This window comes from Amycolatopsis tucumanensis (assembly GCF_021654135.1).
GTDB lineage: Bacteria > Actinomycetota > Actinomycetes > Mycobacteriales > Pseudonocardiaceae > Amycolatopsis_E > Amycolatopsis_E tucumanensis.
Genome location: NZ_JAKGSD010000027.1, coordinates 1 through 54,414 on the forward strand (window position 1 = coordinate 1; position 54,414 = coordinate 54,414).

Sequence of the window (54,414 nt, forward strand, 5' to 3'; positions counted from 1 at the left end):
CGCTGGCGTTCATCCCGTCGCTGGGCATGGCGATCTCCAGCGCGAAACCGGAGGAGGGCGGGCTCGCGTCCGGGATCGTCAACACCGCCTATCAGATCGGCTCGGCGCTCGGCCTGGCCGCGATGACCGCGGTCGGTCTCTCGTTCGGGGCCGGTGAGCTCGGCGACGCGGCCGCCCTCACCGACGGCTTCTCCGCCGCCTTCCTGGGCGCGGCCGCGGTCGCCGTGGCCGGCGGGTTCCTCGGGCTGGCCACGATCCGCACCGCCCGGGCCGAGTCCGCGCCGAAGCAGGAGGTGACGAGCCTCTGAACCCCGGCGACTGTTCCTCGGGAAGCGGCCGGCGAGCGGCGAAAACGCTCGTCGGCCGTTCTCGTGTCGTGGGCTACCGGGCTTGTTCCAGGGGGTTCCGGGCGATGCGGGTGGCGAGGTCGTTGCCGATCGCGGCGGCCGCGGAGCTGTCCGGCTTGCGCTTGGCCTGGTCCTGGAAGCACCGCACGAACTCCTCGGCCAGGGTCAGCCGGGGATAGCGGTCCATCACCTCGGCCTGGAACCCGGCGGGGAAATCGTCGAGGTGCCGACCGGTGATGTCGACCCCGGTGGAGCGGGCCAGGAGGAAGCCCTCCGGGTCCTCGTCCTGGTCCACCTCGCGCCACATGTGCCGGACGATCACCTCCGACAGGCGCTCCCGCCGCTGCCGCGGCCACCCGGCCCCCGCGGCGAACACCCACGCGACGTGACCGCCGGCGACCTCGAAGGGCACCGTGTGGCTGTCGAACTCCGCGACCAGCCCGACGTCGTGCAGCAACGCCGCGACGAACAGCAACTCGGCGTCGAAGGCCACGTCGTGCGCGTCCCCGTAGGCCGCGGCCCACACGTAGGCGCGGAACGAATGGTTCAGCAGAGCGGGCGAGGTGTAGGTCTTCGCCACGTCGATCGCATTGAGACAGACGGGACTGTCCGGAAGGGAGACGTCGGTGAGCCGCATGGCGCTCATTGTCGCGGGAAAACGGGTACCCATGACAGGGACAGGCACGCGGACGCCGGGGCGACGGACACTGCGGCCATGAGTTCATCGGGATCAGCCACCACCCAGGCGCCGGGTTTCGCGCGCACCCGCGTCGGAGCTCTCACCGTGACCACCGTGTACGACGGGGCGCTGCCGATCCACGCGGCCGACATGCACGGCGAGTCTCCGCAGCGGATCACCGAGCTGCTGGCCGACGGTTTCCTCCCACCGGAGGGCGACCCGCTGACGGCCGTGAACACCTTCCTGTTCACGGCCGCCGGGCGCACGGTGCTGGTCGACGCGGGGGCCGGCACGTCCCTCGGCCCGGGCACCGGTCATCTGACGGCGAACCTGCGCGCCGCGGGAACCCTGCCCGAGCAGGTCGACGACATCCTCATCACGCACCTGCACCCCGATCACGTATTCGGCCTGCTCACGCCGGACGGGGACGCCGCGTTCCCCGGCGCGACCGTGCACGTGGCGGCCGCGGACGCCGAGCACTGGCTGGACGAGGAGGCCGCCGCGCGGGCCGAGGGCGTGCAGGCGCAGATCCACCAGTGGGCCGGGCAGGCGCTGGCGCCCTACCGCGCGCGAGGCCGGTTGTCCACTTTCGACTACGGCGACTCCCCCGTGCCCGGCGTGACGGCCGTCGACCTGCACGGCCACACCCCTGGCCACAGCGGCTACCTCGTCGGCGACGCGGAGCTGCTGTTGTGGGGCGACACGATGCACTGCCACACGGTGCAGCTGCCCGCCCCGCACGTGGTGATGGCGATCGACAGCGATCAGGAGGCCGCCCGCGCCGCGCGCCTGCGGTTGCTGGACGAGATCCGCACGCACGGCTGGACAATCGGCGGCGCACACCTGCCCTTCCCCGGCATCGGACACATCCACTTCCGCGACGGCGACGCCCGGTGGGTGCCTGTGCCGTTCCGCCCGCTGGCCTGAACACGCCCGCCGCCCGCCTGCCGGTGCTGGACCAGATCCGCACCCGCGGGCGGGCGGTCGCGGCCCCTCCCCAAGCAACGAGCAAACCCGCTTCCGCCACGGCCAAACCCACTGGACGCCGGTGCCGTTCCGCCCGCTGGCCCGAACACCCCCGCCGTCCGCCTGCGGGTGCTGGACCAAATCCGCACCCGCAACCCGGCGATCGCAGCCCTTCCCACGCAACGGACCAAACCCGCTGCCGCGACAGCCAACCCCACTGGACGCCTGTGCCCTGCCGCCCCGCTGGCCCGAACACCCCCGCCGCCTGCGGGTGCTGGACCAATTCCGCACCGCAGCCGGGCGATCGCGGCCCGCGCCCGGCGTTGGACGCGCCCCGGTTCCGTGACGGCGAGCCCCACTGGCTCCCCACGCCGTTCGACCTCTCGCCCTCGACCGGAAACACGCCGGTGGCCGCCCCGTCATGAGGCGGCCACCGGCTCGGTTTCTCAGCCCAGTACGCGGGCGAGGAACTCCTCGAAGGTCGTGGGCGTGGCGGTTTCGGCGGTCCGCGGCTGGGTCATCGCGATGCGGCGTTCGGCGACGTCACTGGTCATGGCCGTGGTGCCGTCGGCCATGTGGGCGGAGAAACCACCGGCGAGGAGGGAATCGCGCAGGGTGGCGGCGTCGATCTGTTCGTAGCGGGCGCCGGGGCGTCCGAGTGCCTCGCCGATGGCCGCGGTGATCTCGGCGAGGGTGATGTCGCGCGGCCCCTGCAGCTCGACGGTTCGGGTGCCCGCGGCGCGCCGTCCGGTGAGGAGGTCGGCGGCGACCTGCCCGATGTCGGCCGTGTCGATGGCCGGGAGGGGAAGATCGGCGGGGATGAGCCCGCGGGCGACGCCGGTGGCGCGGATCTCCTCGATCATCGGCAGGGTGTTCTCCATGAACCACCCCGGCCGCAGGTGGGTCGGTTCCACGCCGGGCAGGGTGTCGAGCGCCTCCTCCAGCGGGCGCAGACCCCACACCGGGCCGCGGGCGCCGTCGTAGTTGGCGGCCCAGCCGCTGAGGCTCACGATCCGGGTGAGACCGGGCACGGCGGCGAGCGCCTCGCGGTGGGCGCTGATCACGCGTCGCTGGTAGGCGGGGTAGTCGGTGCTGCCGGGGATGAGGCCGGGCGCGATCATGACGAACGCCGCCTCGGCGCCGTCGAACGCGTCGCGGAGGCTGCCGGGGTCGTCGTTGCGGGCTTCGACGGCTTCGGCTCCGCGGTCGGCGAACCGCTGGAGGCGGGCCCGGTCGCGGCCGAGCACGCGGACCTTCTCGCCGGCGGCCAGGAGCGCCTCGGCGACGGCGGAACCGGTGTTGCTGGTGGCGGACGAGACGACGATCATCTGTGTTCCTCTGGTTCGGACGGTGATCAACTGGCGGTGAGTGAGCCGAGCAGGGCGAGTCGCTCCGCCGACGGGGTGCCGGCCTCGGCCGCGCTGATGATCAGCCGCTGCCCCGGGTCGTCGGGCAGGCGGAGGATCTCCTCGTTCAGCTCGAGCTCGCCGACCACGGGGTGCCGGTAGCGGCGGACGGTGTGCAGGCAATCCCGCACCGGGTGGTCCCGCCACAGGCGGGCGAAGTCGTCGCTGCCGGTGGCGAGATCGGACACGAGCTGGTGGAGCGCGAGGTCGTCGGGCCGTTCGGCCGTGGCCATCCTCAGGTAGGCGACGAGGTCTTCGGCCTGGCGTTCCCAGTCGGCGAACAACGCGCGGGCCGCCGGGTCGAGGAAGACCCGGCGGGCCTGGTTGGGCGCCTGGGGCGTGCCGATGGTGGCGATCTCCTCGGGGGTGAGCCCCCACAGCGCGTATCCGAGCGGGTTGCCGGCGAGGATGTCGGTGCGCCGGCCGACGAGCACGGCGGCACCGCGGCTGCCCACGACGAGGTCGCGCACAGGGGCGCGGACCTGATCCTCGTGGCCGGCGCCGCGCACCGGCGGGAGGGCGCGCACCAGCCGGTGCAGGTGGGCACGCTCGTCGGGCGACAGCTTCAGCACCCGGGCGATGGCGTCGAGGACGGCATCGGAAACCTGGTGGTTCTCGCCCTGTTCGAGGCGGGTGTAGTAGGTCGTGCTGACCCCCGCCAGCTCGGCGAGTTCCTCGCGCCGCAGCCCCGGCACGCGCCGCCGGTCGCCGTAGGAGGGGACGATCCCGAGCTGCTCGGGGGTGACCGCCGCGCGGCGGGACCGCAGGAACTCGCCCAGCTCACCGGCGGAGGACTTGCCGGCCCTCGACTGACTCATGAAGCCAGTTTCCCTCGCGATCGCCTCCGGTTGCCTGTCCACACGGTGGGTAGGAACGCATCGGTAACATCGGGCTCGCGACCAGGTTTCGCAGTGCCGGCAGGGGGAGCACCGGAGATGTACACCGTCACCGACGCCTTTTACGGTGACCTGAAAGCCGACGTCGACCAGGACGCGGGCGTTGTCGAACTGTCCGGGCCCGACGTGCCCGCGGTCGAGATCCGCCGTCTCGTGCCCGCGCGGGCCCACGCGCACGTACCCATCGGAACCCGGCAGGCTCAGCAGCTCGGCGTCCGCATCGATGGCCGTCGCGCCGTCATCACGCCGGGGCCCGGCGAACTGCGCCGCCGCACCTACCGGGTCGATCTCACCTGGGATCAGCACCACTACCAGTTGAAGCCCAACAGCAGCGCGACGAGCCGGCTCGTCCGGGACGGTCGTCAGCTCGCCGACTTCTCCGTGGACGGCGATGGCGATTTCATCGTGTACTGGCTGGCCACCCGCGACGAGACGATCGCCGCGGACGCCGCCGTCGGATACGCCCTGTCACTGGCGTTCGGCACTGGCGCCCACACCATGATCGGGATGATCCTCAGCGGGATCGGGGCTCTGTTGCCGGGCTGAGGGCTGTGCCCGAAGGCTAGGCGGGGAGCAGCGCGTAGTAGCCGTCGGGTGGCGCGCCGGGTCCGTGCCATGGCGACGTGGCGGGCCACGCCGGCGCACCGGAGGGTGGGGTCGCGACGTCCCGCAGGACGTAGCGCGGCGTGAGCGGCGCGGGGGTCCGGTCGAGGAAGTGGTAGTTCAGGCGGAGCAGCCACCGCTTGACCGGCCCCGCCTGCGCGGTCACGGTGTCGATCGCGGAGATCAGCTGAGTGCGGTCGGAGAACTGGTCGAGCACCGTGCACTCGCAGAAGTAGGCGATGGCCCCGATCTCGCCTTCGAGGCGGACGGGCTGGTCGCCGACGAGGGCCTTCAGCTCCCGGCCTGCGGTCGCGTACTGCGCGGGGCTGGCCCAGTTCGTGGTCACCGCCGCCCGCCGCCAGGGCACACCGTGCTGCAGGACGAACCCCAGCTGGCACACGACGAGGAGACCCACGGGGAGAGCGAGCCCGCGGGCGACCGCGCTGACGGCGAGGGCGGCGAACAGGGAGAGGCAGATCAGCGACGGCGCGTAGTACCAGTGGTAGGGCGGCACGCCGAGGACGGTGTAGGCGAGGTAGTGCAGGATTCCCGCGAGCCCCAGCGCGGCCGGGAGGGTCAGCTGTGCCCGGCGCCGCGCCCAGACGGCGAGGGCGAGCACGCCGAGCACCGCCGGGAGGAAGGCCAGCACGATCGCCGCCGGGTAGAAGCGCAGCAGGAGGAGCGGTCCTTCGCCGAACTGGTAGCCGCCCCAGGATCGCTGCTGGGTCTTGATGAGCAACGTGTCCGGCACGAAGGACCCCAGGGCGAGCCAGCTGAACAGGAACCAGGGCCCGGCGACCACTCCCGCCGCCGCGACCGCCTTCCACCAGGATCGCCACAACGCCCGGCAGGCGACGAACAGGACGACGACGATGATCGCCAGATCGAGCCGGGTCAGCACCGCCAGCCCCGCGCACACGCCGAAGGCCGAGGCCCGAACCTCCACGGCGGCCATCAGCATGAGCGCCAGCACCGCGGCGGTGAGGGTGACCTCCAGCCCCACCGCGGACAGCAGCAGCGGGTTGAGCAGAACGACCAGCCAGGCGGCGACTGCACCCCAGGCGGGCAGGGACAGCGCCCGCGTGACGCGCCGGAGGGCGGTCCCGAGCACGACGTTGGCGAGGACGAACAGGACCCCGAGGGCCCACACCGGGTGCCTGAGCACCGCGGTGAGCGCGCCCAGGATGAGCACGTTCAGCGGGGAGGTCGCGGTGTTCGAGGTCTGCTCGGCGATCAGCCCCCAGTGCCCGTGCAGGCCGAGGTTCCGCGCGTAGCTGAGCGTGATGTAGGAGTCGTCGATGATGCTCGAGTGGACGAGCCAGAAGACGGCGCCCCCCGCGACCGCGAACAGCGCCACATAGCGCGAGGCACCACGCCGCGACAGCGAAGGACGCGGTGGCGCCGCTTGTGCGGTGAGCATGCAGTTGACCCCCGGAGAAGACCGAACCGGCAGAGTCTAGGCGACTACCGCCAACCAGCTCGGCGGGGATCGCCGATGAGCTCGGTGGAGCAGAATTCCCGGGGATCATTCGTCCGACAATCGCGTTCAAATGTGCATTTGCCTGAGCTCGGCATGCGCCCCGTAGAGGAGTTCCAAGGCGCGGTCGAGAAAACCTTCGACAAGTCGCTCGCACCGAAGTCAATGGCAGGAATCCCCTTCTTCGCGAGGCCGAAGTCGACCTGTCCGATCTCGAGCGCGATGTCCACCTGAAAGCACTCGAACGTGAAGGCCGATTCCGGCAATTCCGGAAAATCGACAGGCTGCCTCGTCACCGGATCGAGCGGCTGCCGCCCCGGATCCCACGCGGGGTCAGCGGTCCACCGCGAGCCGTACGCCGAGGCCGATGAAGAGGCCTCCGGTGGCCACGTCGATGCGGCGGCGGGCGGCCCGGCGGTGTCGCAGCCACTCGCCGATGCGGCCGGCCAGCACGCCGACCGTCCCGTCGACCAGGAACTCCATCGCGATGAGGATCGCGCCCAGGATGGCGAACTGCAGCCACACCCGGCCGAGCGACGGGTCCACGAACTGCGGCAGCAGCGCGATCGTGTAGGTGACCATCTTCGGGTTGAGCAGGTTGGTCAGCAGGCCCGTCGCGAAGGCTCGGCGGCCCGTCACGCCGCCCGCGGGCACCTCGCCGGGCACGCCCTTTCGGTGCCGGATCATCTGGACGCCCAGGTACACCAGGTAGATCGCCCCGGCGATGCGCACCACCGTGAACGCCACCGGCACCGCGAGGAACAGCGCCGCCAGCCCGGCCGCCGCGACCGCCACGTGCACCGCCTCGCTGACGGCCACCCCGGCGGTCGCCAGGAGGCCGGCCCGCGGGCCGCCGCGCATGCCGCAGCCGAGGACGAACAGCATGTCCGGTCCGGGGGTGATCATCGCGACGGCTGTGGTCAGCACGAACAGCGCCAGCAGGTTCGGGTCGATCGGCATGGCGGAATCTTCACACGACCCGCCAGGAAGATCACAGCGAGTTTCCGGCTACTCCGGACGGGTGAGCCAGGTGACGCCATTGGAAGGACCGCACCGTTACCGTTCCGTGATACTTTCTCCGCTCGTGTCCCCCCGAATCCCCCGGCGCCGGAACGTGCTCGTGGCCGTCGCGGTGCTGCTCGGCGTCGCGATCGCGGCGGGCGGGCTGCTGACCGTCCGCGGCCTGCGGGACGAGCCGGTGCGCGTCGCAGCCGTGCAGTCCGTCCCGACCACGCCGCCGGTCACGACCCCGTCCACCCCGGCGACCACCCCGCCGGCCACGACGACCACCACTCCTCCCCCACCACCCCCGAGCAGCACCACGACCACCCCGTCCCCGCCGCCGAAGCCGACCACCACGACGACCAAACGCACCACGACCACCGCGAAGAGCACCCCGCGCGCCGACACGTCCCTCACCGGCCAGGTCCTGGCGCTGGTCAACGCCGAACGCGCCACCGCCGGGTGCGGCCCCCTCGGCGCCGACTCCCGCCTCGCCACCGCCGCCCAGAAGCACAGCGACGACATGTCCGCGCGCGGCTACTTCTCCCACACCACGCCGGAAGGCCTCACCTTCGCCGACCGCATCAAGGCCGCCGGCTACCCCAGCCCCGGCGCGGAGAACATCGCGAAGGGCTCGACGACCGCCGAGCAGACCATGAAGATGTGGATGAACTCCGACGGCCACCGCCGCAACATCCTCAACTGCTCCTACACCAAACTCGGCGTGGGCGTGGCGAAGTCCGGCTGGTACTGGACCCAGAACTTCGGCTTCTGAGCGTCCCGGCGCCGCGACGGCAAGCCTCCGCGCACATGGAGGGTGCGTCACCCCCACCCGCCGCTCCCCCGGCGGGGCTTACGGTGAGTGTCGTGCAACGCGACAACGAGCTGGGTGACTACCTGCGGGCCCGCCGTCACTTGACGACACCGCGCCAGGCCGGTGTTCCCGACGACCGGGATCGGCGGGTGCCGGGCCTGCGCCGGGAAGAGGTCGCCCTGCTGGCCGGCGTCAGCACCGACTACTACACCCGGCTCGAGCAGGGCCGGGAACGGCACCCGTCCGGCCAGGTCCTGCAGGCCATCGCCCGGGCGCTCCGGCTGGACGACACTGCTTCCGGGCACCTGTTCCGCCTCGGCCTGCCCGCGCCCGCGTCGCGAGCAGCCACCACCAGGGTCAGCGACGACCTCCTGCACCTGCTCGGAGGCCTGCACGAATCCCCGGCGTTCATCGTCGGCGCCGCCCAGGACATCCTCGCCGCCAACGCGCTGGCAGACGCCCTCTACGCCGGGTTCACGCGCTTCGACAACCTGTTGCGGATGATCTTCCTCGACCCGTTCGCCCGCGAGTTCTACCTCGACTGGGACACTGCCGCGGAGACCGCGGCGGCCAATCTGCGCGCGGCATCGGCCGAGTTCCCCGACGACGAGCGCATCGAACGCGTCGTGGGTGAACTGTCCGGGCACAGCCCCGCGTTCACCGCGTTGTGGGAACGCTACGAGATCCGCCCGCGCACGCGCGAGCACAAACACTTCCGCCACCCGCGGGTGGGAGAACTGCACCTGCACTTCGAATCGCTGGCCGTCACCAGCGCACCCGGCCAGCACCTGTCGGTCTACAGCGCGAAACCCGGCAGCGCCACCGCGGACGCGCTCGTCCTGCTGCGCGGGCTGGCCGCGCGGCAGGACGAGCAGCGCACACCGACGAGCTCTCGGTGAGCCTGACGGGCAGTGTGGTGCATCCGGCCAGGAGGCGACGATCCGCAATCGGTTGGCATCGAACGCCGGATGCTGCTCAGGCGTCGCCGAACGCGGTCTTCAGCGCGAGGGGCTCCCACTCGTCCATCGACTCGAGGAACGCCGCGAACTTCGTCCGCGCCAGCGCATAGGCCCTCTCGCCGAGAGGGAGGTGCAGCGGGGGACGTTCGGCGTCGACCGCGCGGAGGATGACGTCGACCGCTTTGCGCGGGTCCCCGGCTTGCAGTCCGTCGTTGTCGGCGCGGTACCTGCGGCGGGCCCCGGCGGTCTCGGCGTACTCCGGCATCTCCGCGGCGGCCACCCGCATCGAGCGGCCGAGGAACTCGGTGCGGAACGGGCCGGGCTCCACGATGATCGTGGCGATCCCGAACGGCGCGACCTCCTGGGCAAGCGCCTCGGACAGGCCCTCCAGGGCGAACTTCGTGGCGTTGTAGTAGCCATCGCCCGCGATGCCCGCGATCCCCGCTCCGGAGGACATCATCACGATCCGCCCGCCACCGGCCTTCCGCAGGAGCGGCAGGACGGCCCGGGTCGTCTCGATCACGCCAAAGACGTTCGTCTCGAACAGTGGCCGGTACTCGTCCGGGGTCCCCTCCTCGATCGCGCCGAGCATGCCGTACCCGGCGTTGTTCACCAGGACGTCGACACCACCGAACTCCCGCTCGGCCAGGGCGGCCGCCGCGGCGGCGTCCCCCGCCTTGGTGACGTCGAGCGCCGTGGCCCGGCAGGTCTCCGGGTGGCGCGCGAGGAGATCCTCCAGCGACCGTGGATCGCGAGCCGTGGCGACAACCTGGTCACCGCGGTTCAGGGCCGCCTCGGCGAGGACCCGCCCGAGCCCGCCCGAACATCCGGTGACGAGCCACCTGTACGACATGACGCTTCCAATCCCTCGACCGTCTCCGTCGGGCGGAGGAGCCCGCACGTCCTGACCGGATCGACGCTAATGACGTCCCCCGTCCCGCCCCAGGGTGTGTCACACCCACCCGCGCCGGACGCGGCGGATCGGTCAGGGTTCGATCCCCGCGGCCCGCAGCCACACGACCTGACAGGTCTCGGCTGCCTGGTCGAGCGCCTCGCGGGACACCGCTGACGCGTGGTAGAAACTCCGCTCGATCATCCAGCACAACGCGCGCGCGACGGCCCGTGCGCCGTCCGGCCCGTCGTGGTCCGCGGCACCGGCGCGGATCAGGATCGCGGTGATGGCGTCGATGAAGATCTCCGCGGTCTCCGTCCACAATGCCCCGATCTCGGGGATGGTCGAGGCCTGGTCGATCGCGACGCGCATGATCAGGCCGTGCTCACGCCAGCGGTCGCGGGTGCGCCTCATGGCCGTCTCGATCGCCTCCCGCGGAGGTGCGGGATCGTCGGCCGCGGCGCGGGACTTCTCCCGGAGCGCCTCGACGTTCCTGGCGAAGAGGGCGACCAGCGCCTCCTGCTTGGAGCTGAAGTAGAAGTACATCGACGCACGGGAAAGCCCCGCGCGTTCGGCGATGTCGTTGATCGTCAGCGCATCGAAGCTCTTCACCGCCAGCAGGTCCTCGAGGACTTCGAGGATCTTCAGCTCACGCAGGTCTCCTTTGGACGGCGCGCCGGCCCGCCGCCGCCCCGCTTTGACCGGATCAGGCATCGCCCGCCCCTCCTCTTTCCGTCGGCACCGCTTACGGTGGCACAGCCCGGCCGTCGCGTCTCCGGCGGCCGGGCCGTCACGATCAGTTCGCCGCGATCTGGTGTCCGTCGGGGAAGTCCGTGGACCGCGACAGCTCTTCCCACGCTTCGATGTCCGCGGCCACCGCGGCCCGACCGCTCGCCACCAGACGCAACGCGTCCGAACCGAGCAGGAGGTGCACCGGCGGCTTCTCCGCCTCGATCACCTTGAGCACGGCCTCGGCGGCCTTGGCGGGGTCGCCGAGCTGGTTGCCGCTGGCCGCCTGCCGGGCCGCGCGGATCGGATCGAACAGCTCGTCGTAGTCCGCGATCGACCGCTCGCTCCGCACCATCGAGCGGCCCGCCCAGTCGGTGCGGAACGAACCGGGCTCGAGGATGGTCACCCGCACCCCGAGTCCCGCGACCTCCTTGGCCAGGGTCTCCAGCATGCCCACCACCGCGTATTTGCTGCTGCAGTAGTACGCCAGCCCGGGGACGGTCATCAGCCCGCCCATCGAGCTGACGGCGAAGATGTGCCCGGAGCGCCGCTTCCGCATGCCCGGCAGGACCGCGTGGACAGTGGCCGCCAGACCGAAGACGTTGGTGTCGAACTGCGCGCGCAGTTCGGCCATCGAGGACTCCTCGAACACGCCCTCGTGGCCGTAGCCGGCGTTCGCGATCAGCACGTCGATCGGTCCGACGGTGCGCTCGACCTCGCCGACCACGTCGAACACCGCTTGGTCGTCGGTCACGTCGAGCTGGCGCGCGTGGGCGAGTCCGGGCGCGAGGGCCTCGAACTTCTCCAGGTCTTCGGCTTTGCGCACGGTGCCGACCACGGTGTGACCGGCCGCGAGCGCGCCCTGCGCGAAGGCGCGGCCCAGGCCACTGCTCGCGCCGGTGATCAGGAAGGTTCGCTTCGTCATACGCGAAACTCTACACGACGTTGAAAGAAACCGACACTGTGTTGACGAACCGCGCGTTGAACCGCCCGGACGCGCCGGACGTATCCCCCGTCACCGGACGAACCCGACGACGGAAGACAGATGCGTCTACTGATCGTGCTGCTCGGACTCGTGCTGGCCGCGTGCGGGACCGCTCCCGCGAGCCCCGGCGGCAACGACGCGGACATCCGGTTCGCGCAGGAGATGGTGCCCCACCACGAGCAGTCGGTGCGGCTGGCGGGGCTCGCCGAGCAGCGGGCGGAGTCGGAGTTCGTGCGCGCCACCGCGCACGAGATCGCCGAGGAGGAGACCGCGGAGATCGCGCGCATGAACGGCTGGCTGCGCGACTGGAACGCAGGCCACGGCGGCGGCCACTCCGGGCACACGATGCCGGGCATGCTGCCGGAAACCACGTTCACCGCGCTGGAGGACAGCTACGGCGCCGAGTTCGACCGCGCCTGGCTCACCACGATGGCGCAGCACCTCGGCGCCGGCGTGGCGATGGCGCAGGCCGTGCTCTCCACCGGCCAGCACGCGGAAACCCACGCGCTGGCCGAGGAAATCGTGCGTGAACAGCAGGCCCTGATCGGCGAGATCAACGCGCGGCTGGCCCGCTGAAAGTCTCCACCAGCAACTCGGTCAGCACCTCCGCCCGTGCCCCGAACGCCACCCGCGCGTTCGGCTCGCCGGTCGCGTTAGGACGGACGTCCATCACGGTGCGGCCCACGGTCAGGGCGCCGGACGTCTCGACCTCCACGCGCACCGGGCGGGTCGTGATGACCTCGGGCCGCACCAGGTAGGCCACGCACACCGCGTCGTGCACGGGCGCGGAATCGCGGGCGTTGACGCCGTGGCCCGCGGAGTAGGCGTCGATGCGGCGGGTGATCAGGTCGGCGGCCGCGCGGCCGGCGGCGGTGCCCAGCCCGGCGAGCTTCGCGCAGTCGGCGCGGGTGACGAGCGCCTGGTGCGTGGCGTCCAGCGGGACGAGCGTCAGGCGCGGGAACCCGGCCGAGAGGACCATCGCGGCGGCCTCCGGGTCGGCCCAGATGTTGAACTCGGCCGACGGGGTCACGTTGCCGTAGGCGTGCGCGCCACCCATGATCACGATCTCGTCGACGGCGTCCCGCACGCCCGGGTCGGCGGCGAGCACCGTGGCGATGTTGCTCAGCGGCCCGACCGGCACCAGCGTGACCGGCTCGGTCGCGTCGCGCAGGGTGTGCAGCAGGAACTCCACAGCGGACTCGTCCCGCGCGGCGGTCACCGGCGCGGACAACGGGAGCGCGGAGCCGTGCATGTCCCGGTCCGAGTCGCGTTCGAAGTGCGTCTGCCCCGGGAAGCCGCGCCGCGCGATCGGGTGCGCGAGGCCCGGGTGCACGGGGATGTCCGGCCGCCCGATGGCGTCCAGCACGCGCAGCGTGTTGCCGGTGGTGGCGGACAGCGGCACGTTGCCGTTGACCGTGGTCACCGCGGCCAGGTCGAGTTCGGGGTGCAGGGCGGCCAGCATGATCGCGACCGCGTCGTCGGTGCCGGTGTCGACGTCGAGGATCACCTTGCGTGTCACACGGGCAGCGTCCCACAACGGGAGGCCGTGATCATCCCGATTCCGCGGCGCGCCGGAGCCCGTCGGCCTCCATGGTCACGAACCGGCGGATCCGCGCGCCGAACAGGAGCCCGGCGAGCGGGGCGAGCGGACCGCGCTGCTCGACGCCGAGGACCGCCGTCACCGCGCCGTCCCCGCCGGCGGTCAGCCGGTGCCAGCCGACCGACGTGACGCCGCGGGCCTGGGCCTGCCAGGTGAAGCTCCGCCGGTCGGTCAGCTCGGTGACCCGCCACACGAGCGGCGCCAGCCCCGGCTGCTTCACCACCGCTTCGCTGCCCACTCGCAGCGGGCCTGTGGTCCGCAGCCGGACCGAGGACATCGACGCCGTCCAGGTCGGCCACTTCGCCACGTCGGTCAACACGGCCCAGACGGTGTCCAGCCCGGCGTCGATCCGCCTGGTGACCTCGAACTGCATGGCCGGACCGTAGCGGACGCGGCGACGACCGGGTACCGCCGGACGCGGTTTTCCCGCAGTGGCAGGAAACCCCGCGTCCGGCGGCCGGTGATCAGGTGTCGATCTTCCCGAGTTGCGTCAGCAGTTCCAGCTGGTCGAAGTAGAGGTGGCTGTCGGTCATCTTGCCCGCCCCCACCCGGTGCACCTCGCAGAACGGGATGTCCACCGTCCGCTCGGTCGGGGCGATCTCGCCGGCCGGGGTGACCAGCGGGCCGGTGTGGGTGCCCTGGAAGCGGCCTTCGAGCACGCCTCCGTTGTCGTCGCCGTAGATGGCCACCACGGTGACCCGGTTGTCCGGGAACGCGTCGTGCCACGTCGACCACTCCGCGTCCAGCGCCTCCCGGCCGGCGAGCCGGAAGCCGCCGGGGGCGCGCATTTCGAAGGCGGACTGGTCGGTCATCGCCTGCCAGCCCTCGCGGTCGCCGGCGTTCCACAGGTCGGTCCAGCGCTGGGTGAGGCTGTTGGTGCCGCCCTCGCGGACGGTGGTGAACAGCAGCCGGTACTCGCCGACCGACCGCACCTGGGCGTGGATCCGCGCGAGCGTGTCGGCACGCAGCCGGGCCACGCCGGCGCGGCTGGCGGCCAGGTGCTCGGCCGTCTCGTAGGCCGCGATCACCTGGCAGCGGCCCTGTTCGCGGTCGACCAGCATCTGCGCGCTGCACAGCCCGTCCATCTTCATCAGGCCGGGAAGCGCGGTCTCGCGGAACGCCTGTACCGCCGCGCCGATCTCGCCGGGCGGGCAGTCGATGGTGGTCATCCGGATCCCCGCGCCGGGACCCGGCCTGCTGCGGCGCGCGAACACCGCGACCTCGAAGTGGTCCACGGTGATCATGCCGTCGGCCAGTTCGGCGGCCTCCTTGCGGGAAGCCTCCACGGCGTGCTCGGACAGCGTCATCGATTCCGCGGAGTCCCAGTAGGACCCGACGACGGTGATGCCGAGCGTGCTGTCGGTCAGGACGGCCAGCCCGCGGTTGCCGGCCTGCGCCTCCACGAAGGGGCGCACGGTGGTTTCCAGGTAGTGCGTGACCTCGTCGATCCGGGCGGGGTCGCCGATGAGCGTGTTCATTCGTGCGTACACGGAACCCTCCCTGGGAGTGCTGGTGGTGCCCGGAACCCTCCAGCGTCGTCCCCGGCGGTGGCGGTGGCTAGGGCCGAAAGACCGGGGCTCAGATCCCCCGCCCGCTCGACTTGAGCTTGTCGACGGCGGTGGAGTCGCCCTCGAACTCGACGCGCACGGCGTCCCGGCCGAAGACGAACAACAGGAGTTCCACCGGGTCGCCGGTGACGGTGACCTGCTCGGCGCCGCCGCGGACGGTGGCTTCGCGGCCGTCCGTGGTGCGCAGGGTGACGCCGACGGGCACGCGTCGCAGGTTGAGCTTCGCCGCGCCGCGGGCGGACCGCCAGGCAGCGGCGTCACGGGCGGGGTCGGCGGGGCGCGGTTCCCAGCCCGGCCGTCCGCGGCGCACGTCCTCGTGGTGGACGAGGAACTCGGCGGTGTTGGTGAGCTCGTCGAGCTTGCCGATCGAGGTGGGCCAGTACCAGGCGGGGCCGCGCCGCACCCGTTCGACCAGGCGGGACCACGGCTGCGCGGCGATGCCGTCCTGCACGCGCCGGGTGTGCCCGGCCAGCGGCGGCAGGAGGATGCCCAGCGCGGCATCGGGACGGCTCTCCCGCACGACGAGGTGCGCGGCGAGGTCGCGGGTCAGCCACCCGTCGCACAGGGTGGGCGCGTCCGGCCCGGTCTCGTCCAGCAGGCGGCTCAACTGACGACGTTCCTCGGCGGCGACACCCATGACGCCACCCTACCGGGCGGTAGGGCTCAGGACGGGGCCTCCGCGAGGTGGTGCGTCACCTGGTCCACCGAGCGGCGGCGGGTGGCCGGCGCGCTGAAGCCGTAGCCGAAGCGCAGCACCGCCTGCGGGTGGGTGGGCCGTCCGAGCAGGCGGCGCAGGCTGGACCGCATCGCCGGGACCTCGACCGCCTGCGACAGGAACGACACGCTCACCCCGGCGGTGGTAGCGGTGAGCAGGACGCGTTGCAGGGCCTGGCCGGTGCGGACCTGCGCCAGCGGCACGTCGGTGTAGGAGGACAGCACGGCGAGCAGCGGGGTGCGCTCGTAGGGCCGTTCGCCGCCGCCTCCGCCGAAGCGGCGCAGCGCGAGCTGGGTGCCGGGTTCGGCGCGTGGACCGCCGGCCACCAGCGGCACGCCGTCGTCGCGGGCGCCCTCGGTGACGGTCCAGCGGGCCAGTTCGTCCTGGAACCGCGGGTCGGCGCGCTGGGTCCGCTCCGCGCGGCGCAACAGCATGGCAAGCTCACCGGTAAGGCCCGGCTCCCGCACCAGGGTGAGCTCGGCGCCCTCGGCGACCGCGGCCCGCACCAGCGCCTCCCGCACGTGCGGGGGCACGGTGCGTTCGGTGAAGGGGCGGCGGTTGCTGCGGCGGTAGGCGATCGCCCTGGCGAGCGCGTGGTCTTCGGGACTCGCGGCTCGCGGGCCGCCGGCGCGGACCGTGGCCAGCCGCGCCGGATCGGTGTGGAGTTCCACGACGGGCGTGCGCCCCGCGGCCCGGATCGCGACGCGCAGGTTGAGGATCGCGGCGCCACAGGACAACCGTGCCTCGCGCCCGTCTGGGTCGGCTGCCTGCAGGACGCGGTCGCCGTCGAGGAGGACGTCGATCCGGTCGCCGGCGACCTCGAACCGCCAGGGCTGGGAGTTGTGCGGCGACGGCGCGCGCACCGCCGCTTCGAGGGCGGAGCGGATCACGGACATGTGGTTCTCCCGGGGCGGACTGGAGTGCTGGCCCGGTCCACTGTTCCCGCGCGCGGCCGCGCCGCGGCAGAGCACAAGGTGCCCGACAGCGGGGACTTCGGTCCCTTCGGTGTGTCCGAACGACAGGTCCGAATCCCGCCGGATCAGCCGCCGGAAGGCGGACATCGTGGAGGACATGAACGTTTTCGACGACAAGGTCGCCCTGGTGACCGGCGGTAGCCGTGGCATCGGCGCGGCTGTCGCGCTGCGGCTGGCCGAGGACGGCGCCGATGTGGCGCTGACCTACCAGCGCGGGGCGGAAGCCGCCGCGACGGTGGTCGCGAAGATCGAGGCCACGGGACGGCGCGCGCTGGCCATCCAAGCCGACAGCGCGGACACGGACGCGGTCACCGCCGCCGTGGACCGGGTGGCCGCCCGGCTCGGGCGGCTCGACATCCTGGTCAACAACGCGGGCGTCTACCACACCGGGCCGGTCGCGGAACTCGAGCCGGCGGCGTTCGAGGAGACGGTCGCGGTCAACGTGCGGGCGCCGTTCGTCGCGGCGAAGACGGCCGCCGGGCACATGACCGGGGGCGGCCGCATCATCAACATCGGCAGCAACGTGGCCGAGCGGGTGGTCTTCCCCGGGTTCTCGCTGTACGCCATGAGCAAGTCCGCACTGGCCGGCCTGACCAGGGGGCTCGCCAGGGAACTCGGGCCCCGCGGCATCACCGTCAACCAGATCAACCCGGGGCCGATCGGAACCGACATGAACCCGGCGGACAGCCCATTCGCGGCGACGGCCGCCGGCTTCACCGCCCTCGGACGTTACGGAACCCCGGCCGAGGTCGCGGCGACCGTGGCGCACCTCGCCGGGGACGGTGGCGCGTACCTGACCGGCGCGATGATCGCGGTGGACGGCGGGTTCAACATCTGAGCCGCACCGCGGGCACCGGCCGGCGGCCGCCGCGGGTTCCCGGCCAGTTCCGGCGGGTTCGGGCGGGTTCCCGCGCGGGCCCGACCGGGACCGTCCGCGCCTTCCGGCTCAGGCCGCGCATTCCCGGCCGGTCCCGGTGCGTTCCCGGCCAGATCCGCGCTGTCCTGGCCGGGGCCGGTCCGTTCCCGATCAGGCTCGCGCATTCCCGGGCCGCCCTGGTGCGTTCCCCATCAGGTCCGCGCGTACGCGGTCAGGCTCGCGCGGTCCCGGCCACCGCCCGCCCGCGCATCCCGCGCCGTCGTCCGCGCGGTCCCGGTCGAGCACACATGTTCCCGGCCACGCCCGGGCGCCACCCGCGCGGCGCCGGGCGCTGCCGCAGCGGCTCGCGATCCCTACGCGCTGACCGCCTCCTCGTCGGCGCCCACGATGTGGTCCACGAAGCCGTAGGCGAGCGCCTCTTCGGCGTCGAACCAGCGGTCGCGGTCGGCGTCGGCCACGATGCGGTCCAGCGGCTGGCCCGTTTGGCGCGCCGTGATCTCCGCGAGGCGGCGCTTCATGCGGCCGAACACCTCCGCCTGGATGGCGATGTCGGTGGCCTCCCCGCCGATGCCCGCCGACGGCTGGTGCATCACCACCCGCGTGTTCGGCAGCAGATAGCGCTTTCCAGGCGTGCCGGAGGACAGCAGGAACTGGCCCATCGACGCCACGAAACCCAGGCCCCACGTGGAGACGTCGGGCTGGATCAAGCGCATCGTGTCGTAGATCGCCATGCCAGCGGTCACCGAACCGCCCGGCGAGTTGATGTAGAAGGTGATGTCCTTGCGCGGATCCTCGGCCGCCAGCAGCAACAGCTGCGCGGTGATGCGGTTGGCGACCGCGTCGGTCACCTCCGAGCCGAGGAACACGATGCGGTCGCGCAACAACTGCTCGAACACCGAATCGTCCAAAGAGGCCGACGCGCTCGCCGACGGAAGAATTCGCAGAGTCATGCCCCGAACCTAGGCGGCACAACCACTTCCGGACAGGCGTGTTCGCCCTGAGCGTGTTCGCCACAAGCGATCAACCCGCGTCGATCAGCCCCTCGCGAATCGCGAACAACGCCGCCTGCGTCCGCGACGGCAGCTGCAGCTTCGTCAGCACGTGGCTGACATGAGTGCGCGCCGTCCGCTCACTGATCGACAGCTTCGTCGCGATCTGCCGGTTGGACAGCCCCTTCGCGACCAGCGCCAGGATCGTCCGCTCGCGCGCGGTGAGCGCCGCGAGCCCCATCGGCGGCGACACCAGCTGCCGCGTCAGCCGGGCCGCCACCGCCGGGTCCAGGTGCACCTCGCCACGCGCGGCGGACCGGATCGCGGCCGCGACCTCGTCCGGGTCGGCATCCTTGAGCAGGTACCCGGCCGCCCCGGCCTGCAGCGCCACGTGCACGCGCTCGGTCTCGCCGAAGCTGGTCAGCACCACCACCCGCACGCCCGGGTACTTCGCGGTGATCGCCTTGAGCGCGGTGATGCCGTCCACCTTGGGCATCAGCACGTCCATCAGCACGACCTGCGGCAGCTCGCCCTGCGCGGCCAGCCGAGCCAGCTCCGCCAGTGCCCGTTCGCCGTCGGCGGCCTCGGCGACCACCTCGATGCCCTCGGCGCTTTCCAGGTAGGCCGCGATGCCGCGCCGCACCACGGCGTGGTCGTCGACCACCAGCACCCCGATCACGCCGGTCACCGCGGGCACGGCATCCGCACCCTGACCCGGCACCCGGCGGCGGTGTTGCCGATCTCCATCGTTCCCCTCCAGCGCTGGGCTCGTTCCCGCATCGACACCACGCCGAGCCCGCCCGCGGGCGGCCCAGTCAGCCCGACCCCGTCGTCGCAGATCTCGACCACCAGTTCCCCGCCCGCCCTGGACACGCTGACCACCGCGGTGGTCGCCTGGGCGTGCTTGACGACGTTGTGCAGGCCCTCCTGCACGATCCGGAACACGTCCTCGGCCTGCTCGGCCGGCAGTTCCGGCTGCTCGCCCGACCAGAACCGGATCTTCACCCCGGAGGACGCCTGCACCGACTCGGCCAGCGTCCGCACCGCCTCGCCGAGCCCGCGCCCCGCCAGCTCCAGCGGGTGCAGCTGCAGCACCAGGCCGCGCAGGTCGGCCAGCGCCTGCTGGGCCAGGCCGAGCAGTTCGTCGGCGATGTCGCGCACCTTGCCGTCGCCCGCGTGCGCGCGCAGCGCCTTGGCCTGCATCCGCATCGAGAACACCTGCTGCACCACCGAGTCGTGCAGCTCGCGCGCCAGCCGGGCCCGCTCCTCCAGCCGCGCCTCCTGCCGGGAGCGGGCCAGCAGGTCGGCCGAGTCGACGGCCATCGCGGCCTGGTCGGCCATCGCCTCCAGGAACTCCAGCATCTCCCCCGCCGGGTCCTCGCCCGGCGAGTAGAACGCGTTGAGCACACCGACCGCGCGGCCTCGCACCACGAGCGGGACCGCGGCGAAGGTGTCCCAGTCGGGGGCGCTCATGATCGCGTGCAGCGGGCCCCACGCGGGATCGGCCAGCACCGCGGCCTTGCGGTGCGGCACGACGATCCGCTTCTGGGCCTGGAACGCCTCGACGAACATCAGCCTGGCGCCCAGCCTGCGGCACTCCTCCAGGCGTTCGGTGAAGTCGTCCGCGTCGGTGAACCCGGCCTTGCCGACGACCCGCATGGTGCCGCCCTCGACACGCAGGATCTGCACGGCCGCGATGTGCGTGGCCTGCACGACCTCCCGCGCCACGACGTCGAGCGTCACGCTCAGCGAGGCCGCGTCGGCGACGCTGGACGCGGCGCGCGCGATCGCGGCGAGCCGGCGTTGCCCGTCACCGGCCGTCCGCGCACCACGGTGGCAGGCGCTCGTCAGTTCGGTCAAGCTGGACCCCTTCGTTCAGCGGCCCCCAGTCTCACCAGCGCGAGCGCCCGCACGCAAGGGATCCGCGACAGATGTCCTACTCCGGACGGGCGGGTCGATGCCGAGCCAGCGGAACGCGTTGTGCCACAACAGGTCCGCCTCCTGCTCCGGCGGCAGCCCCAGCAGGCGGGCGGTGCGGCCGGCGGGTTCCTCGCGCGGCATGGCCGGGAAGTCCGAGCCGATCAGCAGCCGGTCGGCGCCGAGCAGGTCCACCAGGTACCGCAGGGCGCGGGCGTCGAACACCATCGAGTCGTAGAAGAACCGGCGGGCGTACTCCAGCGGCGACGGGCCGTCGTCGGGCATGATCGCCCGCTCCCGCACCGGGGGCTCCTCGTTCCAGGTGCCGCTCCAGAAGTACTGGGCACGGGTCACCATCAGCGGGAAGCCGCCCGCGGCGTGGCTGAAGGAGATCCGCAGGCCGGGGCACTTGGCCGCGGTCCCGCCGCTGATCAGCGAGGCCGCCGCGAGCGCGCCCTCGATGCCGACCACGTAGGTGCCCATGGCCGACGCCGGCAGGCGGTCCATCGGGGCGGGCATGGCGTGCACGAACACCGGCAGGTCCAGCCGCTCGGCCTCGGCGAAGAACGGCAGGAAGCGTTCGTCGCCGATCGAGGCGCCGAGCACGTTGGACGCGATCTCCGCGCCCCGCAGCCCGGCCTCGGCGATGGCGGTCAGCTCGGCGGCCGCGGTGTCCGGGTCCTGCATCGGCACCATCCCGAACCCGGCGAACCGCGCGGGGTCGGTGGCGCACAGCTCGGCCGTGAACTCGTTGACGTGCCGGGCGAGCGCCAGCCCGTCCGCGAGGGGCAGGTCGTAGCGCAGCAGCGGCGGCATCGGGCTGAGGACCTCGAAGTCCACCCCGGACGCGGCCATCTCCTCGATCCGCCGCTCGGCGTCGAAGAAGGCGTCCCGGGCGCGGAACCGCAGCGACCCGAACAGCAGCTCGCGGGCGGTGTCGCCGTCGACCGGCGTCATGCGCGGGAAGCACTCGGGGGCGTCGGCCGGGTAGTCGCGGGGCAGCAGGTGGGCGTGGGCGTCGGCGAGCATCGGGCTCCTCACGGGTGGACGGAGACGTGGACGGCGGACTCGCCGGGCACCTCGCCGGCGAGGGTCTCCATGGCCAGTGCCGCCTGTTCGAGGCCGAAGGTGTGGGTGTGCAGCTTCGCCAGCGGGTAGCGGCCGGATTCGATGATCGCGATGGCCTGCTTGTTGGCGGTCGCGTCCACCCCGAACGCGCCGACGACGGTGAGCGCGCGGTTGATGATCAGGTCGGTGGGCACCGGGATCTCGCGGCCGCCCTTGAGCCCGGCCAGCACGACCCGCCCGCCCTGCCGCGCGGCCTTGAACGCGTCGGTCACGGGCGCCGCGGCCATCGGGGTCAGTTCCAGGACGACGTCGGCCATCGCGCCGCCGGTGACGTCGCCGACGAACTCGACGGTGTCCACGGCGTCGTCGCCGTCCACCACGATGGCGTGGTCGGCGCCCAGGTCGAGGGCCAGGTCGAGCTTGTGCCGGTCGGACTCCAGCCCGGTGACGATGATCGTGCCGGCCCCGGCGTGCCGCGCGGCGATCACGCAGGACAGGCCGCGCTGCCCGGCGCCGAGCACCAGCACGGTGTCGCCGAGACCGACCTGGCCGAGCCCGCACGCCCACCGCACCCCGGCGCCCAGCGGGTTGAACATGGCTGCGACCTCGGCCGGCACCGACTTGTCGATTTTGTGCAGCACCGCGCCGGGCGAGAGGTAGAGGTGCTCGGCGAGCCCGCCCCACAGCGACGGCGCGACGTCGATGCCGGTGACGCCGTGGCCGCGGGTGCGGTTGGGGCAGAACTGGTAGCGGCCGGTCAGGCAGTGGTGGCAGGACCGGCACGGGATGATGACCTCCAGCGCGACCCGGTCCCCCGGCTGCACGCCCCACCGCTTCGCGGCTTCGTCGCCGATCTCTTCGACGATGCCGAGCGGTTCGTGGCCGGGGATCACCGGGCCGCCGGAGCCCATGCGCAGGTGTCCCTTGTAGGCCTCGACGTCGCTGCCGCAGATGCCGTTGGCCTCCACGCGCAGCAGTCCGGTGTCCGGTCCGATCTGCGGGCGCGGGAACTCCCGCATCTCGATGGCGCGCGGGCCGGTCTGCACGGCGGCGCGGACGGTTTCTCCCATGGCGAGGCGCCTTTCTGGTCAGCCGGCGAGCCGGGTCAGGCGGGACTTCATCTCGGAGCGCTCCAGCGATCCGGGCGGGACGAGGGTGACCGCGGCCCGCACCGACAGCCGGGAGCGGATCAGGTGCTCCAGTTCGCCGCGCAGCTGGTCGCGGTCGCCGGGGTGCTCGCCCCATTCGGCCTCGACGCACAGCGGCGGTTCGACGCGCGGGCCCGGTCCGGGCAGCACGATCTGCACCGCGCCGGTGGTGCGCGGGTGCAGGGTCTGCACGAGGTCGCGCACTGCGGAGGGGAACACGTTGACGCCGAGCACGATCAGCATGTCGTCGGTGCGCCCGACGCAGCGGATCAGCGGGGCGTCGTCGGGGGCGAGGCCGGTGACGACGACCCGGTCGCGGGTGCGGAACCGGACCAGTGGGCAGCATTCGCGGTCGACGGAGGTGTAGACCAGCTCGCCGGTCGCGCCGGGCTCGGGGACGACGGGCCGGCCGGTGTCCGGTTCGATCAGCTCGACGACGACGTGCCGCCCGCCGGTGAACCGCATTCCGCCGGTGCCCGGTTCTTCGCCGAATAGGACCGGCGCCATGTCGGCGTTGCCCAGCCCTTCGGTGACGGTCGCGCCCCATTCGGCTTCCACGTGCGCGCGGAACGCGGGCTCTCCCCCGCCGGGCTCGCCGCCGACGAACACCTTCCGCACGCCGAACTCGCGGGGGTCGCGGCCGTGCGAGCGCAGGTACTCGGCGAGGTAGCGGGCGTAGGACGGGGTCGAGTGCAGCGCGGTGACGCCGAGGGTTTCCAGTGCCAGCAACGCTTTCTCCGACGCGCCGGTGCCGATGGGGACGACGGTGGAGCCGATGGATTCGAGCGCGTCGCGGATGGGCAGGCCGCCGACGAACAGGGTGAGCCCGGCGCCGTGCAGGACGACGTCGTCGGGGCGGGCGCCCATGGTGCGGAAGGCGCGGGCGACCATTTCGGTCCAGGACTGGGCGTCGCGGCGGGTGACGCCGACCCAGCTGGGTTTGCCGGTGGTGCCGGTGGAGGCGTGCACGCGGATCACGTCGGCCAAGCCGGTGCCGGCGTGGCGGCCCAGCGGCGGCGCGGCGGCCTGCGACTCGCGCAGCATGGCCTTGGTGGTGAAGGGCAGTTTCGGCAGGTCGGCGAGCGTGTCGACGGCGGCGGGCTCGACGCCGTGCCCGGTCCAGAGGTCCGCGTAGAACGGTGACCGCGCGGGCAGCTCCCGTAGCTGTTCGCGCAGCGCTGCGGTGACGGCTTCGCGGTCCGCGGGCGCGACGAAATCGGGTGTGACCACAGGAGGACCTTTCGGGCTCAGCCGGCCGTGAGCGCGGGCCGCGCGACGTGGGGAAGGACCTCGGCGCCGAGCAGGGCGATGTGCTCGAGGTCGTGGATGTCGTAGATGTGCAGGTACACGGTGTCCGCGCCGGCGTCGGCCAGGTCGCCGATCCGGTCGACGACCTGGGCGGGGGTGCCGACGGCGGCGTGCTCGCGGATGAAGTCGGAGCCGATGATCTCGCCGCGGCGGGCGGCTTCGGCGGGGGTGGCGCCGCAGGCGACGGGCAGCACCGCGGACAGCCGCGGTTCGGCGGGGTCGCGGCCGATCGCCTCGCAGGCCCGGTGGAAGGTCGCGTAGCGTTCGCGCAGGTCGCCGCCGAGGGCGCCGTTGAACTCACTGGCATAGCGCGCCGCGATCGCCGGTGTGCGCCTCGGGCCGCTGCCGCCGACGATGATCGGCGGGTGCGGGTCCTGGACGGTGCGGGGCGGGGTCCGGTTGTCGGCGATGCGGTAGTGCTTGCCGTCGAAAGAAAACGGGCTCGTGCGCCACAGGCCGGTGATGATCGCCAGCTGTTCCTCCAGCCGATCGAACCGCTCGCCGGTGCCGGGGAACGGGATGCCGAACGCGTCGTGCTCGCGTTCGTACCAGCCGGTGCCCAGGCCGAGTTCGGCGCGGCCGCCGCTCATCTCGTCGAGGCTGGCGACGATGGTGGCGAGGATGCCGGGCTGGCGGAACGTGGCGGCGCCGACCAGCGCGCCGAGCCGCACCCGGCTGGTGTCGCGTGCGAGGCCGCCGAGGGTGGTCCAGCAGTCGGTGGGCCGGTAGGTGGTGTCGGCGGGATCGACGCCGAGCAGGTGGTCGGAGCGGAAGAACGCGTCGAAGCCGGCGTCCTCGGTGGCGCGGGCCAGGGCGAGGATGTCGTCGTAGCCGGCACCGTGGCGGGGCTCCATGAGCACCCGCAGCCGCAGGTCAGAGCGTGCCACGCAGCGACACCGCCTTCACCTGGGTGTAGTCGAGCACGGCGTCGGCGCCCATGGTGCGGCCGAAGCCGCTGCGCTTGTAGCCGCCGAACGGCGCGCCGGTGACCCCGGCGCCGAGCGCGGCGTTGACCGCGACCTGCCCGGCCTGCAGTCCCTTCGACATCCGCACCGCGCGGCCGAGGTCCCGCGTCCACACCGAGGCGACGAGGCCGTATTCGGTGCCGTTGGCCACTTCCAGAGCGTCCTCTTCGGACTCCACCGGGATGACCGACAGCACCGGGCCGAAGATCTCCTCCTGTGCGATGCGCATGTCCGGGGCGACGTGGTCGAACAGCGTCGGCTGGACGAAGAACCCGCGGTCGAACCCGTCCGGCACGCCGCCACCGAGGACCAGTTCGGCGCCCTCCTCTCGGCCGAGGCGCACGTAGTCCAGCACGCGGGCGTGCTGCTTGGCGTTGATGAGCGGGCCCATCTGGACCGGCTCGTGCCACGGCCCGACCCGCACCTTCGCCAGGTGCTCGGCCAGCCGCCGCACCACTTCGGCGTGCACGGACCGCTCGACGACGACGCGGGACCCGGCGGCGCAGATCTGCCCGGTGTTGAGCGTGATGCCCATGGCGATCGCGGGGATCGCGGCGTCCAGGTCGGCGTCGGCGAAGATCACCTGCGGGGACTTGCCGCCCAGTTCCAGGTGCAGCGGCACGAGGTTGCGCGCGCAGGCGGCCATCACGAGCGAGCCCGTTTCCGGGGAGCCGGTGAAGCTCATCCGCCGGATGCCCGGGTGCACCGGCAGTGCCGCGCCCGCTTCGCCGCCGTAGCCGGTGACGACGTTGACCACGCCGGGCGGGATGCCCGCGTCGAGCGCGAGCCGGGCCAGTGCGAGCGGGGTGAGCGGCGCGTCCTCGGCGGGTTTGACGACGATGGTGTTGCCCGCGGCGATGGCGGCGCCGACGTCGTTGACGAACATCGGGCCGGGCGCGTTCCACGGGATGATGCTGCCGACCACGCCATAGGGCTCGCGCAGGGTCAGCCCGAGCACGCCGGGGCCGGCGGGCAGCGACACGCCCTGCACCTTGTCGGCCTGCCCGGCGATGAAGGTGAGGATCCGCGCCAGCGGCGGCGGTCCCCAGTGCGGGCGGCCGACCTCGCGCGATTCGAGCTGGTCGATCTCGGTCTCGTGCTGCTCGATCAGCTGCACCCACCGCAGGATCAGCTTGGCGCGCTCGGTGGCGGGGGTGTCGCGCCAGGCCGGGAAGGCGGCCTGCGCGGCGGTGACCGCGGCGTCGACGTCGGCGGCGCCGCCGCGGGGAACCCGGGCGAGGACTTCGCCGGTGGCCGGGTCGAGCACGTCGATGCTGTCCCCGCCGGCCGCGGGGACCCAGTCGCCGCCGACGAGGTGGGTGTTCTCCGTGACCAGGGCCCCGGGGCCCGGCAGAACAGTCGTCATAACCGCTCTCCTCGCTGTTGGTGAACCCGACTCTGCCGGGCCCGCGGCGAGCGGAGCGAGGCGTCTTTCGCGACGCGGAAAGGGTTCGCCGGGTGCTCCCGCCGACGCGGACGGGAGCACCCCGGCGGGGGGGTCAGAGCTTGCTGCTGGTCTTGGCGAGGACACCGGCGAGCAGGTCGTAGTCGACGTCCTGCCCCTCGGTGATGTCGGCGGCCTTGCGGTCGCCGTTGCCCAGGGCTCTCAGGACTCCCTTGACGGGCTCGATGTCCCCCGCCTCGAACACCATGAACGACACCTTGTTGCGGGCCACGTGGATCACCGCGGCGTGCTTGCCGTTCTTCAGGAAGTGCGGTTTGCCGTACTGCAGCGCCTCTTCGGCGTCCGGGATGGTGGCGTGGACCATCGAGCGCAGCTTGGTGCAGACCTCCGCCTGCCAGGGCAGCGTCTTGGCGATGTAGTCGGTGACTTCGTTGTGCACGACGTTCTCCTCCGTGGTGGTCGTTGTCAGGACTTGGCCGTGGCCGGCCGGTAGGTGTGGACGACGGCGCCGGTGCCGAACACCGTCGTGTCGAGCAGGTCGAGGGTCATGGCGCTCTCCTCGCGGAACAGCGGCTCGCCTTTGCCCTTGACGACCGGGCACACCCAGATCCGGTACTCGTCGAGCAGGCCTGCCGCCGCGAGGGTATCGGTCAGGCGGCCGGTGCCCCAGATCAGAATGTCGGCGCCGTCCTGCTCCTTCAGCTCCGCGACCCGGGCGACGAGGTCGGCCCCGGGGATGACGACGGTGGGGTTCCAGGCGGACGTGTCGACCGGCTGGGACGCCACCACGTACTTGGTGATGCTGTTGACGTGGTCGGCGTAAGGGTTGCCGCCCATCTGGGGCCACGCCTGCGCCATGCCTTCGTAGGTGACGCGTCCGAGCAGCAGCGCGTCGGCGGCCGTGGTCATCGCGAACGCGTAGGCCTGCGCTTCCTCGTTCGAGTACTGCAGCGACCACTCGTGCGGGTTGTCGATGAAGCCGTCGAGGGTGGCGTAGGTGGAGGTGATGATCTTGCGCATGGGTTTGTCTCCTTATCGGCCGGACTGGCGGGCGTTCCGCCAGGTGGTGCTGTCGACGAAGTGGTTGTCGTAGCGCTCTTGCGCGCCGAGGACGGTTTCCGGTCCGGCGGCGCCGGTGCGGAGCTGGTCGAGGAGCCGGAAGTACCCGAACCGCTCCACGCCGGGGGTGAACACGATCAGCAGGTCCGCGCCGGACCCCGGCGCCGCGCCGAAGGCGTGGACGGTGCCCGGCGGCACGAACAACAGGTCGCCTTCGCGCGCCGTGACGATCTCGTCGCCGACCAGCACCTGCAGGACCCCGCCGAGGACGAAGAACGTCTCCGCGGAGGTGCGGTGGTAGTGCGGCGGGGCGCCGTCCTGGCCCTCCCCCAGCGTCGTGCGGGTGGCGCTCAGGAAGCCACCGGTCGACGACACGTCGGCGAGCATGGCGACCGTGTCCGGCCCCGTTCCCAGGACCTCCGCCTCGTTGCGCGGCACCAGGAGGGGCGGGACCTCTCCGGTGGCGAGTGGTGGTGTGCTCATGTCCGTATAGTCACACAGCTGATAGTAAGCTGTCAAACTATCTTTCGTCGAATAGACTGGAGGCGTGAGTGACACGAAGGCACAGCAACCCGACGCGGTCGACGCCGTGATCGAGGCGTGGCAGCGGGAACGACCGGACCTGGACCTCGACGCGATCGCCGTCGCGGGCAGGCTGGGGCGGGTGGGGCTCCTCCTCGCGCCGGCGCAGGAGAAGGTGTTCACGACGTTCGGGCTGCAGCGGGGCGAGTTCGACGTCCTCGCGACGCTGCGCCGGTCGGGCGATCCGTACACGCTCACGCCGTCCCAGCTCTCCGCGACGCTGATGCTGACCCGGGCCGGCATGACGAGCCGGCTGGACCGGCTGGAGGCGGCGGGGCTCGTCGAGCGCACGCTCGATCCCGCGGACCGGCGCAGCTTCCGCGTCCGGCTGACCGACAAGGGCTTCGCCACGGTGGACGAGGCGATGACAGCGCACACCGCCAACGTGACCCGGCTGCTGTCCGCGCTCGACGGGACGCAACTCGGCGCGCTCGACGACCTGCTGCGGATCCTGCTGCGCGCTCTGGACGGTTAGAGCATGTGCCGGCGGTGCCTGCGGGCCGGTGCAGGCCACGGAACCTGAGGCGGCCCACCACCACACCACGGTCGCGCCGCGTCCGGCGGCGCCCTCGGCACGGCGGCGCGGTCCTGGCCAAGAGCCGCCCGCGCTGTCGGATCGGACGCACGTCTGCGGCGGCGCACGCTGACGGCCCGCCGCGCGGCTGCGCCGCTCTGGACGCCTAGAGCCGGGTCGATGCGACATCCGTCGCGGGCGGCGCACGGCAAGGGGCCGACGACGTGCGGCTGCCGCGCTCCTTTACTGGAGGCACCCGTTTCCTCCAGAGTCGAAGGTGGGTGGCTGCCGCATGGCCGGTTCGACACCCAGCAGGGCCTCGATCCTGCTGGCCAGCTGCGTCGGGACGTCGATCGAGTGGTACGACTACTACGTCTTCGGCAGCGCGTCGGCGCTGGTGTTCGGATCGCTGTTCTTCCCGTCGTTCTCCCCGGTGGCCGGCACGCTCGCGGCGTTCGGCACGTTCGCGGTCGGCTTCATCGCGCGCCCGCTCGGCGGCGCGGTGATCGGGCACTTCGGCGACCGCATCGGCCGCAAGTCGATGCTCGTGCTGACGCTGATGCTCGCCGGGCTGGCCACGTTCCTGATCGGCCTGCTGCCGACCTACGCCGCGATCGGGGTGGCCGCGCCGATCCTGCTGGTGTTCCTGCGGCTGGTGCAGGGATTCGGCGTCGGCGGCGAGTGGGGCGGCGCGGTGCTGGTCGCCACCGAGCACGCCACGCCGCGGCAGCGGGCGGTGTACGGCAGCTTCGCGCAGTTCGGCGTGCCGATCGGGGTGCTGACCTCGAACCTGGTGTTCCTGCTGGTCGTGGAGACCACCGGCGACGGGTTCGCCACCTGGGGCTGGCGGATCCCGTTCCTGGTGAGCGTCGCGCTGCTGGTGGTCGGGATGCTGGTGCGGCGCACGCTGACCGAGAGCCCGGAGTTCCAGCGGGTGCGCGAGAAGCGGCAGGTCAGCCGGGTGCCCGCGGCGACGCTGCTGCGGGAACGGCCGGGCACGCTGCTGCTGGCGAGCCTGGCCGCGATCGCGCCGCCCGCGGTGGGCTACACGGTGATGGTCTACATGCTCAGCTACGGCACGCAGGCCGCCGGGTTCGGGCGCAGCACGCTGCTCACGTTGATCCTGGCGTCGACGGTGCTGTGGATCGCGGGGATCTACGTGGCGGCGCGGTGCGCGGACCGCTGGGGTAGCAAGCCGGTGTACGCGGTCGGCGCCGCTTTCGCGGTGGTGTGGGCGTGGCCGCTGTTCCTGCTCGTGGACACCGGAAGTGTCGGCGCGGCGCTGCTGGCGTTCATGGTCGCCGGGATCGTGCAGGCGATCATGGCCGGGGCGCAGGGCGCGTTGTTCACCGAGATCTTCCCGGTGCGGATGCGGTTCAGCGGGGCCTCGATCGCCTACCAGATGGGCGGTCTGGTGGGTGGCGCGGTGACGCCGCTGGCCGCGACGGGGCTGTACGGCGCCTACCACTCGTCGACGCCGATCGCCGTCTACTTGGGACTGTTGTGCGCGGTGAGCCTGGTGGCGGTGCTGGTGCTGCCCGCGCCGTCGCGCGCGACGGCGCCCGAGGCCGTCGGGAGCGTGCGATGACCACCGCGGCGGGCCGGGTGCTGGCCGTGCTGTCGGCGTTCGGGCCGCGGCACCGGTCGCTGTCGCTGAGCGACATCGCGCGCCGGGCCGGGCTGACGTTGCCGACTGCGCACCGGCTGGCGGGCGAGCTGGTGTCGTGGGGTGGCCTGGAGCGGGACCCGGCGGGCCGGTACTCGGTGGGGTTGCGGTTGCTGGAGCTGGCCGCGCTGGCGCCACGCGGGCTGCAGTTGCGGGAGGCGGCGTTCCCCTTCCTGGACGATCTGCACTCGCTGACGCGCGGGAACGTGCACCTGGCGGTGCGGGACGGCCGCGAGGTCGTGTACGTGGAGACCCTGCGCGCCAGGGCCGCCGCGACGAACAGCCGGGTGGGCGACCGCTGGCCGATGCACGCGACGGGCACCGGGCTGGTGCTGCTGGCGCACGCGGAGCCGGCGTTCCAGGCCGAGGTGCTGCGCTCACCGCTGGAGCGGTTCACCCGCTACACGATCACGGACCCCGGCGAGCTGCGGCGGCAGCTGGCGTTCATCCGCCAGTCCGGAGTGGCGGTCGCGCGGGGCACGATCACCCCGGACGACCTCGTGGTGGCCGCCCCCGTGCGAGACCCATCAGGCCAGGTCGCCGCGGCGATCAGCGTGGTGGTGCAGGTGGCCGGCGCCCGGCCGAGGGAGCTGGCGCGCCTGCTGACGGCCACGTCACGCTCGTTGTCGCAGCGACTGGCCGGCGCACCCGCCCGGGTGGTGGAACCCTCGGGTGCGCGGCAGGCCGGGTGAGCTACAACGGCATCCGATTCCTGACCGGGTCGGCGGCCGCGGGCGCTGCACCGAGGCGCGACGGCTGCTGACTCACGCCCCGCCTTCCCGGCGGTTGCGGTCAGTGGTGGCGTCGGCGTGCCGTGTGCCGGAGCTGGAGGATGCGCGCGGAGCCGATCAGGGCGACCAGCAGGGCTCCGCCGACGGCGGCGAGAAGCATGGCCACGCCGGCCGGCAGGGTCCCGCTAGCACCGAGGAACGTCAGCTCGGTCCGGGTGGGGTTCTGCAGGATGAAGATCAGCAGGAAGACCAGGACGAGCACGGCGATGATCACCGCGACCCAGGTGCCGCTGATCCTGGTCCGCGCCACGCGGGTCTTCCGGGGCCGGGACGCGGGCGTCGGTGCGGGTTCACCGGCGGCGGCCTGCGGTGCCGCCGGGCCGGCGACAACCGGGGCGGGTGGTGCCGCGTCGTGCTGCTTCTCCGGCTGAGAAACCGATGTGTCGTCGGTACCGTAGCGAGCGCGGGCGCGCCGAGCGCGGTCCAAGAGGTTCGACATGACGTGCCTCATCTGTAGTCCCGGTGCGGGCTGGCACTACAGAATGCGGTGTCGTCGTGGCCGGATGTGTTCATCCTACGCGCCCAGTGGCGGCCTGGCTGTGTCACCCGTTGCCGGGCACGAGCGTCTGCGTGAGGTCGGGTACCCGATCGGCGGGCGACAGCAGTTCGGCGTACCGGCCGAGCATGCGGTCGCCCAAGTGACGGTAGTAGTCCGGCAGTCTCGTGGTGCGTCCTTCGTGGAAGGCCAGGAACCGCGGATCGTCGCGCAGCATGCCCAGGATCCGGCGGAAGCTGGCGATGTCGCCGCGGAAGGCCGCGGTACGCGCACGGTGGACGTAGCGGATGAGGCGGTGGGACGTCGAGCGCAGTCGGCGGCGCAGCATGGCGGGCGATGCGGCGTGGGCGTACAGCTCGGTGAGCTTGGTGTAGTAGGTGATCGGATCGTAGTGACGCAGGGTGGTGACCAGGTACGGCGCGTAGTAGAAGCTGAACGGCATCGTGGTGAGGATGCGTCCATCGGCGGTGAGCTGGTCGTGCAACGGGGTGCCGCCGAAAGGCATCGGGATGTTGATCGTGGGCCAGACGAACGGGGTGCGGTCCATGAATCGTTCGGTCAGCTCGACCGGTTCGTCGCCCTGGTCGGTGTCGAGCCCGAACATGAAGTTCGCCTGCAGGTAGGGCACGTTCTCCGCGAGCCGGGTGAAGTGGTCCGCCACGTGGTCGACCTTGGCCACGCCACCCTCGCGGCCCACACCGGCTTTGTTCGAATAGTCGGTCCAGGACTCCACGCCCGGCGCGACCATGACGCAGTTGGTGTCCTTGAGCCGCCTGGGCCGGTTCCCGCGCAGCACGGTCAGCGAGCTCTCGATGATGTAGGGCGGCCGCTCGCCCGGCGGCTGAGCCTGCAGCACGTCCAGGACCCTGTCGAAGGTCACCGCGAAGTTCGGGTCGTGGAACACGATCAGGGTGCCAGGCAGGTGCCGGGCCAGATACCGCAGGTCTTCGGCCATCCGCTCGGGCGGCAGCAGCCGGTAGCGGGTGTTCCAGTCGATGCAGAAATCGCAGTGATAGGGACAGCCCATGCTGGCCAGCATGGGCACGGCGGACAGCAGCAACGGTTTGCGGCCCCAGAAGAACGCCGACGCACGGATCTCCGGCATCCGCTCGGCCACGGTCGGCACGTCGTCGAACGGGCGGGCCGCCGAGATCACACTGCCCGGATCGTACTGGCCGGCGAGGATGCCGGAGATCAGTTCGGCGTCGCATTCACCGACGACCAGGTCGAAGAAGCTCAGGCAGTCGACCGGGAACGCCTTGGCGTGCGGGCCGCCGATCACCGTGCGCACACCGGCCCACCGATACAGCTTGGCCAGCGCGTAGGCGAGGTGGCTGACCTGCGTGTAGCAGGCGATGAACACCACGTCCAGGTCCCTGGGCAGCAGCCGGTGCGGGTCGCCCAGACCGTAGTAGGTGGCGTAGAACGTCTCGTGCCCCTGCCGACGGCACCACACCGAGATCGCCTGCGGGGTGATGCCGGCGAACTGCTTGGTCATCAACAGCCGATAGCCCACCTCCGCCGGCCCCCGAGCCGGCGGAGCCAGGATGTCCAGGATTCCCACTCTCATCACTCGGTTCTCCTCGCGCACATCGCCCGCTCCCCTGGCTGATCACTGGACCGTCGACGTCGGTTTGCCGGTGAAGCGGAATTCGACCGCGGTGGGCAGGGCCTGCAGGTCCAGCGCCTGACGCAGCCTGGGCAGCGCCTCGGTGCGCACCCGGTGCCGGATGGCGGTGAGGGACGCCTGTTGTTCGGTGTGGATCACCACCGTGAGGGTGGCGTTGTGCTGCGCCCCGGTGAGGGAGGCGTCGGCGGCCCGCACCCCGGGGTACGTTTCGATCTCGTCGGCGAAGGGCTCGACCGCGGTGGTCGTGGCCAGTTCGGTGCGGCCCCGGTCCGGGTCGCTTTCCAGGCGCCAGATGTCGCGGCGTGGCTTGCGGACCAGTTGCGCCGCGAGCCACCGGAGGCACAGGAGCCCGAGGATGACGGCGACCGCGGCGACGAGGTAGAGCGCCCAGGTAGGGGGCCGCCCCGTGCCGGGGACCAGCGTACTCGCCGGGTCGAACAAGCCCGGCCATCCGAAATGGGTGGCCAGGGTGAGTCCGCCGGCCGCGAACAAGACCAGCCCGAGCAGTGCGAGCACGCCACGGTTGAGCCGCCCCGGCGGGTTGTGGGCGCTCATTTCTGGCTCCGCGTGCTGCGTACCCGCACCCGCAGTGCCGGCGGCGCCGCCAGTGAGATCTCCGCGATCCGTCGTTCGAGCGCCGTGTACACCGCGTCGGCAAGGCCCTCGGCGCTCGCGCGGTCGGTGCGCACGTTCGCCGTCACGCGGCGGCGGCGAACGGCGAGCCTGGCCCGGCTCACGCCGTCGACCCCGGCGGCCGCCGCACTCAGTGTGGTGCGCAACCCCCGGCGCGAGGCGCCGGCGTCGAGCCCGTTGCCGTCGTCGTCGAGCGGAATGACGGTCGCCGAGCCCGGCAGGACCGCCGCCAACAGCAACACCAGCCCGAGGGCCGCGGCCACCGCGCCGGCGAGCAGGGCCCCCCAGCTGTCCCACCGCGTCGTGTGCAACGTTTCCGCTACCGCGTCGTAGCTGATGAGCGGCTGCCGCCCGGCGAGCATCTGAATCGCCGACGTCGCGACCAGCGCCGATGCCGCGAGAAGTGCCACGGCGCTCAGACTTGCCGGCAGGCTGCGGCGGGGACGGCGGATCACCGGATCCTCCCTGTGGCGGACGGTCCGTGCAGGGCGGTCACGGTGATGTCGACCCGCGACACGGCCAGCCCGGTCAGCTCGCCGACCCGCCGCACCAGATGGGCCCGGACCCGCTCGCAGGTCGCCGCGACCGGCTTCGGGTAGGCGATCGACAGACGGACGTCCAGTTCGGCGGTAGCGCCGTCCACCCGGGCCTGCACGCCGGCGGCACGGTCCTGGTCCTCGGCGCCGACGGTCACCCCGAGCACCTGGCGAGCCGAACCGCCGACGCTTTCGACCTCGGTCACCGCGTACGCGGCCAACCGCTCGACCACGCGATCGGCGATGACGGTGCGGCCACGTTCGCTCATCTCCTGCTCGTCGCGGTCGGTCGCCCCCCGCGAATCCAGCGCCGACATGGTCAACGACGGCCGCGGCCGGTGAGCTGGGACAGATCGAGCTTGCCGTCGGCGACCCGGCCGACCAGCAGGCCCAGCGCGCCGAGGACGAGCACGATGAGGAACGCGCTGAGACCGCCGAACGCGCCCGCGAGGCCCAGCACGATGCCGGACAACAGCCCGAGAACCGTGAAGTTCATGAGAGTTCTTCCTTCACTGCCAATCGGCCGAACGCTGCCGGTGCGGTCACCGGCAGCACGATGTCCATGACCGCCACCCGCACCGGGCGGTCGACCTTTCCGACCGCCGCACGAACAGCGGCGGCGACCTCGCCGACGATGGCCGGATACCGGATGACCACGCCGATGGTGATCTCCTCCGGACGGACTCGCACCCCCGTTACCCGGCGTCCGGGCAGGTAGGTCGCGATGTCACCGAAGCGTCCACTGTCCAGGTCGGCCACGGCCGGCACCGCCCGGACCGCCGCAGCGATCAGGTCGGCGTCGAGCTCGGAGGTCATTGCAACCTGGTGGACTGTCCGCCCTCGGTCTCGGTCTCCTCATCGGGGAGATGCACATCGTTCACGGCGATGTTGACCTCGACGACCTCGAGCCCGGTCATGCGCTCGATCGCGACGATCACGTTGCGCCGGGCCGCGCGGGCGAGATCGACGATCGAGACGCCGTACTCCACCACCAGCTCGAGATCCACGGCCGTCTGCCGCTCCCCGACCTCGACCGAAACGCCTTGCGCGGCACTGGCCGAAGCTCCGGGAATTCGCTCGCGGAGGGCGCCGAAAGCCCGCGCGGCGCCACCCCCGAGGGCGTACACACCCGAAATCTCACTCGCCGCCAGCCCCGCGATCTTCTGCACGACCGTGTCGGCGATGGTGGTCGTCCCTTGCTCGGTGACCAGCTGGCTCGCGCCGGCCTGGCCTCCGCTCGGGGACGCGTTCTGAGTAGCTGGAGTTGTCATCTCAGGAGCTCCTTCAAGTCACCGGCGAATTCCGGCCCGCCCGGCGAGCTCGGCTTCTGCGGATGCATAGCCTGTGGCGGTGGGCGCAAACGTGTTCGCCTGCGGTATTCCGAATCGGTGTAAAATAGAAATTGCCGAGAGCATCTCGTACACGGGTGGCCAAGCCCGCGTCGTCCTCGGCGGAATTCCCGGTCGTGTCACGATCGGAGACGGGAGCATCGGCGTCATGTCGAGCTCGACCACACTCGTCCCACCCCCGGCGGCCGCCGAGCCGTCGCACCACACGCTGCGTCTGCGCCTGAAGCCGAAGGGGTCCGTCGCCGGCTACGTCGACGGCGCCTGGTGGCCACGGTCCCGCGACCTCGCCGCCGAACTGCCGGCGCTACTGGCGGTCCTCGCGATCCGGCCGGGAACCATTGAGCGCGTCACCTACAACCTGACCACGTGGACGTCCGTTCCCCGTCGTCTCCTGATCGAGGGCAGTGCCGTCCGGATGGAGGGGTTCCGTTCGCAACCTCCCTGCACCGTCACGGTGGCCGGTCAGGGCCGGCAGCGCCTGACCCTGCTCATCCTGCCGCCCGACGCGCCTGAGGCAACCGCACACGAGACTCTCATGCGGGCCGCGCGGCGAGACAACGCCGACAGCCCCGACACGCTTCTCGCTCCACGTCGTGCCGCCGGCGGGGAATTCTCCGATGGCGCCACCGAACGGTGGGAAGTCGACGGCGGCCGGGTCCGATGACCACCCGCGACAAGCTCCAGCCTCCTCAGGTCGAACTCCGGCCGCCGCTCATCACCCCGCGGCTGATCCTGCGGGGCTGGCACGTCTCGGACGCACCCGCGGCAGTGGCCGTGTTCGGCAGCCCAGCGGTTGCGCGCTGGCTCAGCCCGGCGATGGACCAGGTGCCCGATCTGGCGGCCATGCGCCTGCTGCTGCAGCAGTGGATCGCCGAGAGCACCCGGGCGGCCCTGCCGGCCGGGCGCTGGGCCATCCAGCGTCGCAGCGACAACCAGATCATCGGCGGGGCGATCCTGCTGCCTCTGCCTCCCGGCAACGAGGACCTCGAGATCGGCTGGCAGCTCCACCCCGACGCGTGGGGGCACGGGTACGCCACCGAAGCCACCCACGCACTGGCCGGCTGGGCCTTCCGCCACGACGTCGACGAACTGTTCGCCGTGGTCCGCCCTGGCAACACCCGGGCCGCCGCCACCGTCCGCCGCAACGGCATGCACTGGGTCGGCGAAACCGGCAAGTACTTCGGGCTGACCCTGCAAGTCTTCCGCCTCCGTTCCGCCGACCTCGACCAGGCCGCCCCCCACGCGCAACTACCACCTGCCTGACGAGCACAGCGCGCCGACGGTCGCGCGCGCCGCGGTACGACAGGACAGGACGGGGGCGCTCACCGGCCAAGGACCGTTGCGCCTCGGTCCGGCCGGTTCAGCGCGCCGCCCCAGGGCCAGAGCCTCCGTGACGTGGGTTCGTGATCACGGTGCGCTCTCAAGGCGCTTACCTCACCCGGCCGAACTGAGGGGCGGCAGGGCCGGGCGTGTCGGAGTGGCCGGAACAGGTCAGCGACCACCCCGGAATCACGATTCCCGCCGAGACTGCTTGCCACGAACAGGCGGCAGCGAGGGGGGTCGGGGATGGCCGAAGCACCAGGGAGCACCAGCACTCCCCCGGCGAGCTCCGGCGGCGCCGCCCCGCAACCGTCGTCGGAGCCGGCGCCGTCCACACAAGACACGCCGGCCGGTGAGAAACCCGCCGAAGGGAAGTCCGGCGGGGAACAGCGTTCCGGTCAGGCGCAACCGGAAGCGCCGGCCACCGGCGACACCTCGAACGAGTCCCGCGAGGACAACCGGCAGCCCGCGGATCGGGAAGGCACCCAGCGCGACACGAACACAGAGTCAGCGCAGAGCGACTTCACCCGCGAAGTCGAGTCACAAGCGCCGACCCCGGCCCCGCCGGACGGGGTCTACGAGGCCGGCGAGGCGTGGGACCGCGCAGGCAAGGACACGCAGGCGGCGCGGGACGAAGCGCACCGGTTCGCCCGCCAGACCGAACAGGCCTGGCGTGACGAGCCGGCCGGGGCGGCGCGCGAACGGGCCGAGGCATCGGCCGCGGACGCGCAGGCCGCTGGCGAGGAAGCGCAGTCTCTCGCCCGCTTCGCCGCGGCCAGCGGCGACGAGATCGCCGGCGCCCGGCGGGACACGGCGGCCAACACGGCCCGCGCCGACCTCGACGACCAGCTCGGCAAAACCCTGCTGTCGCCGGAGGAAAGCGAACTCGTCACCCGCAACCTCGTCGCCACGACCGCCGAGCAGAACCGGGACCGGTACGCCGCGGCGGCGGCGAACATCACGGCGATGGGCGACGAACTCACGGTCACCGGCGCCGCGAATCCGGGCAAGACACCGAAGACGCCCGGCGGGTCAGGCCCGGCCGGCAACAAGGGCGAGGTGCCGGAGGCAGAAACGTATCGCGCGATCGGCAACGCCGTCAGCCTGGCCGGGCGGACATTGGACGATGTCGCCGAAGACGGTGTCGAGACCGCGGCCCGCGCGGTCGACGCCGCCACCGAGTGGCTCGCCGACCTGACCGGCAACGACCAACTGGAAGCAGCCGGCAAGGCGCTCACCCCGGAAGCGGTGGACTTCCTGGGCAACCACGCGGGCGACGCCGTGCTGAACGCGAGCTCGCAAGTGCGCAACGAGCTGCACCACACCGCCTCCGCACTGGACGGCAAGAACCCGCCGGTCGAGGTGTACCTGGACCGGGACCGGCACAAGGAAAGCCTGCAGCACATCCGGGAATCCCAGCGAGGCCAGATCTGGTCCGGCAACACCTACGAGATGGGCCGCCCCACCCCGGAAGTGCTCACGGTCGACAAGAACGCCGCCGAAAAGGAGGCGCGCCGAAACGAGGCGATGCGCGGTATCCCCTACGGCCGCGACGTCGGGCTCCCCGGCTACGACCGGGACGAGTTCCCGCCCGCGATGAGCGTCGAGGGCGGCAGGCGGCACGAGGACTGGGACCCGAGCGTCAAACTCATCCCGGGCGGCGACAACCGGTCCGCCGGCTCGACCATGGGCGGCCAGACGAGGAACCTGGACCCCGGCGACACCTTCGTGATCAGGGAGACCGACTGACATGCGCACCGATCCCGCCTTCGCCGGCCTGCTCCGGGCAGGCCGCCACCCCCTCGGCGCCCCGGTACGCGCCGACCTCGGCGCCGCCCACGGACCGGTTGGCGAACTCGCCGACCTGCTCAGCCAGGTCAACGGGTTCACGCTCGCCAACGCCGGTGTCCAGGTCTTCCGCGTCGGCCCGGAGGGTCTCGGCCCCGAGCTGCTCCGCTGGAACGCGCCGGGCACCTGGAAGGACACCTACGCCGGCCTCGCCGACGGCCTGCTGTGCTTCGGCCAGGACCTGTTCGGGGTGCAGTTCGCGATCGAGGACAACACTCGGGTCGTCACCTTCGACCCGGAAACCGGGCAGCGCGAGTTCGTCAGCGACACCTTGCTCGGCTGGACCGAGTGGCTCGCCGCCGACGCCGACGCGCACGCCGCGCGCGCCTTCGCCACCCGCTGGCAGCGCGTCCACGGCCCCCTCGGCTACGACGAACGGCTGATCCCGCTGAGGTTCTTCGTCCTCGGCGGCGGGTACGACGACGACAACCTGGTCGTCAAGGACGCGGTCACCTGCATGCGCATCCGGGGACCGATCGCACAGCAACTCCACGACGTGCCCGACGGCACCCCGGTCCGGCTGAGCTTCGAATAGCCGGCCGGCGGACCCCCCGAGGGCCCGCCGGCCGGTTCGCCTCAGACGAGCGAAGCGGTGAGCCCGCCGTCGAGGACGTAGTGACTGCCGGTGATCCACGTCGCCCGGTCGGAGGCGAGGAACGCGGCCACCTCGGCGATGTCCTCGGGCGTGCCGAGCCTGCCCTGCTTCATCGCGACGAGGTCGCCGAAGGGGATCTGCGTCGCCGCCTCGAAGTCCGGCACCAGCCGTTCCACCATCGCGGTGTCGGCGAAGCCCGGGCAGACCGCGTTGACCCGCACGCCCGTCGGCCGCATCTCCACCGCCGCGACCCGGGTGAGCTGGATCAGCGCCGCTTTCGTGGCGCAGTAGGAGCCGAGCAGCGGGCTGCCGCCGATACCGGCGATGGAGGCGATGTTGACGACGTTCCCCTTCGACGCCACCAGGTGCGGGGTCGCCGCCTTCATCGCGACGAACGGGCCGCGCACGTTGACCGCGTAGATCTTGTCGAAGCTCTCCGTCGACTGCTGCAGCAGCGGCGAGGAGATCTCGATCCCGGCGTTGTTCACCAGGACGTCGAGACCGCCGAGGAGGTCGACCGCCTGCTGGACCGCGGCCTGGACCTGGGCTTCGTCGGTGACGTCGCAGTTCGCGACGCCCGCCGCGCCGATCTCGTCGGCGGCCCGCTTGGCCGCGTCGGCGTCGATGTCGCTGACCACGACGCGCGCGCCGCGATCGGTGAACAGCTTCGCGATCGCCTTGCCGATCCCGGCACCGGATCCGGTGACGAAGACCCGCTTACCGTCCAGTTCGGACATGTGTGTTCCTCTCACTTCGTTGTGGGATGGGGTTCTCGGACGTTCGCGGTCGCTACATGGCCTCGACCTTCGGCATGATCTCCTCCTTGAGGCGCTTGAGGTCGTCCAGCGTCTTGGCGACCGGCACGTCCGCGAACGGCGGCCATAGCATCGGCATCGTCAGGCCGGCTTCCCGGTAGCGCTTGAGCATGTCGGTGATCTGCGCGGCGGAGCCGGCCAGGAGGTTGGTGCCCTTGCCCATCGGGGTCTGGTCCATGTCCTGGTCGGTGATGACGAACCAGATCATGCTGCTGATCTCGAGGTCGTCGATCGAGCGGGAGGTGTCGAGCTCGTCCAGCTCGCGCTGGATCTCGCCGCGCCACCGCTGGATGTCCTCGGGCGAGTCCTGGATGCCGATCCAGCCGTCGAGGCCGTACTTGGCGACGCGGCTCGCCGCGCGCTTGGGGTCCTTCAGGCCGCTGAAGTAGATCGGCGGGTGCGGCTGCTGCAGCGGCTTGGCCCCGAACCCGCACGGCTCGAAGTCGGCGAACTCGCCGTGGTACTCGAAGACCTCGTTGTTCCAGATGCCCTGGATCACCTCGATCGTCTCGCGCACGTGCTTGTTGCGCTTGGGGAAGATGTGCGAGGCACTGGAGGCGGCGAACTCCTCGGGCATCCAGCCCGCGCCGAGCGCGACGTTGAGCCTGCCGCCCGACAGGTGGTCGATGGTGCCCAGCTCGGCGGCGAGCACACCCGGCGCGCGGTAGGGCGTGTCGATGACGCTCATGCCGATGCGGACCTTCGACGTTTTCGCGGCGAGCCACGGGATCAGCGGCATGCCCTGGAACCACTGCCCCCGCGAGGACACCGGCAGCCCCTTGGGAAAGCCCTCGATCATGCCGAAGGCGTACTGCATCTCCTGCCGGTCCGACGATTCGGGCACGACGATGCGGTCCAGCGTCCAGACGGAGTCGAAGTCGAGGTCCTCGGCGAGGGCGGTGAGGTCCTCGAGTTCCTGAACGGTCACCTTTTCGCGGAAGTTGGGCAGGTACAGGGCGAGCTTCACGATGCGGCCTCCTTGCAGCGGCGTGAACGGGTGGCGCCTCAGCGGGTGCTGAGCCGGGAACGGATCTCGGTCTTGAGGACCTTGCCGACGGTCGAGCGGGGCAGATCGGGCCAGATCTCGATCTGCTTGGGCGCCTTGACGCCGCCGATGCGGGCTTTGACGAACGCGGTCAGCTCGTCGAGGTCGATCTCGGCGCCGGGCTGGAGCTGGACCACCGCGGTGACCCGTTCGCCCCACTTCTCGTCGGGCAGGCCGACCACGGCGCAGTCGCGCACGGCGTCGTGGGCCATCAGCGCCTGCTCGACCTCGGCGGAGTAGACGTTGAAGCCGCCGGTGATGACCATGTCCTTGGCGCGGTCGACGATGTGCAGGTAGCCGTCCGCGTCGAGGTAGCCGATGTCGCCGGTGTGGTGCCAGCCGTGGGCGGAGACCTCCGCGGTCGCGTCCGGGTTGCGGTAGTAGCCGGCCATCACCAGTGAGCCGCGGACGCAGATCTCGCCCCGCTCGCCGCGTGGCACGGGCGCGCCGTGCTGGTCGAGGATCGCGACGGTGACCAGCGGCGACGGCCTGCCCGCGGAGGACAGCCGGGCGGTGTTGATGGTGCCGTCGGCGTTGCGGTGCTCGGCGGGCGACATCGTCGAGATCATCATCGGGGCCTCGGACTGGCCGAACAGCTGCGCCATCGGCCCGATGCGGTCGAGGGCTTCGGCGAGCCGGGCCGCGGACATCGGCGCGGCGCCGTACCAGAAGCACTGCAGCGACGACAGGTCCGTCCCGTCGAGCGCCGGGTGGCCGAGGACCATGTAGATCAGCGTGGGCGGCAGGAAGGTGTGGGTGACGCGGTGGCGCTCGATGAGGTCGAGGAACCGGCCGACGTCGGGTTTGGCCATGATCACGACTTCGCCGCCGAGGGCGAGCACCGGGAAGCACAGGACGCCGGCCGCGTGGGTCAGCGGCGCCAGTGCCAGGTACACCGGGCGGCCGTCGAACGGGTAGCTCATCAGCGTGATCGCCGACATCGCCTCCAGGTTGCGGTCGGTGAGCATCACGCCCTTGGGGCGTCCGGTGGTGCCGCCGGTGCCGACCAGCGCCACGACATCCCCGGGCGGCGCCGCTTCGGCTGACGGGTCGTCGCGGGCGGCGTCGAGCCAGGTGTCGAAGCCCGCGGCGAGGTCGTCGCCGTCGCCCAGCCGGACGAGCGTGGTCAGCTTCGGCAGGCTGGGCGCGATCGCGGCGACCAGGTCGTCGAAGGCCGGCTGGTAGATCAGCGCCGAGCAGTCGAACAGGTCGAGCAGCTCCGCGTTCTCCGCCGCCGCGTTGCGCGGGTTGATCGGGCACCACACCGCGCCGGCCCGGGCGATGCCGAACACGCAGCCGAAGGCGGTCGGATCGTTGGCCGAGAGGATGCCGACCTTGTCCCCCGGCGCGACGCCCGAGCGGCGCAGTGCCCTGGCGACGGCGTGCGACAGGCCGGCGACCTCGCCGTAGGTCAGGGACTTCCCGTCGAGCGTCAGGCAGGGTGCGTGCGGGTCGAGGGAAGCGCCTTTGTCCAGGTAGAAGGTCAGGGACACCGTTGTCTCCGTCGGTCGCGGGGCGCGGGGAAGGGGCGGATCGGAAGTGACGGCCACCACGTCGGCGACCTGCCAGGACTGTTTCTCATCTTTGGACGCTTGTCAAGATTTCTTTGGACGGTTGGTTAAGAAAACGCTCGATGGGTATCGTCGTGGCGTGAGCAGCTCAGCAGCCGCGCGGCGGCGACCCCGCGTCGACAAGTTCGAGGACCGTCGGCGAGAACTGGCGGACGCGGCGCTGGCGACACTGGCGGACTTCGGGTACGCGCGGACGAGCCTGCGCACGATCGCCGACAACACCGAGTTCTCGCACGGGCTGCTGCACTACTACTTCGCGGACAAGATCGAGCTGATCACCTACTGCGTGCGGCGCTACAAGACGTCGTGCGTGCAGCGCTACGAGAACCTGCTGGCCGAGGCGTCCACCCTCGACGGCCTGGCCGCCGCCTGCGGGGACGGGCTGGCCGCGACGCTCGCCGAGGCGCCGCTGATGCACCGGCTTTGGTACGACCTGCGCACGCAGTCGATGTTCGAGGAGGCGTTCCGGGACGACGTCGCGGAGATCGACGGCAGCCTGCAGAACATGATCTGGCGGGTGGTGTGCGCGTACGCCGACCTGGGCGGCATGGAGCCGGCCTGCTCCCCCTCGCAGGCCTACGCCCTGTTCGACGGGCTGTTCCAGCAGGCGCTGCTGCGGCACCTGGCCGGTTCGGAGACCGCGCTGGAGGACCTCCGCGCGGGGGCCCGCGACCTGCTGCCACGCCTGTTCGCCTGAGCCGTCCGACAGGGGGCTGATGGAGGGGTCACCCCCACCCCTATGGTTGGTTGGCGACCAATGAGATGCCCATTTGGTTACCCGGCAGCGTGCCACCCGCCGGGCTGGTGCTGCGCGGTTTCGATCGAGTGGCATCGAGCGCACAGGCCTCGACCGTGCTTCGGGGCGTTCGGATCGAGTCCGCGGAGCACCAGCTCGTGACGGCCCAAGGGCCGGTGGTCTGCGTGCTTGGACCAGTCGCGCCGCACAGCGGGCAGATCGGATGCTCGGCGAGTACCGCTTTGTGTACACAGGATGGGTGTTCGCGCAGGTGGTGCGCAATCAGGCGTGGACCATGGGCGTGTCACTCCGGTGGAGCGCTCATCGCGGCCCGCGCCTTCGCGACAAATTCCTGGTCGACTGTGGCCGGCGCGAGCTGGGGGGTGCTCGCCGTCCGCGTAGTCGTTGACAGGTATGGCAGTGGCGCACGTGGCACGGCCGAAGTTGACGACCATTGCCACCTTGTCGTTGCCGACGTTCAGGATGTAGCCAGTCTTGCCTCAGTACGTGATCACGGCTGCTGCATCGCCGGGCGTCGCTCCATCGAAAGCGGATAACAACGACTTGCCCGGGAGTAGTTCGAGGCCTGCGAGCGGACATACGTGCTCGGTTCGGTTACGCTCACTCCTTCTTTCCCGTGGCGGTCGCCGGACTTGACGGTCGGTCGTTGTCGACCGTTACCGTGGAACGCTGCGTCGATACTGATTACCATACATCTAGCCCCCCTTGATGTTGCAAATCAAGGGGGGCTAGACTATCGTCATGGTCAAGGAGATGCGATACCGGGACGTCAAGCGGGCACTGCTTGACCAGGACTGCATCCACAAGACCACGAAGGGCAGCCACGAGAAGTGGGTGTGCCCGTGCGGCCAGCACCAGGTCATCATCCCAAACCACCGGGTCGTCTCCCCAGGCGTCATCCGAGACGCCGTCGCCAAACTCACCTGCCTGCCGAAGGGATGGTTGCAGTGACGAAGACCTACAACGTCACCGCCAAGCGCTGGGCGCGAGGCTGGGAACTCCACATCGACGGTGTCGGAGTCACCCAGACCGGCACCTTGTCGGCGGCTGATGCCACAGCCCGCGAGTACATCGCTCTCGCCCTCGACATCGACGACGAGAGCTCCTTCGACGTGCACGTCGTCCCCCAGCTGGATGCGGCACTGGCCGAACAGGTGAAGAAGGCCCGCGAGCAGGTCAGGGAAGCGGAACGGCTTCAGCGTGAAGCTGCAACCCGCCAGCGCGACGTCGCCCGCAAGCTCCGCAGCGGTGGACTGTCAGGACGCGAGATCGCGAAACTGCTCGATGTGTCCGCACAACGGGTCAGCCAACTCATCGGTCGGCAGGCACCCAAGGGCGCAGTCGCCGGCTCGACCACTCGGGTCAAGAAGGCGGCTGCGCGCACCCGCTGATCTTCGTCAGTCACCGCGCTCATCCTGTCGGATGAAGGGGGCGTGGCGGACGATGTCGCTGGTGGCCTGCAGGAGGCCCAGCTTAGTGAAGTGGTCGGTGTCCTCGGTCGAGGCGATGTGGATGCTGGAATCGCCGGTGTCCATGTTCTTGGAGCGGACGATGAGAACGGCGCCAGTGACGAACGCGCCGTCCTTCACGCTCGCCGCGGCGATCAACTCCTTGACCTGCTCGGGTGTCACATGGGCGCCACTCCTCGCGGGTAGCCCGGGTGATCGGCGTGGATCGCCATGAGTGCGTTGACTGCGAACGTGAGCCCTTCGGCGTAGCCGCCTCTCTGCGTGCTCGTGCTCGTCGAGGATGCGCCGCTTGGCGTCCACCTCGGCCAGCGCACGCGCTGGGTTGAAGCGGGCGCGCTGCCCGGGGCTGCCGGGCCGGGCGGGTTCACGAGCCCGGTCACGGTGTGGGCCGCGGGTCTGACCGGATCGGCACTCTCGCCCGCCGGGCGTCCCGCCGACCCGCGCCCTGCTCCCGCGCCTGTTCGCCTGAGCGCGCTGCCTGGAGCCGACCGAAGCCAGGCGGGTTCACCCAGCTCGGCCACGGTGCGGACGCTACGGGTCCAGCCGGATCGGCACTCTCGCTCGCCGGCGTCTCGCCGACCACGCCGCGAGCAGCGGTCCGGCCGCGGTCGATCAGCAATAGAAGGCAGCCCCGCGGCGGTCTCGCCGCGAGGCTGCCGCGCGTCGCCGTACCGGGGTCAGCGCCGGGCGAGCTCGAAACGCTTGCCCAGCCAGCTCGCGATCTCCGCGGCGGCCAGCTCGTTGCCCGTGGGTTCGCCCTCGGCGATCGGGCCGCCGAAGTGCAGGCCGCGCACCACAGCGGTGCTCAGGTCCGCCGCGCCGAGCGCTCCGATCATCCGGCGCGAATCGGCCGGGAACGCGGCCTGGTCGCCGGTGAGCTCGATGAACAGGGTCGGGACGGTCACCCCGGGCGCGCACCGGACGAAGTCGGCGTTGGAGCTGATCCCGGACCACGTCGACAGCCACGCTTCCGGAGTCGTGAGCCTGCCGAAGCCGGCCTGGCCGTAGTTGATGAGATCGGGCCGTTTGCCGAACAGCGAGCCGTACGGGCGCTCGCTGGGATCGAGGGAGAGGTCGACGGTGCGCGGGTCAGCGTCGGTGCGGTACACAGTGATGATCCGGGGCGCCAGCGAGCGGCGGCGGTCCACGGCGCGGCCACCGGCCTTGAACGCGGCGCGCGCCTCGGCGGCACGAGCCAGGTGGTGGCGGGCGACCGCGTCGATGCGCGCGACGCGGTCGCGCTGGGCCGCCCGGTACCGCTGGAGGAACTCCTCCCCGTAGGCGGAACTGGCCGGCGGCTCGGCGAATCCGTTGGCGGGGTCGAAGGGGTCGAGCTCGGGCACGACGGACAGCGGGTCGGACTCGTCGGCGACCGACGGGTCGATGCAGGCCAGCAGGAGCCTGCCCTGCCCGGGGTGCGGGGCGAGGAAGACGACGCCGTCGGCGAGCGGCATGGTCGCGTCGGCGAGCCGGGTGGGGCGGCCACCGGGAGTGGTGGCGATACGCGCGCCCGGTGCGAGTGCGGCCTGCTCCAGGTAGAACGCGTAGAGCGTGCCGCCGCCGGAGTGTCCAAGTAGGACGATCGAGTCGAACTCCCGCTCCCGCAGGAAGACCAGCCCCGCGGCGACGTCCAGCAACGCCTGCTCGTGCACCAGGGTCAGGTCGTTGTTGACCGAGCGGGTGTGCTGGGTCCACACCGCGGCCCCGGCGCCCAGCAGCAACGGGACGAGCGGGTGGTGGGTGACGTCCTGGCGCGGGTGCATGAGGCACACGACGGTGCGTGCGCCGGGCACCGTGGTCAGCACGCCGCGCACGGTGGCGCCGTCAGTGGTGGTCAGCTCGTGCACGGTGGTGACGGCCGAGGCCGGCCGCTCCCCCGCGGCCAGGTAGCGGCCGGCGCCGAGCCGGGAAGCGCTTTCCGTCACGCCGGCTCCACCCGCAGCGCGTCCTTGTCGTGCTGGGTGATGCGGCTGTCACGGGCGACCCCGCCGACGGCGGAGTACCAGACCGCGTGGCGGCAGCCGGTGGCCCGGCGGTCGACCACGATCGCGCCCGCCGCGCTGATCTCGAAGTAGGGCCCGATCCGGCCGACGGTCACCGCCGGGTCCTCGGCGGCGACCTTCGCCACCGGCGTGTTCTCCGGGACGTCGAGGATGTAGAGCGTCGTCATCGGCCGCTCTCCTGCGCGAGTTCCCAGTCCGCGGCCCGCTCGACGATGAGTTCCGCCTTGCGCGCCAGCAGCTTGCCGAAGGTCGGCTCGGGCTCGCTCACCACGTCGATCAACGCGTCGATGGTGAGGTTCGCGTCCAGGTCCTCCTGCGGCGTCACCGGCCGCATGGCGCGGGTGATCTCGAACATGTAGCCGTTCGGGTCGTGGGTGTAGATCGACTCGATCGTCTCGTGCTGGATCTGCATCTCCACCGGCCAGTCGCTGGCGTCCAGGCGCCGCCGGTACTCCAGCAGGTCCTCCTCGTCGTCGACGTGGATCGCCAGGTGGCGGGACCGGACGAAGAACTCCGGCACGTCGGCGCCGAACCGGGCGTAGACGTCGCCCTTCGCGCCCGGCTCGCCGCCGATCTCGTGGCCGGTGCCGAAGTAGTAGAAGAACGCGATGCGGTCGTCGTTGCCGATGTCGAAGAAGAAGTGGATGAAGTCCGGGTGGTCCTCCGGGCCCCAGCCCGCCGCGCAGATGGAATGCACGACCGGGAAGCCCAGGACGTCCCGGTAGAACCGCACCGTCGCGGCCGGGTCGAACGTCGGGAACGCGACGTGGTCGACCCCCCGCACGCGATGGTCCAGCTCCGTCATGGCCAGCCTCCTGCCTGAGTGGAATGCGTCTTACCGCACCGACGTTACGCCTCCGTTGACGAATGAGTCAACAGTTTGACTGATGCGAAGAACAGAGGCGGGACGCGGACATGACGAAGCCGGCCGGAGCAGCGTCCGGCCGGCCAACGGCATTGCAAGACGGAGCGCACCCGTCACAGCGGCGACGGCCGCGCGCGGGAGTCAGCCCTTGAGGAGGCGTTCCAGGTGGTCGAGGTCCTGGCGGAGCATCTTCAGCGCGGCCTCGGGCCCCTCGCCGTCGAGGGTGTGGTGGTCGGGGCGCCGCAGTGCGGCGAGCGCCATCTCGGCGAGCTGCTCGGTCACGGCCTCGACGTCGTCGCGGCCATCGGGGTGGAACCACCAGGCCACCCAGTTGCACATGCCCAGCACGCCCAGCGCGGCGACGCGGGCGTCGACCGGCCGGAACTGCCCGGCCCGGATCCCGTCCTCGACGACCTCGGCGATCGTCTTCAGCACGGCGCGGCGGCTGTCGTCGTAGGCCACGGTCAGTTCGTCCGGGAGCTCGGCCTCCGAGCGGATGAGCAGCCGGAACCGCGCCGGCTGCGTCGCACGGCGGCGCACGATGATCTCGACCAGGGCGCGGAGCTGGCCTGCCGGGTCGAGGTCGGTGTGCGCGACCAGTTCCTTGAGCTCGTTCATCGGGCCGTCGGTGACTTCCGTGACCAGCTTGGCGAGCAGTTCGTCCTTGCTCTTGACGTAGTAGTAGAGGGCCGGACGGGTGATGCCGATCGCGTCCGCGATGTCCTGCAGGCTCGTTCCGGCGAACCCGCGCTCGGCGAAGAGCCGGGTGGCCTGTTCGTACATCTCGTTCTCGACGAGCTCGCGGCGGGCGGTGCTGGCGCGTGCCGGCTTGCCGCTGTCCGCCGCGCCGTCGCGCCGGGCCCGCGAGGATGACGACTCGGCCTTCCGCCGCGCGGGCGTTCGCCGCGAACCACTGGTCATGGCGGCCATTGTAGGGGAGCCGGGCCGGGCGCCGGGTTCATCGCGCCGCCGCCTGCTCCGCCGCCAGGAGGCGGCCCGCGCCGGGCAGCGCGGTCGGCAAACCGAGGTGGCGCAACAGGGTGAACGCACCGGCCGTGGCCGCGGAGAGGACGGGGATCCCGAACTCCGCCTCGGCGGGGCCGATCAGGTCCAGCGACGGCATCTGCACGCAGGCGGAGATGACGAGCGCGTCGGCGCCGGACAGGTCCAGGCCGCGCGCGGCCGCCATCACCCGCTCGCCCGGGATGCAGCCGACCTCGGCGTTGTCCCCCACTTCGAGCGCGGCCCAGTCGAGCACTTCGAGGCCCTCGGATTCCAGGTAGGACACGACCTGCTCGGCCAGCGGGCGCAGGTACGGGGTGACCAGGGCGATGCGGCGGGCGCCGAGGGCGGCGAGCCCTTCGACGAGCGCGCCGGCGCTGGACAGCACCACCGGCCGGTGGCCGGCGTTCGCGAACTGTTCGGTCACCGCGGCCTCGGTGCGCCGGTGCTCGCCGTGCCCTTGCGCCATGAGCGCGACGAGGCAGGCGTAGAGCACCGCGTCCACGCCCGCGTCGGACAGTTCGTCGACGCACCGTTCGCGTTGCGCGTTCATCGCCCGCAGCTCCTCCGGGGACACCTTGTGCATCCGCATCCGGCTGGAGTGGAAGGAGAACCGCGCGCCGGGGTGACGACCGAGCAGTGCGGGAACCTCCGTCTCCACGGTGACGTTGGAGCTGGGCACGACGAGCCCGATGCGGTGGGTGGTCACGGATTTCCTCCTGAGGTGGTTGCGGGGGCGGTGCTGCGCGGCCGCCCGGTCTCGGCGCGTTCGGCGGCGACCTTGCGGGCGATGTCGGCGTGCAGGCGTTTCTTGTCCATCTTCCCGACCAGGGTGCGGGGGATTTCGGCGATCAGCTCGATGCGTTCGGGCCACTTGAACTTCGCGACCTGCAGGGCGGCGAAGTGGTCCTGGACGTCGCGCAGGGTGAGCGGCTCGCCCGGCACGACGAGGTAGGCGCACGTGCGCTCGCCCAGGCGCGGGTCCGGCATGGCGACCACGGCCGCGGCGGTGATCCGGGGGTGGCGGAGCAGCAACGACTCCACCTCCTCGGCGTTGATCTTCTCGCCGCCCCGGTTGATCAGATCCTTGATCCGGCCTTCGATCGTGAGGTACCGCTCCCCGTCGATCTCCCGGATCACGGCGAGGTCCCCGGTGCGGTAGAAGCCATCGGAGGTGAACGCCGTCGCGTTGTGCCGGGGTGCGTCGAAGTAGCCGCGGAGGGTGTATGGGCCGCGGCAGCAGAGTTCGCCGATCTCCCCGTCCGGGACTTCGGTCTCGGTGCCGGGTTCGAGGATCCGGACTTCGTCCATTGGGGACAGTGGGGTGCCGACGGTCTCCGCGCGGGCTTCGCGCGGAGCGCCCGGGCGCGTGGTGATGAAGAGTCCTTCGCCCATGCCGAACAGCTGCCCCGACCACAGGCCGCGGCGTTCCAGTCCGTCGAAGAGCGCGGGCGGCACCTTCGTGCCGGACAACACCACCTGGGTCACCGATTTCGTCGCCGCCGCGAAGCCGGGCAGGCCCGCCGCCTTGAAGTGCCCGTGCCCGAGCAGGACGTGCGTGACCCGCTCCTGCGCCATCAGCGGGAACGAGACCTCCGGGTCGGCGGTGCCGAGAACCAGGCACGCGCCGACGCTGTGCGGGCCGTGGACCGCGCACACGATGCCGGCGTTGTGGATGATGGGGATCAGGTGGGCCACCCGGGTGTCCGGGCTCCAGCCCCAGGAACGCGCGTAGGCCAGGGCGTTGTACCAGTATTCGGCGTGCAGCCGCGGGATCACCTTCGGCACCCCGGTGGTGCCGCCGGAGAGCTGGAAGACCGCGACGTCGTCGGGATCGATGCCGCGCTGAATCTGCTCCACCGTCGCGCGGGCGGCCCGCGGATCGACGCCGGCGCCGAGCGACTCGATCGCGACGCCCGCGGCGCCGGCGGAATCGCCCAGCACCAGCACGTGACGCAGTGTGGGGTGGTCGCGCTGCTGCTCGACGGCGAAGCCGACCAGGTCGAACCCGCGGTTGTCCGCCTCCACCAGGTGGGCGACGGCGCCGACCCGCCTGCTGATCTCGCCGATCTCGTGGCCGCGGTGCGCGGCCAGGGTGCACACCGGAACCAGCCCGGCCTTGAGCACCCCGTACCAGGCGAGGATCGCCCCGAGCCGGTTCGAGACCTGGAACAGCACCGGATCACCGGGCGCCAGGCCCAGCCCGGCCAGGCCCGCCGCGAGGAGGTCGGTGCGCTCGTCCAGTTCCCGGAAGGTCACCCGCCCGTCGAGCGCGACGACCGCGTCGCGCTCCGGATGGGCCACCGCGACCGCGTGCAGCTCGTCCGCGATCGTGGCCGTGCCCCACAGGCCCGCCTCCCGGTACCGGCGCACCACGTCCCCGGGGTAGGTGACGAGCCGCTCGCCCCACCGGCTTGTCCTCATGCCGCCTCCTCGGTGAACGAGATCAGGTCGCACCGCCCGCTGATCAGGCCGGCCGCGAGGTCGCCGCGCGAGCTCGGCGGACCGTCCACGACCACCAGCCCGCCCGCTTCAGTGCGGACCCGTTCGGCCAGATCGAGCCGGGTCAGCACGGCGAGCCGGTCGGCGGGGCCGGCGAACCGGAAACCGTCGGCCCCGTCCCGTCGAGCTTGACGCGCCCGCGCGACGACGGCATCTCCGGCGTCGTCCCAGGGATCGGCGACCGCGTCGGCGAACGTCGTGAGCGCCAGGCCCTCGGGAACGGCCGGGAGAACGCGTCGCGGGAACTCGGCCTCCCCGTGCCGCAGGGGCTGGTCCAGCACCCAGTCGACGAGGTCCCGGGCCGGGGGTGCCGAGTTCGCGTACTGCTCGGCCGCGGCGGCGACGACCTCCGGGCTGGTGGCGGCGAAGCGGTCGAGCGGGACGTTGCCCGCTCTGGTCATGTAGGCGACCATCAGCCGCTCGACCGGGATGTGCAGCCGCGACGGGAACGACTCCCACCACAGCTGGCTCCGCCGGGCCAGCTCCTGCATCCGCTCCACGTCCGGGCGGCGGGACGCCTCGTAGCGCGCGAACGCCGCCGCCGCATCGGGTTCGCCGGCCAGCGCTTCGACCAGTCCGATCGCGTCCTCCATCGCGAGCTTGGTGCCCGAGCCGATGGAGAAGTGGGCGGTGTGCGCGGCGTCCCCGAGCAACACGACCCGCCCGGACGACCATCGCTTGCACCGCACGGTGCGGAACCGCGTCCAGCGGGTCCGGTTGCCGATCAGCGAGTGCCCGCGCAGCTGCGTGGCGAACACCTGCTCCAGGTACCGCAACGAGGTGGTGTCCGACGCGTCGGGCGGTGTCGCGTCCGTGGACCGGTCGAACCCGGCGCGCCGCCACGTCTCCTCGTCGGTTTCGATCAGGAACGTGCTGTGGCCGCTCGAGTAGGGATAGGCGTGGGTCACGAACACGCCGTGCTCCGTGCCCACCGGGGCGAACATCGCGTCCGGCAGCGCGAACTCCGCGCCGCACCACAGGTAGAGCCCGCGGCCGACCTCGATGTCCTCGCCGAAACCGCCGGTGCTCCGGGTGGCGCTGCTGACCCCGTCGGCGGCGACGACGATGTCCGCGTCGAGCTCGTCGGCCGCGCGCCGGGCGCCGTATTCGATGCGCACCCCCGCCTTCTCGGCGTGCCGCCGGAGCACGGCGAGCAGTTCGGTGCGGGCGATACCGATCAGCCGGTCGTTGCGCACCCGCGCGCTCCGGTCCCGGACGGTCATCGTCATGTCGTGCCGGTGGCCGGCGGCCAGGATGTCGCGCAGGGTGTCCGCGTCGGCCGCCTCGAGCCTGCGTTGGGTGCCGGCCGCCAGTCCCACCCCGAAGCCGAACGTCTTGTCGGGCTCGCCCTGCTCGTGCACGACCACCTCGCACGAGGGCTGGGCCAGCTTCAGCAGACGCGCGGCGTAGAGACCGCCCGGGCCCCCGCCGAGCACCGCGGCGCGGCGTACTTGCATCCCGACCTCCAGGTTGTGACGGCACTTCCGCTCGTTGACTTAGGCGTAGAGTATTCGACGTACACGACGACAAGTCAAGCGACGGCGAGCTTGACTTCAAACACAGGCGTTTAATAGTCTACGTTGCCGTAACCACTCGTGGAGCCTGGGCGTGCCCACCTCGTCGGTGCCCCCGCGGTCTCAATCCACGCAAAGGAGCGTGAGTCATGGCGTATGTCATCGGCGTGGACGTGGGCGGTACGTTCACCGACGCCGTTCTCGACGACGACGCGGGCACAGTCCTCGCGGCCAAGTCGCCGTCCACCCCGCCGGACTACTCCCGGGGTGTTCTCGATGTGCTGGAGCTGCTCGCCGAGCAGCTGGGCAAGCCGCTGAAGGAGATGCTCGCCGACACCCACCACATCGCGCACGGCACCACGTCGTCGCTGAACGCGCTGGTCATGGGGAACGTGCCACCGGTCGGCTTCCTCACCACCAAGGGGCACCGGGACTCGATCTTCATCATGAACGTCGAGGGCCGCTACCTCGGCCGGTCCCCGCACGAACTGCAGAACGTGCTGGGACAGGCGAAGGACCACACGCTGCTGCCGAAACGCCTCGCGCTCGAGGTGACCGAGCGCATCGACCGCGACGGCAACGTCGTGGTCGGCCTCGACGAGGACGAGGCCCGCTCCGCGATCCGCGCGCTGCTCGCCGACGGCGTGCGGGCGATCGCCGTGTCGCTGTTGTGGTCGTTCCGCAACCCGGTCCACGAACGGCGGCTGCGGGAACTGGTCGCCGAGGAGGACCCCGGCGTCTTCGTCGCGTTGTCGAGCGAAGTCAGCCCCCGCATCCGGGAGTTCGCCCGCAACGCCACCACGATCATGAGCACCCAGATCGGCCCCGGGCTGCGGGACTACCTCACCACGCTGGAGGACACCCTTCGCGCGAACGACCTCGCCGGCCCGCTCCTGGTGATGCAGAGCAACGGCGGCGCGGTCGCGGCCAAGGAGGCCCCGGCCACCGCGATCAGCACCGTCGGCTCCGTGCTGACCGGCGGTGTCGTCGGCTCGGTGGCGCTCGGGCGCCAGCTCGGGCACCGCAACATCATCTCCACCGACGTCGGGGGCACGACCTTCCTCGCCGGGCTGGTCGTGGACGGCGAACCGGTGCGCGACACCACGACCGTGATCAACCACCACCCGATCAACGTGCCCACGCTGCGGGTGGACGCGATCGGTTCCGGTGGTGGCGCGATCGCCTGGCTCGACGCCGGCGGCAACCTCCGCATCGGGCCGCGCAGCGCGCAAGCCGTGCCCGGCCCGGCCTGCTACGGCAACGGCGGCACCGAACCGACCAACACCGACGCGAACCTGGTGCTGGGCATCCTGCCCGAGCGCGGCCTGCTCGGCGGGCGCAAACCCCTCTCGCTCGAGCTGGCCAGGCAGGCCATCGACACCCAGATCGCCAAACCGCTCGGGCTCTCGGTCGAGGAGGCCGCGGCCGCGATCTACACCGTGCAGAACGCCCAGACCGGCGACCTGCTGCGCAAGACCGTCGTCGAGGCCGGTCACGACCCGCGCGAGTTCGTGCTGTACGCCTTCGGCGGCGCCGGTCCCGCGCACTGCGCCGGCTACGCCG

Annotated in this window: 61 protein-coding genes and 1 pseudogene (1 of these 62 only partly in view); 18 read left to right on the plus strand and 44 right to left on the minus strand. The window is 71.7% G+C overall.

The genetic code is table 11. The annotated features are described in order from the left end of the window. A pseudogene (locus tag L2C96_RS24645) lies at nt 1–308 on the plus strand (MFS transporter); the annotation flags it as partial. Nucleotides 309–381: 73 nt separating this feature from the next. Here L2C96_RS24645 and L2C96_RS24650 read toward each other — a convergent pair. Beyond that, the gene (locus L2C96_RS24650) at nt 382–984 is read right to left on the minus strand and encodes an HD domain-containing protein (RefSeq protein ID WP_237337969.1); all 603 of its coding nucleotides are present in this window, start codon (nt 982–984) and stop codon (nt 382–384) included. A 78-nt stretch (nt 985–1,062) separates the two neighbouring features. Here L2C96_RS24650 and L2C96_RS24655 point away from each other — a divergent pair, with 78 nt between their 5' ends. Continuing rightward, nucleotides 1,063–1,953: an MBL fold metallo-hydrolase gene (locus L2C96_RS24655; RefSeq protein ID WP_237337970.1), complete on the plus strand. Its 891-nt coding sequence runs from the start codon at nt 1,063–1,065 to the stop codon at nt 1,951–1,953. Nucleotides 1,954–2,438: 485 nt separating this feature from the next. On the opposite strand, the gene L2C96_RS24660 is transcribed toward L2C96_RS24655, so the two are convergent. Together L2C96_RS24660 and L2C96_RS24665 are read right to left on the minus strand one after the other, a co-directional pair. Further along, nucleotides 2,439–3,320 (minus strand): NmrA family NAD(P)-binding protein, encoded by an 882-nt coding sequence (locus tag L2C96_RS24660; protein ID WP_237337971.1) that lies wholly within the window; start codon nt 3,318–3,320, stop codon nt 2,439–2,441. A 26-nt stretch (nt 3,321–3,346) separates the two neighbouring features. Next, nucleotides 3,347–4,216 carry a helix-turn-helix domain-containing protein gene (locus tag L2C96_RS24665; protein WP_237337972.1) on the minus strand — a complete coding sequence of 290 codons (870 nt, stop codon included), beginning with the start codon at nt 4,214–4,216 and terminating at the stop codon, nt 3,347–3,349. A 117-nt stretch (nt 4,217–4,333) separates the two neighbouring features. Between L2C96_RS24665 and L2C96_RS24670 the strand changes: the two genes are divergently transcribed. After that, nucleotides 4,334–4,840: a hypothetical protein gene (locus L2C96_RS24670; RefSeq protein ID WP_237337973.1), complete on the plus strand. Its 507-nt coding sequence runs from the start codon at nt 4,334–4,336 to the stop codon at nt 4,838–4,840. 16 nt (nt 4,841–4,856) lie between these two features. Here the strand turns inward: L2C96_RS24670 and L2C96_RS24675 are convergent, their stop codons facing one another. The 3 genes from L2C96_RS24675 to L2C96_RS24685 form a co-directional block, all read right to left on the minus strand. Beyond that, nucleotides 4,857–6,254 (minus strand): hypothetical protein, encoded by a 1,398-nt coding sequence (locus L2C96_RS24675; RefSeq protein ID WP_237337974.1) that lies wholly within the window; start codon nt 6,252–6,254, stop codon nt 4,857–4,859. 107 nt (nt 6,255–6,361) lie between these two features. Then, on the minus strand, nt 6,362–6,670 hold the full coding sequence (locus tag L2C96_RS24680) for a hypothetical protein (protein ID WP_237337975.1): 309 nt from the start codon (nt 6,668–6,670) through the stop codon (nt 6,362–6,364). Between the two features lie 37 nt (nt 6,671–6,707). Further along, the gene (locus L2C96_RS24685) at nt 6,708–7,334 is read right to left on the minus strand and encodes a LysE family translocator (RefSeq protein ID WP_020416082.1); all 627 of its coding nucleotides are present in this window, start codon (nt 7,332–7,334) and stop codon (nt 6,708–6,710) included. A gap of 124 nt (nt 7,335–7,458) precedes the next feature. Here L2C96_RS24685 and L2C96_RS24690 point away from each other — a divergent pair, with 124 nt between their 5' ends. Both L2C96_RS24690 and L2C96_RS24695 read left to right on the plus strand, forming a co-directional pair. After that, the gene (locus L2C96_RS24690) at nt 7,459–8,151 is read left to right on the plus strand and encodes a CAP domain-containing protein (RefSeq protein WP_237337976.1); all 693 of its coding nucleotides are present in this window, start codon (nt 7,459–7,461) and stop codon (nt 8,149–8,151) included. A 92-nt stretch (nt 8,152–8,243) separates the two neighbouring features. Then, nucleotides 8,244–9,089 (plus strand): helix-turn-helix domain-containing protein, encoded by an 846-nt coding sequence (locus tag L2C96_RS24695; protein ID WP_237337977.1) that lies wholly within the window; start codon nt 8,244–8,246, stop codon nt 9,087–9,089. Nucleotides 9,090–9,165: 76 nt separating this feature from the next. Here the strand turns inward: L2C96_RS24695 and L2C96_RS24700 are convergent, their stop codons facing one another. The 3 genes from L2C96_RS24700 to L2C96_RS24710 all read right to left on the minus strand — a co-directional run bounded on the left by L2C96_RS24700 (nt 9,166) and on the right by L2C96_RS24710 (nt 11,695). Next, the gene (locus L2C96_RS24700) at nt 9,166–10,002 is read right to left on the minus strand and encodes an oxidoreductase (protein ID WP_237337978.1); all 837 of its coding nucleotides are present in this window, start codon (nt 10,000–10,002) and stop codon (nt 9,166–9,168) included. 132 nt (nt 10,003–10,134) lie between these two features. Next, a complete protein-coding gene (locus tag L2C96_RS24705; RefSeq protein ID WP_237337979.1) occupies nt 10,135–10,755 on the minus strand; it encodes a TetR/AcrR family transcriptional regulator in 621 nt (206 codons plus the stop codon). A gap of 82 nt (nt 10,756–10,837) precedes the next feature. Continuing rightward, nucleotides 10,838–11,695 (minus strand): oxidoreductase, encoded by an 858-nt coding sequence (locus L2C96_RS24710; protein WP_237337980.1) that lies wholly within the window; start codon nt 11,693–11,695, stop codon nt 10,838–10,840. A 120-nt stretch (nt 11,696–11,815) separates the two neighbouring features. Between L2C96_RS24710 and L2C96_RS24715 the strand changes: the two genes are divergently transcribed. Continuing rightward, a complete protein-coding gene (locus tag L2C96_RS24715; RefSeq protein ID WP_237337981.1) occupies nt 11,816–12,331 on the plus strand; it encodes a DUF305 domain-containing protein in 516 nt (171 codons plus the stop codon). Here L2C96_RS24715 and L2C96_RS24720 read toward each other — a convergent pair. The 5 genes from L2C96_RS24720 to L2C96_RS24740 form a co-directional block, all read right to left on the minus strand. Continuing rightward, nucleotides 12,309–13,274 (minus strand): nucleoside hydrolase, encoded by a 966-nt coding sequence (locus tag L2C96_RS24720; protein WP_237337982.1) that lies wholly within the window; start codon nt 13,272–13,274, stop codon nt 12,309–12,311. The genes L2C96_RS24715 and L2C96_RS24720 overlap by 23 nt on opposite strands. Before the next feature lie 31 nt (nt 13,275–13,305). After that, complete coding sequence (locus L2C96_RS24725; RefSeq protein ID WP_237337983.1) at nt 13,306–13,728, minus strand: SRPBCC family protein; 423 nt, start codon at nt 13,726–13,728, stop codon at nt 13,306–13,308. Between the two features lie 91 nt (nt 13,729–13,819). Then, nucleotides 13,820–14,845: an ester cyclase gene (locus L2C96_RS45170; RefSeq protein WP_237337984.1), complete on the minus strand. Its 1,026-nt coding sequence runs from the start codon at nt 14,843–14,845 to the stop codon at nt 13,820–13,822. Nucleotides 14,846–14,933: 88 nt separating this feature from the next. Further along, a complete protein-coding gene (locus L2C96_RS24735) occupies nt 14,934–15,560 on the minus strand; it encodes a TIGR03085 family metal-binding protein (protein WP_237337985.1) in 627 nt (208 codons plus the stop codon). Nucleotides 15,561–15,586: 26 nt separating this feature from the next. Next, the gene (locus L2C96_RS24740) at nt 15,587–16,534 is read right to left on the minus strand and encodes an Acg family FMN-binding oxidoreductase (protein ID WP_237337986.1); all 948 of its coding nucleotides are present in this window, start codon (nt 16,532–16,534) and stop codon (nt 15,587–15,589) included. Between the two features lie 175 nt (nt 16,535–16,709). On the opposite strand from L2C96_RS24740, the gene L2C96_RS24745 reads away from it, so the two are divergent. Next, nucleotides 16,710–17,450 (plus strand): SDR family NAD(P)-dependent oxidoreductase, encoded by a 741-nt coding sequence (locus tag L2C96_RS24745; RefSeq protein ID WP_237337987.1) that lies wholly within the window; start codon nt 16,710–16,712, stop codon nt 17,448–17,450. 392 nt (nt 17,451–17,842) lie between these two features. On the opposite strand, the gene L2C96_RS24750 is transcribed toward L2C96_RS24745, so the two are convergent. From L2C96_RS24750 to L2C96_RS24800, 11 genes are all read right to left on the minus strand, one after another. Further along, nucleotides 17,843–18,439, minus strand: coding sequence for a ClpP family protease (locus L2C96_RS24750; protein ID WP_237337988.1), 597 nt, complete (start codon nt 18,437–18,439; stop codon nt 17,843–17,845). A gap of 70 nt (nt 18,440–18,509) precedes the next feature. After that, a complete protein-coding gene (locus L2C96_RS24755) occupies nt 18,510–19,175 on the minus strand; it encodes a response regulator (protein ID WP_020416097.1) in 666 nt (221 codons plus the stop codon). After that, nucleotides 19,163–20,338 (minus strand): GAF domain-containing sensor histidine kinase, encoded by a 1,176-nt coding sequence (locus L2C96_RS24760; RefSeq protein ID WP_237337989.1) that lies wholly within the window; start codon nt 20,336–20,338, stop codon nt 19,163–19,165. Before L2C96_RS24760 ends, L2C96_RS24755 begins: the two co-directional genes overlap by 13 nt. A gap of 15 nt (nt 20,339–20,353) precedes the next feature. Next, nucleotides 20,354–21,424 (minus strand): amidohydrolase family protein, encoded by a 1,071-nt coding sequence (locus tag L2C96_RS24765; RefSeq protein WP_237337990.1) that lies wholly within the window; start codon nt 21,422–21,424, stop codon nt 20,354–20,356. Nucleotides 21,425–21,432: 8 nt separating this feature from the next. After that, nucleotides 21,433–22,533, minus strand: a complete 1,101-nt coding sequence (locus L2C96_RS24770; RefSeq protein ID WP_237337991.1) for a zinc-dependent alcohol dehydrogenase — start codon at nt 22,531–22,533, stop codon at nt 21,433–21,435. Nucleotides 22,534–22,551: 18 nt separating this feature from the next. Beyond that, on the minus strand, nt 22,552–23,841 hold the full coding sequence (locus L2C96_RS24775; protein WP_237337992.1) for a phenylacetate--CoA ligase family protein: 1,290 nt from the start codon (nt 23,839–23,841) through the stop codon (nt 22,552–22,554). A 17-nt stretch (nt 23,842–23,858) separates the two neighbouring features. After that, nucleotides 23,859–24,806 (minus strand): LLM class F420-dependent oxidoreductase, encoded by a 948-nt coding sequence (locus L2C96_RS24780; RefSeq protein ID WP_237337993.1) that lies wholly within the window; start codon nt 24,804–24,806, stop codon nt 23,859–23,861. Beyond that, the gene (locus L2C96_RS24785) at nt 24,793–26,250 is read right to left on the minus strand and encodes an aldehyde dehydrogenase family protein (protein ID WP_237337994.1); all 1,458 of its coding nucleotides are present in this window, start codon (nt 26,248–26,250) and stop codon (nt 24,793–24,795) included. The genes L2C96_RS24780 and L2C96_RS24785 overlap by 14 nt, the downstream gene beginning before the upstream one ends. A 133-nt stretch (nt 26,251–26,383) precedes the next feature. After that, complete coding sequence (locus tag L2C96_RS24790; RefSeq protein ID WP_020416104.1) at nt 26,384–26,728, minus strand: DUF1801 domain-containing protein; 345 nt, start codon at nt 26,726–26,728, stop codon at nt 26,384–26,386. A 26-nt stretch (nt 26,729–26,754) separates the two neighbouring features. Continuing rightward, on the minus strand, nt 26,755–27,309 hold the full coding sequence (locus L2C96_RS24795; protein ID WP_237337995.1) for a dihydrofolate reductase family protein: 555 nt from the start codon (nt 27,307–27,309) through the stop codon (nt 26,755–26,757). 12 nt (nt 27,310–27,321) lie between these two features. After that, nucleotides 27,322–27,831, minus strand: coding sequence for a cupin domain-containing protein (locus tag L2C96_RS24800; RefSeq protein ID WP_237337996.1), 510 nt, complete (start codon nt 27,829–27,831; stop codon nt 27,322–27,324). A 64-nt stretch (nt 27,832–27,895) separates the two neighbouring features. Here L2C96_RS24800 and L2C96_RS24805 point away from each other — a divergent pair, with 64 nt between their 5' ends. The 3 genes from L2C96_RS24805 (at nt 27,896) to L2C96_RS24815 (ending at nt 30,802) form a co-directional block, all read left to right on the plus strand. Beyond that, complete coding sequence (locus L2C96_RS24805; protein ID WP_237337997.1) at nt 27,896–28,405, plus strand: MarR family winged helix-turn-helix transcriptional regulator; 510 nt, start codon at nt 27,896–27,898, stop codon at nt 28,403–28,405. Nucleotides 28,406–28,736: 331 nt separating this feature from the next. Then, nucleotides 28,737–30,032, plus strand: coding sequence for an MFS transporter (locus L2C96_RS24810; RefSeq protein ID WP_237337998.1), 1,296 nt, complete (start codon nt 28,737–28,739; stop codon nt 30,030–30,032). Further along, a complete protein-coding gene (locus tag L2C96_RS24815; RefSeq protein WP_237337999.1) occupies nt 30,029–30,802 on the plus strand; it encodes an IclR family transcriptional regulator in 774 nt (257 codons plus the stop codon). Before L2C96_RS24810 ends, L2C96_RS24815 begins: the two co-directional genes overlap by 4 nt. A 100-nt stretch (nt 30,803–30,902) precedes the next feature. On the opposite strand, the gene L2C96_RS24820 is transcribed toward L2C96_RS24815, so the two are convergent. The 8 genes from L2C96_RS24820 to L2C96_RS24855 all read right to left on the minus strand — a co-directional run bounded on the left by L2C96_RS24820 (nt 30,903) and on the right by L2C96_RS24855 (nt 35,467). Further along, nucleotides 30,903–31,151, minus strand: a complete 249-nt coding sequence (locus L2C96_RS24820; protein WP_020416110.1) for a LapA family protein — start codon at nt 31,149–31,151, stop codon at nt 30,903–30,905. A 292-nt stretch (nt 31,152–31,443) separates the two neighbouring features. After that, nucleotides 31,444–32,895, minus strand: a complete 1,452-nt coding sequence (locus tag L2C96_RS24825) for a B12-binding domain-containing radical SAM protein (protein WP_237338000.1) — start codon at nt 32,893–32,895, stop codon at nt 31,444–31,446. A gap of 114 nt (nt 32,896–33,009) precedes the next feature. Further along, nucleotides 33,010–33,582, minus strand: a complete 573-nt coding sequence (locus L2C96_RS24830; protein ID WP_020416112.1) for an alkaline shock response membrane anchor protein AmaP — start codon at nt 33,580–33,582, stop codon at nt 33,010–33,012. Continuing rightward, the gene (locus tag L2C96_RS24835; RefSeq protein ID WP_027935556.1) at nt 33,579–34,115 is read right to left on the minus strand and encodes a DUF6286 domain-containing protein; all 537 of its coding nucleotides are present in this window, start codon (nt 34,113–34,115) and stop codon (nt 33,579–33,581) included. The genes L2C96_RS24830 and L2C96_RS24835 overlap by 4 nt, the downstream gene beginning before the upstream one ends. Continuing rightward, nucleotides 34,112–34,465 (minus strand): Asp23/Gls24 family envelope stress response protein, encoded by a 354-nt coding sequence (locus L2C96_RS24840; RefSeq protein ID WP_039791145.1) that lies wholly within the window; start codon nt 34,463–34,465, stop codon nt 34,112–34,114. Before L2C96_RS24840 ends, L2C96_RS24835 begins: the two co-directional genes overlap by 4 nt. A 50-nt stretch (nt 34,466–34,515) precedes the next feature. Then, entirely contained in the window at nt 34,516–34,692 is a 177-nt protein-coding gene (locus L2C96_RS24845; RefSeq protein WP_020416115.1) for a hypothetical protein, read from the minus strand. Then, nucleotides 34,689–35,012 carry a hypothetical protein gene (locus L2C96_RS24850; RefSeq protein WP_020416116.1) on the minus strand — a complete coding sequence of 108 codons (324 nt, stop codon included), beginning with the start codon at nt 35,010–35,012 and terminating at the stop codon, nt 34,689–34,691. Before L2C96_RS24850 ends, L2C96_RS24845 begins: the two co-directional genes overlap by 4 nt. Next, nucleotides 35,009–35,467, minus strand: coding sequence for an Asp23/Gls24 family envelope stress response protein (locus tag L2C96_RS24855; protein ID WP_020416117.1), 459 nt, complete (start codon nt 35,465–35,467; stop codon nt 35,009–35,011). Before L2C96_RS24855 ends, L2C96_RS24850 begins: the two co-directional genes overlap by 4 nt. Before the next feature lie 79 nt (nt 35,468–35,546). Between L2C96_RS24855 and L2C96_RS24860 the strand changes: the two genes are divergently transcribed. From L2C96_RS24860 to L2C96_RS24875, 4 genes are all read left to right on the plus strand, one after another. Further along, nucleotides 35,547–36,209, plus strand: a complete 663-nt coding sequence (locus tag L2C96_RS24860; protein WP_235716035.1) for a DUF5994 family protein — start codon at nt 35,547–35,549, stop codon at nt 36,207–36,209. Beyond that, on the plus strand, nt 36,206–36,808 hold the full coding sequence (locus L2C96_RS24865; RefSeq protein ID WP_020416119.1) for a GNAT family N-acetyltransferase: 603 nt from the start codon (nt 36,206–36,208) through the stop codon (nt 36,806–36,808). The genes L2C96_RS24860 and L2C96_RS24865 overlap by 4 nt, the downstream gene beginning before the upstream one ends. Nucleotides 36,809–37,111: 303 nt before the next feature. After that, nucleotides 37,112–38,614: a NucA/NucB deoxyribonuclease domain-containing protein gene (locus L2C96_RS24870; RefSeq protein WP_237338001.1), complete on the plus strand. Its 1,503-nt coding sequence runs from the start codon at nt 37,112–37,114 to the stop codon at nt 38,612–38,614. A gap of 1 nt (nt 38,615) precedes the next feature. Then, entirely contained in the window at nt 38,616–39,248 is a 633-nt protein-coding gene (locus L2C96_RS24875; protein WP_237338002.1) for an SMI1/KNR4 family protein, read from the plus strand. Nucleotides 39,249–39,289: 41 nt separating this feature from the next. Here the strand turns inward: L2C96_RS24875 and L2C96_RS24880 are convergent, their stop codons facing one another. The 3 genes from L2C96_RS24880 to L2C96_RS24890 are packed head-to-tail and all read right to left on the minus strand — an operon-like array spanning nt 39,290 to nt 42,661. Next, nucleotides 39,290–40,045 (minus strand): SDR family NAD(P)-dependent oxidoreductase, encoded by a 756-nt coding sequence (locus L2C96_RS24880; protein ID WP_020416122.1) that lies wholly within the window; start codon nt 40,043–40,045, stop codon nt 39,290–39,292. Nucleotides 40,046–40,097: 52 nt separating this feature from the next. Continuing rightward, nucleotides 40,098–41,090: an LLM class flavin-dependent oxidoreductase gene (locus L2C96_RS24885; RefSeq protein ID WP_237338003.1), complete on the minus strand. Its 993-nt coding sequence runs from the start codon at nt 41,088–41,090 to the stop codon at nt 40,098–40,100. 38 nt (nt 41,091–41,128) lie between these two features. Beyond that, nucleotides 41,129–42,661, minus strand: a complete 1,533-nt coding sequence (locus L2C96_RS24890; RefSeq protein ID WP_237338004.1) for an acyl-CoA synthetase — start codon at nt 42,659–42,661, stop codon at nt 41,129–41,131. A gap of 157 nt (nt 42,662–42,818) precedes the next feature. Here L2C96_RS24890 and L2C96_RS24895 point away from each other — a divergent pair, with 157 nt between their 5' ends. The 3 genes from L2C96_RS24895 to L2C96_RS24905 all read left to right on the plus strand — a co-directional run bounded on the left by L2C96_RS24895 (nt 42,819) and on the right by L2C96_RS24905 (nt 44,887). Then, on the plus strand, nt 42,819–43,436 hold the full coding sequence (locus L2C96_RS24895) for a TetR family transcriptional regulator (RefSeq protein ID WP_237338005.1): 618 nt from the start codon (nt 42,819–42,821) through the stop codon (nt 43,434–43,436). Nucleotides 43,437–44,237: 801 nt separating this feature from the next. Then, the gene (locus L2C96_RS24900) at nt 44,238–44,447 is read left to right on the plus strand and encodes a type II toxin-antitoxin system HicA family toxin (RefSeq protein WP_237338006.1); all 210 of its coding nucleotides are present in this window, start codon (nt 44,238–44,240) and stop codon (nt 44,445–44,447) included. Continuing rightward, nucleotides 44,435–44,887, plus strand: a complete 453-nt coding sequence (locus tag L2C96_RS24905) for a hypothetical protein (protein ID WP_237338007.1) — start codon at nt 44,435–44,437, stop codon at nt 44,885–44,887. The genes L2C96_RS24900 and L2C96_RS24905 overlap by 13 nt, the downstream gene beginning before the upstream one ends. Nucleotides 44,888–44,893: 6 nt before the next feature. On the opposite strand, the gene L2C96_RS24910 is transcribed toward L2C96_RS24905, so the two are convergent. The 8 genes from L2C96_RS24910 to L2C96_RS24945 form a co-directional block, all read right to left on the minus strand. Beyond that, complete coding sequence (locus L2C96_RS24910; protein WP_237338008.1) at nt 44,894–45,127, minus strand: hypothetical protein; 234 nt, start codon at nt 45,125–45,127, stop codon at nt 44,894–44,896. 515 nt (nt 45,128–45,642) lie between these two features. Continuing rightward, nucleotides 45,643–46,890 (minus strand): alpha/beta fold hydrolase, encoded by a 1,248-nt coding sequence (locus L2C96_RS24915; protein ID WP_237338009.1) that lies wholly within the window; start codon nt 46,888–46,890, stop codon nt 45,643–45,645. Then, the gene (locus L2C96_RS24920) at nt 46,887–47,135 is read right to left on the minus strand and encodes a hypothetical protein (RefSeq protein ID WP_020416130.1); all 249 of its coding nucleotides are present in this window, start codon (nt 47,133–47,135) and stop codon (nt 46,887–46,889) included. Before L2C96_RS24920 ends, L2C96_RS24915 begins: the two co-directional genes overlap by 4 nt. Then, complete coding sequence (locus tag L2C96_RS24925) at nt 47,132–47,773, minus strand: VOC family protein (protein WP_237338010.1); 642 nt, start codon at nt 47,771–47,773, stop codon at nt 47,132–47,134. Before L2C96_RS24925 ends, L2C96_RS24920 begins: the two co-directional genes overlap by 4 nt. A 201-nt stretch (nt 47,774–47,974) precedes the next feature. Then, nucleotides 47,975–48,754, minus strand: coding sequence for a TetR/AcrR family transcriptional regulator (locus L2C96_RS24930; RefSeq protein WP_308191179.1), 780 nt, complete (start codon nt 48,752–48,754; stop codon nt 47,975–47,977). Between the two features lie 37 nt (nt 48,755–48,791). Then, nucleotides 48,792–49,544: a maleate cis-trans isomerase family protein gene (locus tag L2C96_RS24935; RefSeq protein ID WP_237338012.1), complete on the minus strand. Its 753-nt coding sequence runs from the start codon at nt 49,542–49,544 to the stop codon at nt 48,792–48,794. Beyond that, nucleotides 49,541–51,259 carry a (2,3-dihydroxybenzoyl)adenylate synthase gene (locus tag L2C96_RS24940; RefSeq protein WP_237338013.1) on the minus strand — a complete coding sequence of 573 codons (1,719 nt, stop codon included), beginning with the start codon at nt 51,257–51,259 and terminating at the stop codon, nt 49,541–49,543. Before L2C96_RS24940 ends, L2C96_RS24935 begins: the two co-directional genes overlap by 4 nt. Next, a complete protein-coding gene (locus L2C96_RS24945; protein WP_237338014.1) occupies nt 51,256–52,794 on the minus strand; it encodes an FAD-dependent monooxygenase in 1,539 nt (512 codons plus the stop codon). The genes L2C96_RS24940 and L2C96_RS24945 overlap by 4 nt, the downstream gene beginning before the upstream one ends. 206 nt (nt 52,795–53,000) lie before the next feature. Here L2C96_RS24945 and L2C96_RS24950 point away from each other — a divergent pair, with 206 nt between their 5' ends. Beyond that, nucleotides 53,001–54,414 carry the 5' portion of a hydantoinase/oxoprolinase family protein gene (locus L2C96_RS24950; RefSeq protein WP_020416136.1) on the plus strand. The gene runs 707 nt beyond the window's last position, so only the first 1,414 of its 2,121 coding nucleotides appear in the window; it begins with the start codon at nt 53,001–53,003; its stop codon lies beyond the right edge, outside the window.

Bases quoted from the DNA above. Each gene is read 5' to 3' on its own strand.
- L2C96_RS24800 (WP_237337996.1), bottom strand. From the start codon at position 27,831: ATGAGCACACCACCACTCGCCACCGGAGAGGTCCCGCCCCTCCTGGTG.
- L2C96_RS24905 (WP_237338007.1), top strand. From the start codon at position 44,435: ATGGTTGCAGTGACGAAGACCTACAACGTCACCGCCAAGCGCTGGGCG.
- L2C96_RS24785 (WP_237337994.1), bottom strand. From the start codon at position 26,250: ATGACGACTGTTCTGCCGGGCCCCGGGGCCCTGGTCACGGAGAACACC.
- L2C96_RS24735 (WP_237337985.1), bottom strand. From the start codon at position 15,560: ATGGGTGTCGCCGCCGAGGAACGTCGTCAGTTGAGCCGCCTGCTGGAC.
- L2C96_RS24660 (WP_237337971.1), bottom strand. From the start codon at position 3,320: ATGATCGTCGTCTCGTCCGCCACCAGCAACACCGGTTCCGCCGTCGCC.
- L2C96_RS24870 (WP_237338001.1), top strand. From the start codon at position 37,112: ATGGCCGAAGCACCAGGGAGCACCAGCACTCCCCCGGCGAGCTCCGGC.
- L2C96_RS24945 (WP_237338014.1), bottom strand. From the start codon at position 52,794: ATGCAAGTACGCCGCGCCGCGGTGCTCGGCGGGGGCCCGGGCGGTCTC.
- L2C96_RS24830 (WP_020416112.1), bottom strand. From the start codon at position 33,582: ATGAGCGCCCACAACCCGCCGGGGCGGCTCAACCGTGGCGTGCTCGCA.
- L2C96_RS24740 (WP_237337986.1), bottom strand. From the start codon at position 16,534: ATGTCCGTGATCCGCTCCGCCCTCGAAGCGGCGGTGCGCGCGCCGTCG.
- L2C96_RS24810 (WP_237337998.1), top strand. From the start codon at position 28,737: ATGGCCGGTTCGACACCCAGCAGGGCCTCGATCCTGCTGGCCAGCTGC.
- L2C96_RS24930 (WP_308191179.1), bottom strand. From the start codon at position 48,754: ATGACCAGTGGTTCGCGGCGAACGCCCGCGCGGCGGAAGGCCGAGTCG.
- L2C96_RS24845 (WP_020416115.1), bottom strand. From the start codon at position 34,692: ATGAACTTCACGGTTCTCGGGCTGTTGTCCGGCATCGTGCTGGGCCTC.
- L2C96_RS24855 (WP_020416117.1), bottom strand. From the start codon at position 35,467: ATGACAACTCCAGCTACTCAGAACGCGTCCCCGAGCGGAGGCCAGGCC.
- L2C96_RS24850 (WP_020416116.1), bottom strand. From the start codon at position 35,012: ATGACCTCCGAGCTCGACGCCGACCTGATCGCTGCGGCGGTCCGGGCG.
- L2C96_RS24750 (WP_237337988.1), bottom strand. From the start codon at position 18,439: ATGACTCTGCGAATTCTTCCGTCGGCGAGCGCGTCGGCCTCTTTGGAC.
- L2C96_RS24795 (WP_237337995.1), bottom strand. From the start codon at position 27,309: ATGCGCAAGATCATCACCTCCACCTACGCCACCCTCGACGGCTTCATC.
- L2C96_RS24705 (WP_237337979.1), bottom strand. From the start codon at position 10,755: ATGCCTGATCCGGTCAAAGCGGGGCGGCGGCGGGCCGGCGCGCCGTCC.
- L2C96_RS24665 (WP_237337972.1), bottom strand. From the start codon at position 4,216: ATGAGTCAGTCGAGGGCCGGCAAGTCCTCCGCCGGTGAGCTGGGCGAG.
- L2C96_RS24655 (WP_237337970.1), top strand. From the start codon at position 1,063: ATGAGTTCATCGGGATCAGCCACCACCCAGGCGCCGGGTTTCGCGCGC.
- L2C96_RS24710 (WP_237337980.1), bottom strand. From the start codon at position 11,695: ATGACGAAGCGAACCTTCCTGATCACCGGCGCGAGCAGTGGCCTGGGC.
- L2C96_RS24815 (WP_237337999.1), top strand. From the start codon at position 30,029: ATGACCACCGCGGCGGGCCGGGTGCTGGCCGTGCTGTCGGCGTTCGGG.
- L2C96_RS24650 (WP_237337969.1), bottom strand. From the start codon at position 984: ATGCGGCTCACCGACGTCTCCCTTCCGGACAGTCCCGTCTGTCTCAAT.
- L2C96_RS24940 (WP_237338013.1), bottom strand. From the start codon at position 51,259: ATGAGGACAAGCCGGTGGGGCGAGCGGCTCGTCACCTACCCCGGGGAC.
- L2C96_RS24765 (WP_237337990.1), bottom strand. From the start codon at position 21,424: ATGCTCGCCGACGCCCACGCCCACCTGCTGCCCCGCGACTACCCGGCC.
- L2C96_RS24670 (WP_237337973.1), top strand. From the start codon at position 4,334: ATGTACACCGTCACCGACGCCTTTTACGGTGACCTGAAAGCCGACGTC.
- L2C96_RS24685 (WP_020416082.1), bottom strand. From the start codon at position 7,334: ATGCCGATCGACCCGAACCTGCTGGCGCTGTTCGTGCTGACCACAGCC.
- L2C96_RS24770 (WP_237337991.1), bottom strand. From the start codon at position 22,533: ATGGGAGAAACCGTCCGCGCCGCCGTGCAGACCGGCCCGCGCGCCATC.
- L2C96_RS24920 (WP_020416130.1), bottom strand. From the start codon at position 47,135: ATGACGACGCTCTACATCCTCGACGTCCCGGAGAACACGCCGGTGGCG.
- L2C96_RS24925 (WP_237338010.1), bottom strand. From the start codon at position 47,773: ATGACGGAGCTGGACCATCGCGTGCGGGGGGTCGACCACGTCGCGTTC.
- L2C96_RS24745 (WP_237337987.1), top strand. From the start codon at position 16,710: ATGAACGTTTTCGACGACAAGGTCGCCCTGGTGACCGGCGGTAGCCGT.
- L2C96_RS24900 (WP_237338006.1), top strand. From the start codon at position 44,238: ATGGTCAAGGAGATGCGATACCGGGACGTCAAGCGGGCACTGCTTGAC.
- L2C96_RS24880 (WP_020416122.1), bottom strand. From the start codon at position 40,045: ATGTCCGAACTGGACGGTAAGCGGGTCTTCGTCACCGGATCCGGTGCC.
- L2C96_RS24715 (WP_237337981.1), top strand. From the start codon at position 11,816: ATGCGTCTACTGATCGTGCTGCTCGGACTCGTGCTGGCCGCGTGCGGG.
- L2C96_RS24840 (WP_039791145.1), bottom strand. From the start codon at position 34,465: ATGAGCGAACGTGGCCGCACCGTCATCGCCGATCGCGTGGTCGAGCGG.
- L2C96_RS24875 (WP_237338002.1), top strand. From the start codon at position 38,616: ATGCGCACCGATCCCGCCTTCGCCGGCCTGCTCCGGGCAGGCCGCCAC.
- L2C96_RS24825 (WP_237338000.1), bottom strand. From the start codon at position 32,895: ATGACCAAGCAGTTCGCCGGCATCACCCCGCAGGCGATCTCGGTGTGG.
- L2C96_RS24700 (WP_237337978.1), bottom strand. From the start codon at position 10,002: ATGTCGTACAGGTGGCTCGTCACCGGATGTTCGGGCGGGCTCGGGCGG.
- L2C96_RS24725 (WP_237337983.1), bottom strand. From the start codon at position 13,728: ATGCAGTTCGAGGTCACCAGGCGGATCGACGCCGGGCTGGACACCGTC.
- L2C96_RS24865 (WP_020416119.1), top strand. From the start codon at position 36,206: ATGACCACCCGCGACAAGCTCCAGCCTCCTCAGGTCGAACTCCGGCCG.